Source organism: Roseobacter sp. YIN89, from assembly GCF_057219365.1.
Window position 1 is genome coordinate 335,752 of sequence record NZ_JBXVVD010000001.1, and the last position, 55,935, is coordinate 391,686.

The window sequence follows — 55,935 nt, forward strand, 5'->3', positions numbered from 1 at the left end:
CGCGATCCAGTCCCGGCATTTTTTCGATCAAACGCTCGGCAAACATTGCACCGGGGATCGTGCCCACGGTGCCGCCAAAGAAGTTCATCTTGACGATGGCGTCGCGCACGGCATCGCCCATGCTTTCGCGGCCGTAGCCGACGTTGACTGTCCAGACACCGCCGGAGACCGCGTCGATGTGCTCGACGCCCTTTTGATCCCAGACGCGCAGGCCTTTGCCCTCGATGATGATCTTGGGGTCCGCGCCGGTGAAAAATGGCTGGTGCTGGATCAGATGGTGCCAGACGTTTGCGCGGTCGGCTTCGACGACGCGCGACAGGTCGTTTTCATTGAAATTGCCGTCCATGGATCAGACCTTTCATAAAGTGCGGGAACGTACAGAGAATCGGAGCGCGGCGCGTTCCGAATTTACGCCAGAATGACTGATTTTTAGGCGCATTAAATAGGGCCAGAATTGACCCAAGCATAGGGCCAAAATGTCAGGCAGGAGAAGGCCTGGTAGCAAAAACTTCGGTATTTCCGCGGTTTTTTGATCTATCATGCACAAAGGGGCATTAAAATCGCCCATCAATTCTACATTGACGGATCGCGCAACGGCGATCCTAGTGGCGTCATGCAGATACCAGATGCATTTTGGCGGGTGACCGCCCCGGAAGCCGCACCGGCGGTCACGCTGGAGGGCGACCTGAGCGTTGACGTGGCGGTTGTCGGCGCGGGATTTACCGGATTGCGCGCAGCGCTGCAACTGGCTGAAGCGGGCGTTCAGGTCGCAGTGTTTGAGGCCGGTGATGTCGGTTTCGGTGCATCCGGGCGCAATGGCGGACAGGTCAACCCGATGCTGCCGGTGGCCCAACCCGATGATCTGCACAAGGCAGTGGGCACGCGCTATTTCGAGCGGATGAGCCACACCGCGCTTGGTTCTGCAGATGCTTTGTTCGCCTTCATCCGTGCCTACCAGATCGAGTGTGAAGCACGGCAAAAGGGCTGGATACGGGTTGATCACTGCGCCGCGGCGCGCGATGTCGCACGGCGCAACGCCAAGCTGTGGAACGATCACGGCGCCGGTTTCGAGTTTCTGGAGCGCGAGGATGTGCAGCGTCTGACCGGTGCGCGGGGCTATGCGACTGGCACTTTGTCCGCGCGGGGCGGTGCTGTGCAACCCATGGCGCTGGTGCGCGGTATGGACAGGGTGGCGCGCGCGGCGGGCGCGCAGGTGTTCAGCTTTTCACCAGTCAGTGACATGGCACGCCGCGACGGACGCTGGCACTTGCAGGTGAAGGGTCATCGGGTCGACGCCGAAAAGGTTGTTGTTGCCACCAACGGATACTCTGACGGTCTGGTGTCGGGGCTGAAACGCTCGGTCCTGCCGCTGATGTCGTCGCAGATGGCGACGGGTGTTCTCAACGAAGAGCAGATCGGCCCCATCCTGCCGGAGGGGCACACGATCTCCGACACGCGGCGTCTGATCATGTATGCGCGGCGCGAACCCGGCGGGCAGATGCTGTTTGGCGGGATCGGATTTCGCAGGCCGTTGGGCGGCATGGGCGGATTTGGCTGGATTCTCAAAGACGCGCCCGAGACCTTTCCCAGCCTGAAAGGTGCGACATGGAAGCATTTTTGGGGCGGTCACATCGCATTGACCGAAGACAGGGTGCCGCATCTGCACGAGCCGGCGCCCGGTGTGGTGGCCGGGCTGGGGTACAACGGGCGTGGTGTGGCGATGAGCCAGATTATGGGGCAGGTGCTTGCGCAGCGGACACTGGGAACACCCCTTGAAGATCTGCCCTTTCCGGTGACCGAAATCCCGACCTATGCGTTCCGGCTGCCGCAGGTTCTGGGGGCAGGTCTGGCCATGGCCGTTCTGAGGATGCGGGATCAGGTTGAATGGCGGCGGGCGGATTGATGTTAAACTGGACTCATCGGCCATCCAGAAGTGGTCCTTTCCCGGCGCGCCGCATTGCCACCAGTATGTCGCGCGTCGCAACTTCGCGCCGGAGCAGTCTACAGTCCTTTCAGACAATACCTGCACTTATGCGTTCGGTTGCCACCTAGAGGTGCATTGCAGTGAATTTATTTTCATCAAACCGTCATGAAACACCAAGCTGTCTCAATAATGCGCTTGCAGGGTCTTGGAAACTGACATCTGATGGGGGTGTGTACAACACAAGAAGCCGGAGTTTGTCCGGACGCGTTAGCAAAACAAACCGGTTCCAAATGTGCCGGTCAATGATCAACGGGAGAACATCAATGATCAAAAAGACAACATGTGCCCTTGTTGCGGGTGCGGTGATGGCGCTGGGTGCGCACTCCGCCTCTGCGGATGGCCACGGCGAAATCACAGTCGCTTACTTCCTTGAATGGCCCATGCCTGCACTGGCAGCCAAGGCCTCTGGTGCCTATGACGAAGCGCTCGGCATGAAGGTAAACTGGGTTTCCTTCGAAACCGGTGTTGCGATGTCGGCGGCGATGGCGTCCGGTGACGTGCAGATCGCCCTGTCGCAAGGTCTGCCACCCTTTGTGGTCGCCACATCCGGTGGTCAGGACCTTCAACTGGTAGACGTGGCTGTGAGCTACGCCGAAAACCAGGGTTGCGCGGTTCACCAGGACCTCGAAATCGACAAGGATTCCGCTGGCGAACTGGCGGGCAAGAAAGTTGCTGTACCACTGGGTACCGCGGCGCACTACAGCTTCATCCGTCAGATGGACCACTTCAACGTGCCACTCGACAGCCTGCAAATCGTCGATATGCCTCCGCCAGAAGGCGCGAACGCGCTGGCACAGAAAGCAGTTGACTTTGCATGTGGCTACGGCGGCGGCTGGGCGCGTATGCAGGAAGTCGGTGACGTTCTGCTGACCGGCCCTGAAAAGCAGGAAATCGGCATCCTCGTCTTTGACGTCACTTCTGTGCCTGCTGCATTTGCAGCCGAAAACGGCGACATTCTGTCGAAGTTCCTCAAGGTAACTGCGGATGCAAACGCCGAGTGGAACGCAAACTCGAGCGATGAAATGCTGGCAGTTATCGCGGAACAGTCCGGTATGGATCTGGAAGCTGCGCGCAGCGCGATTGGAACCATGTCGTTCCCATCCATCGAAGACCAGCTCTCCGGAGCATGGCTCGGCGGTACAGCGGCGCCCTTCATGAAGGGTGTGGCGGACGTCTTCGTCGAAGCAGGGTCCATCGACTCGGCGCTCGACAGCTATGAGGGTGCGCTGAACACAGCCCCTCTCGAAGCTGCGGGCAACATGTAAAAGCCTAGGTTGGCGCGGGGCGATCTGCTCCGCGCCAATTCGATTACAAGCGGCGCATATTGCCAAGCCCGCTCATTTTGTCTGACTGACCGCGAGGGAACCAGATGTCAGGACTATCCCTAGAAAATATTTCGATGCGCTTTGATTTGCCGAACGGCTCGCATGTGCAAGCTTTGGAGAACGTGTCGCTCGACCTCAAACCGGGCGAGTTGATGAGCGTTCTGGGCCCATCCGGCTGCGGCAAGACCACCCTGTTGAACATCGTTGCCGGTTTTCTGGCGCAGACCAGCGGAACGCTGACACTGAACGGCCACGAGATCACCGGACCTGACGCCGAACGCGGTATGGTGTTTCAGAAAGGCGCGCTCTTTGAATGGATGTCGGTACGCGACAATGTGGGCTTTGGTCCGTCTATGAAAGGCATGCCGAACAAGGAAAAGGCAGAGATCGTCGATCACCTGCTGGATGTGGTCGGGTTGCAGGATTTCAAGGAAAAGGCAGTCTATGAATTGTCAGGCGGGATGCAGCAGCGCGTGGCCCTTGCCCGTTGCCTTGCCAATGATCCTGATGTGATCCTGATGGACGAACCCTTGGGCGCGCTGGATGCGCTGACCCGTGAGAAAATGCAAAGCCTTGTGCTCAAGCTTTGGAAAGAGACCGGAAAGACGATCATCCTGATCACACACTCGGTCGAAGAGGCACTTTTGCTGGGCGAGCGGTTGATTGTGATGGCTCCGCGGCCCGGACGCATCCACAAGGAATACCGGCTGCCTTTTGCAGAACTGGGTGTGGGCGCTGATCTCAGAGAGGTCAAGAAACACGCAGAATTTGGCCCGAGGCGCGAAGAAATTCTCGGTATGATCTGGGATATGGAAGAAGAAATCATGGGCCGGACGGAGAACGCATCATGACTGGTTTGTTCGTTCTTTTCATTTACGTCGGTGTCTTTGTCGCATCGTATTTCATTGTCACCAAAGTGGTCCAGCAGGCAACGGCCAAGGATTTTACCTCTCTCAAGACGGTTACCTTCGGGGATGAAAGCGCTGTGCGCCCCAACCGGATGGCGGGCATTCTGTCTATTCTGACCATTTTCCTGATCTGGGGAATGTTCACGGGATCAAGCCTGTTGCCGGGCTTTTTGCACGTGCCGGGCCCCTTCGTGGGTGAGATGAAATTCACCTACACCGCCGAAGCGGACGGTCAGCGCGACGATGCCGAGGTGACTGTTCTGGTGTATCCGCGCGATCAGGAAGTTGAGGCGCCCGAAGTGGCGCCGGGTGACGGCTTTGCCAAGAATGATACCACAACCATCGCCCAGTGGCGCACCGGACTTGTGCGCGTCGACGGCAATGACGAGATTAGCAAGAAGGATGGCGCCGAAGTCGTGGCCATCAACGGGCAGCCGATTGCGCGAGGCGAAACCGTAAACATCGAAAACGGTACGGTGACCCTGTCTGACAAGGGGACACCCAACGTCGCGCCCTATCGTGGCTGGCAGATGGAGCCACTGTATCTGCCACCGCCAGAGCAGGTCTGGACCCGTACGATCAACGTCTTGCAGGAAGGTTTCCGCAGCTTCACCCTGTGGGAGCATCTGGGCTATTCGCTGTTCCGCGTTGTTGCGGGCTTTCTCATCGGTGCGCTTGTGGGCATACCGCTGGGCTATGCCATGGGGCTGAGTGACTGGTTCCGCGGGTGGTTTGACCCGATCGTCGAATTCATGCGACCCGTACCGCCGCTGGCGTTGATCCCGCTGGTGATCATCTGGTTCGGGATCGGTGAAACCGGCAAGGTCATACTGCTGTTCCTTGCGGCCCTGTGGATCATGGCGATTGCCGCGCGTTCGGGCGTTTCCGGTGTGAATATTTCCAAGGTTCATGCGGCATATTCGCTGGGCGCCAGCAAGTGGCAGATCATGCGTTATGTCATCATGCCAAACTCGTTACCCGAGATATTTACCGGAGCACGGGTTGCCATGGGGGTCTGCTGGGGCACCGTTGTGGCCGCAGAACTGGTCGCCGCCGAACAGGGTGCCGGTATGATGATCATGGTCGCCTCGCGGTTCCAGAACACTGACATCGTTATCCTTGGTATCATCCTCATTGGTGTGATCGGTTTTGGCATCGACATGCTGATGCGCTGGGCCGAGAGGTTACTCGTGCCGTGGAAGGGCAAAAGCTGATTTGCGCAATTCGGGCGTAGACGAAAGGGGCCTCCCGGGGCCCCTTTCTTTTGCTGGCAGGGTGTGGTTACTGACACCGAAAACCGGACCAGCGCACAGGTGTTACGTACCGGTCAGGCAAGTACAGGTCGGAAGATGAGACAACAGCGCGCTACGGCGCTTGGGTTCGGAGCGGTGCTTTTGTGGTCGTTGCTGGCCGTTCTGACCGTCATGACAGCGCCGATCCCGCCGTTTCAGCTGACGGCGATGTCTTTTGCCATCGGTGGCTTGCTGGGTCTGGTCTGGATCGCGGTAACCGGTGATCTGGGCGCGCTTCGAAAGATCAGCTGGAAGATTTACCTCTTTGGCACTGCCGGTCTGTTCGGATACCACTTTTTCTATTTTTCGGCACTGCGGCTTGCGCCGCCTGCCGAGGCCGGGCTCATCGCGTATCTTTGGCCGCTGCTCATCGTTTTGTTTTCCGGGCTTTTACCGGGCGAGCGCTTGCGTCGCGGGCACGTTGCGGGCGCGGTCACTGGCTTTGCCGGCGCGGGGCTCTTGGTTGCGGGGGGCGCTGGCGCCAGCCTCGGCCTTGACGCACCTTTGGGCTACGCTCTGGCGATTTTGTGTGCGCTGACGTGGTCCGGATACTCGGTGATTTCGCGACGGCTGGGCAGCACCCCGACCTCAAGCATTTCGGTCTTTTGTCTGGCCACGGCCGGCTTGTCGGCGCTGGCGCATCTGGCCTTTGAAACACCCGTCTGGCCTGACGACCCGGTCACGTGGCTGGCGGTCGTGGGGCTGGGCGCAGGCCCTGTGGGGCTGGCCTTTTTCATCTGGGATATCGGGGTCAAGCGCGGCGATATCCAGTTGCTGGGGGTGGCGTCCTATGCCGCGCCGGTACTTTCAACCTTTGTCCTCGTGGCGGTCGGTATCGCGCCGATGACATGGGTTTTGCTGTTCTCCAGCGTGTTGATCACCTTTGGCGCGTGGCTGGCGGCCCGTGCAAGCCGGACGTCTGGGTGAACTAGGGGCTTGCCGCCGTCGGGGCAAACTGCTTGGCTCTCGGTCATCCGCCAAACAATACCGAGGCTGCCGTGACGACCGAAACACACACAACCCATGACGCAACCGAAGACGCGCGCAACCGCGACATCAAGATTTACGTCAACGGCGAGATCGTGCACCGCGACGACGCAAAGGTTTCCGTCTACGACAGCGGCTTCATGCTGGGCGACGGAATGTGGGAGGGCATGCGGCTATATGATGGCGTGTGGTCTTTTTTCGATGCGCATATGGACCGCTTCTTTGACAGCTGCAAAGCGGTGTCTCTGGAGGTCGGGATGGACAGGCAGGGAATCCGCGAGGCGCTGAACAAGACGGCCAAGGCCAATGGCATGACGACCGATGTGCACTGCCGCTTGATGTTGACCCGCGGTATCAAGGACAAGCCCTTTCAGCACCCGCAGCTAAGCCGGTCCGGGCCGACGCTGGTGATCATCATGGAACATTCAAAGCCTGCGCAATCGCTCCAGCAGCGTGGTATCCGTCTGGCCACCGTGCCCCAGGTTCGCGGGCTGCCCATGTCGCAGGACGCCAAATTCAACAGCCACTCAAAACTGAACTGCGTCATCGCCTGTTTGCAGGCAGAGCAGGCCGGTGCCGACGAGGGGTTGATGCTTGATCCGCACGGGTTTGTGAACACCACGAATGCCTGCAACTTTTTCATCGTGCGCCGCGGCGAGGTTTGGACCTCGACCGGAGATTACTGCATGAACGGGGTCACCCGCCAGAAGGTGATCGACATTTGCCGTGCCGAGGGCATCCCGGTTTTTGAAAAGAACTACTCGCTCTACGAAGCCTACGGCGCCGAAGAGGCCTTTCTCACCGGAACCTTTGGCGCCCAGACACCGGTGGCAGAAATTGATGGAAAGCCCATCGGCACGGGCGCGCGTCCGGTCACAGAACACATTCGCACCGTGTACAAACGCTGGATCGCCGAAGATATCGCGCGCAACCGCGATCATTGGGTGTGATTAGAAGCCAACGCCTCCCAATGTATTCCGGTGGCAGCAGGCGAGCAGCTTTCGCGCGGCCGCGACTTGATGTGGTTCAGGGGGGTGTCCGGTGCCGGGATGTCCGGCGCGCCCGATGCACGGCTGGCACACCGACGGCGCGGTTCGCGCATGCGCGATTTGTCACAATGTGGGGAATGGTGGAGCCTAGCGGGATCGAACCGCTGACCTCCTGCATGCCATGCAGGCGCTCTCCCAGCTGAGCTAAGGCCCCGTAGTGCCGCTCAATAGCGGCGTGGCGTGGCGGGATCAAGAGCAAAAAGCATCCCCCGCCGCGCTACGGTTCAGATCAGGATTCGTCGTCCTCTGACGCGACGTCGGCGATCTCTTCCAGCGGCACGCTGTCCTCGTCGTCGTCATCGTCGTCGAGCAGATCATCACCCAGATCCACATCCACGTCTTCTTCGTCTTCCAGAACGGCATCTTCGTCGACATCTGCCTTGGCCTTGGTGGCAGAGGCATCCGCGGCGTCCGCCGCAATCATGCGCGACTTTGACAGGTCAATTTCGACCACTTCGCCGGTATAGGGGCTGATGATCGGATCGGCATTAAGATCGTAAAAGCGCTTGCCGGTCGTTGGGCAGACGCGCTTCGTACCCCATTCTTCCTTGGGCATGGAAATCCCCTTTGCATGTGTGTTCAGGTGTAGATGATTCAGGCCAACTGCCATATGACGGGAGTACTGTAAAGACCTGCTTCACACCACTTGCCCTGAAGGCGCATCCAGGACGACCCCCATGACACAGCATTTCCTGCCCGGAGAGCCCGATATCCCGCTTATATTGCGCCATTCCGCGCGGGCGCGGCGCATTTCGCTCAGGGTGTCCCAACTGGACGGGCGCGTAACGCTGACGCTGCCCAAGCGGGTCGCGCTCGACACGGCGCTTGATTTTGCCCGTGAGAAAGAGCCATGGATTCGCAAGCATCTCGCGTCCCGCGCCACAGATGTGCAGATCGAACTTGGCGTATGCATGCCTGTCGAAGGCCGGATGCTGCAACTGTCTGAGGGAACAGGCCGCAAAGTGACCATCACCGGCACGCAGCTTCATGTCCCCGGACCGTCCGAGCGCGTCGCCAAACGGCTTGAGGGATACCTCAAAGCTCTGGCCCGCGAACGTCTCGCCGCCGCCTCGGATCTCTACGCGTCGCGTCTGGGCAGAACCTACAGCGCACTGACATTGCGCGACACGCGCTCGCGCTGGGGGTCCTGTACGACACAGGGCCGGTTGATGTACTCGTGGCGGCTGGTGCTCGCGCCGCCCGATGTTCTGTCCTACGTGGCCGCGCATGAAGTTGCCCATCTTGCCCATATGGACCATTCACCGGCATTCTGGCGTACAGTGGTCGACATTTTCGGCGAATACGACCGACAGCGCGCATGGCTGCGCGGCGAAGGCAACGCGCTGCACCGCTATCGTTTTGTCGCACCGTCTTGACGGGCGTCGCGCTTGTGATCACAAAAGGCCATGATCCTGAATCAACGCCCCCCCGACGCAACCCCGGTCGCCCACGACAGAGTTTACCGTGCGCTGCGCACACGGATTATGCAGGGCGTGCTCGCCCCGGGCGAATCGCTCACCCTGCGCGGGATCGGTAAAAGCTTTGATGTCTCGATGACGCCCGCGCGCGAGGCCGTACGCAGGCTGGTGGCCGAGGGCGCGCTGACACTGTCGTCCTCGGGCCGGATATCGACACCGGAGCTCAGCAACGAGCGCATCGAAGAACTGGCCGCGCTGCGTGCCCTGATCGAAGTTGAACTGGCCAGCCGTGCCCTGCCCAGAGCGCATATGGCCCTGATTGAAAGGCTGCAGGCCATCAACACATCGGTGGCCGAAGCTGTCGCCCATCGCGACGCGGTCAGCTATATCCGCACCAACCTCGAATTTCACCGCACCCTCTATTTGCGTGCGCAGGCGCCGGCAATGCTGGCGATGGCGGAAACCGTCTGGCTGCAGATGGGCCCGACCATGCGCGCGCTTTATGGCAAGCTGCGCCGTACCGAGCCACCGCAATACCACAGGCTGATCATCGCCGCTTTGCGCGCAGGCGATGAACCCGGATTGCGGCTGGCTGTTCGCTCGGATGTTACACAAGGCCTGAGGATGCTCGCCAGCTGAGACCAGTGCGCGCTGCTCCCTGTGATCTTGCCAGATAAACTCCCGCCGGAGGCTCCCGCGATTTGGTCCTGTTCCGGCCGGCGGATCAAAGCGCCTGTCAGGCCGCCAGCCCCTTGCTGCCCAGATCAAGAAACTTGCGCCGCCGGTCCTGAACCAGCGCCGGGCCATCCTTGCCGTCCAGATCGGCCAGCATGCCCTCAATCGCCTTGCCAACCGCATCAATCGCAGCCGGCGCATCACGGTGCGCGCCGCCCAGAGGCTCGGGAATGATCCGATCAATGACCCCCAGTTGCTTGAGGTCCTGTGCGGTCAGGCGCAAGGCTTCTGCAGCCTCGCGCATCTTTTCGGCATCCTTCCACAGAATTGATGCGCACCCCTCAGGGCTGATGACGGAATAAACCGAATGCTCCAGCATCGCCACGCGATTGGCGGTCGCAAAGGCCACAGCGCCGCCCGAGCCACCCTCGCCGATGACGACGGACACCAGTGGCACGCCAATCTGCAGACACTTCTCCGTTGACCGCGCAATCGCTTCCGACTGCCCGCGCTCCTCGGCCCCTTTACCGGGATAGGCGCCGGGCGTGTCCACAAGGGTAATGACGGGCAGGCCGAACCGATCCGCCATATCCATAAGCCGGATCGCCTTGCGGTACCCTTCCGGGCGCGCCATGCCGAAATTCCGTTCGATCCTGCTTTTGGTGTCGTTGCCCTTCTCGTGACCGATCACCATGACCGGACGGTCGTTGAATCGCGCCAAGCCGCCCATCACGGCGTGATCGTCGGCAAAGTTCCGGTCACCGGCAAGCGGCGTATATTCCTTGAAAAGCCTGTCAATGTAGTGCTGGCAATGGGGGCGCTCGGGATGGCGCGCGACCTGACACTTGCGCCACGGCGACAGTGATTTGTACAGGTCCTCCAGCAATGCACTGGCTTTCGCATCCAGTGCCGAGGCCTCTTGCGTGACATCCATGTCCTCGTTGGCACGCGCCATTGCGCGTAACTCTTCCGCCTTGCCTTCGATCTCGGCCAGAGGTTTTTCGAAGTCCATGTATTGCGTCATCTGCCCACTCCGCTGTGTTGCCCCCTTATATGGCGGGCATTGACGCCCTTTGCAATCGCCTCACGCGGGCTGAAGCACCGGGTAGAGAGAGGCAATCAGCAGTACCGCCATGCTCCAGTTAAAGGCGCGCAGGCGCCCTGGATTGGTCAGCAGGCGCGACATTTGCTGCCCCAGAATGGTCCACAGGGTGATAGCGGGCAGGTTGACCGCACTGAAAACGCCTGCGACCAGAACGAAGGCGACAAGGGTGGCCTCGGTGGCGTAGACCGACAGCGCTGTGAGCGCCATGGCCCACGCCTTGGGGTTGACCCACTGAAAGGCTGCGGCCTGAACAAAAGTCAAAGGTGCGCCGCCTGCTTTGCCTGCAGCGGCGGGCGCTGCGCGCGCAATTTTCAGGGCCAACCAGCTCATATAGAGGACTGACAGAATTTTCAGAGCCATGTAACTGACCGGGAAAGCATCAAAAATCTGGATGAGGCCGAGCCCGACACCGATGATCATCACCCCGAAACCGATGGCGATCCCCAACATATGGGGCACGGATCTGGCAAAGCCGAAATTCGCACCGGACGCCATGAGCATGAGGTTATTGGGCCCCGGCGTGGCAGAGCTGACAAAGGCAAAGACGACAAGCGCCGAGAGTACATCAAGTTCCATGCGCAACAATTATATGAAATCGAGTGGTCATGCGTTGCAAATTTCCTCTTCTTGCGGATAAAATCACAACTTATGAGCAAGCTGGATAAAAAATCAGAGCAGATATTGCGCGAGCTGGAAAACAACGGGCGCATCAGCAACATCGAACTGGCCGAGCGGGTCGCGCTTTCGCCCTCGGCGTGTTTGCGCCGGGTGCAGGAGATGGAGCGTGCTGGCGTCATCAAGGGCTATCGCGCCGTGCTGGACAGATCGGCGGTGGGCGGTGGCTTTGTCGCCTATGTCGGGATCGGACTGGGAGAGCATGGAAAAGCCAGTCAGGAAGCTTTTGAAAAGGCCATCGCGCAGGCACCGGAAGTGCGCGAATGTCATAACGTCACAGGCACGATCGAGTATCTTTTACGGATCGAATGTGCAGATCTGCCGTCCTACAAGCATTTTCACACCGAGGTGCTGGGCGCACTCCCACAGGTCGTGACGATGACGTCCTACGTGGTGATGGGCTCGCCCAAGGATGCGCGCGCTTGAATTTGCAGCGTCGCGCCAGAGAATTTGTGCCTCCGGCGGGAGTTTATCTGGCAAAGTGAGAGAGCTATTGCGTGGCTGCTGCGGCGATGTCGGCGAAAATGACGTCGAGTTGCGCCGCTAGGTCTGCCAAGGGCTGCCCGCCTTCCTCTGCATAAGGCGCAAAGACGAAACTGGGGGTCTTGTAGGACAGGGTTGCGGCGCCCTCTGCGTTTTCGGTCACGTAGAACCGGATTGGCGCTTCGATCATGGCGGCGGTCGATGTGGCGAGGACCTTGACCGCGAAATCATTGTTGAAAACGCCCACCACTCTGTTTTCGGGGATGTTGATGCCGCGTTTGCGGGCAATGCCGGTCGGCCCGGCTTGTGTCACCACGCCCATGCGGTGTGCTTTCACCGCCGCTTTGAGATCGTCCAGCAGGGCAGCGTGGGCTTTGTCGGTCGGCAGTACCTGCCAGCCCGGGCGCGGCGTGACATCCGCGCCTAGCGGTGATGCGAAAACAAGGCAAAGCGCCAGGGCTGCGTGTCTCATGGTATGGCTCCTCAGCGGTTGCTGCGAACCCTGCCACGGACGCGTGCCTGCGCCAAATCACGGCTGCGTCAGCCGGAGATCATCTCTGATTGCCGCACGATGACTTCGGCCTGTTTGATGGAGGCGATGTCCACAAGGCGGCCCTTGTAGACAGTGGCGCCTTCCCCTTTTGCCTTTGCCTCTTCCATGGCTGCGAGGATTTCGCGCGCTTCGGCCACAGCGGCGTCGGATGGGGTGAACACCTCGTTGGCGATGGCGACCTGCTTGGGATGGATCGCCCATTTGCCGACCATGCCCAGCGTGGCGGAGCGGCGGGCTTGTGCGCGAAACCCTTCGTCATCCGAAAAGTCGCCAAAGGGGCCGTCCACGGGCAAGACGCCGTGGGTGCGGCATGCCGCGACAATGGCGGCCTGTGCCCAGTGCCACGGGTCTGACCAGTGTTTTTGGCCCTCGTGGATCATGTAATAGTTTTCCTGTGTGCCACCGATCCCCGTTGTTTGCATGCCCATGGAGGCGGCAAAGTCGGCCGCGCCCAAGCTCATGGCCTCGAGGCGGGGGGAGGCTGCTGCAATGTCTTCGACATGGGCGATGCCGGCTGCGGATTCGATGATCACCTCGAAGTTGATGCGCTTTGTGCGCCCTTTGGCGGCTTCGATCGCCGAGACAAGGGCGTCGACGGCGTAGATATCCGCCGCGCATCCCACCTTGGGAATCATGATCTGGTCAAGGCGGTCGCCGGCCTGTTCCAGCAGGTCGACCACGTCGCGATACCAGTACGGGGTATCGAGCCCGTTGATCCGGACCGACAGGGTTTTGGTCGCCCAGTCGATGGTGTTGATGGCGTCGATGATATTGGCGCGTGCGGTGTCCTTGTCGGAGGGTGCCACGCTGTCCTCGAGGTCGAGATTGATGACATCCGCTGCCGAGGCCGCCATTTTTTCGAAAATCGCCGGGCGCGAGCCGGGTCCGAAGAGTTGGCAGCGGTTGGGGCGGGCGGGGGCAGTGGGCTGGAGGCGAAAGCTCATAGGGCACCTTGGGTAATAAAATTGCGGTTGCGTTGCGTGTCTTGGTATTAAATTGCGCGAGATGCTGCAAGTGCATTTTGCATCTGCAGCATTCGATTCGAGGCGGATGTCTCCGTAGGGTGCGAGAAGCTTCGACATATATTCCAAGTCTTAGAATAATCTTGCAAGATTTGGTGCTTGGGCGGGGCATTCCGGATGTTGTTGCGCAAAAATCTGGTAAGACTGCGATGAAACAGACGGAGTGAGCACGATGATCCAGACACCTTACCTTTTGTTCCTCGGCGATGCGCCCGACCAGCTTGCTGCCAAGGTGGCTCAGGGCATCAAGGACTGGCGTCCGGAGAATGCGGTAGGGCAGTTTCGCCTGCCTGGATGTGGCGCGGACATGGGTCTGACGGATATGTCGCTGGAAGAGGGGCTTGCCGCCGGTGCCAAGACGCTTGTGATCGGGGTTGCAAACCGTGGCGGCGTTATCTCGGAGGAATGGCGGACAGTTTTGGTCAAGGCCTTGCAGTTGGGATATGATCTGGCTGCCGGACTGCACAACCTGTTGCGCAACGAAGATGCGCTGCAGGCGGCCTCGAAGGTGCATGGCGGCACCCTGCATGACGTGCGGGTGCCGACGGTGGCCTACCCGATTGCCAACGGCAAGAAGCGGTCGGGCAAGCGTGTGCTTGCCATCGGCACGGATTGTTCTTGTGGCAAGATGTATACGGCCATGTCGATGGATGCTGAAATGGTGAAGCGCGGTCTCAAATCGGATTTTCGCGCCACCGGGCAGACGGGCATTCTGATCACCGGCAAGGGCGTGCCGCTTGACGCGGTGATTGCGGATTTCATGGCCGGTGCGGTGGAATATCTGACACCCGACAACGACGACGATCACTGGGATCACATCGAGGGGCAGGGCAGTCTCTTTCACGTGTCCTACTCCGGTGTGACTATGGCGCTTATTCATGGCGGACAGCCCGATGCGCTTGTCCTGTGCCATGAGCCGACGCGGACACATATGCGCGGATTGCCCCATTACAAACTGCCAAGCCTTGAGACCCTGCGCGATACCGCCTTGCCCATTGCGCGTGTGGCGAATCCGGCCTGTCAGGTGGTGGGTGTTTCGGTCAACACCAAGGCGCTTGACGAGGCGGCGGCGCAGGCCTGTCTCAAGGAAATCGAGGATCGGATGGGGTTGCCTGCAACCGATCCTTTCCGTTTCGGGGCCGGCAAGCTTGTCGACGGGCTTTTGGCGATGTAGGGCCGCTTTGCGGCGATCCGTGCCTTCGGCGAGAGTTTATTTGGCAAAGTGAAAGAGCGATCATGCAGCTAGAGGTGACCCGCGATGTTTTCCGGTTGGCGCAGGTGTTTACGATCAGCAGGGGATCGCGGACAGAAGCGAAGGTTCTGACGGTCCATCTGCGCGATGGCGCGCATGCGGGCCGGGGGGAATGTGTGCCCTACGCCCGGTATGGCGAGACCTTGGAGAGTGTGGCGGAAGAGATCGCCGGTCTGCCCGCGGTGTTCGACCGCGCGATGCTTTATGATTTCTTGCCCGCCGGTGCCGCACGCAATGCGGTGGATTGTGCGTTGTGGGATCTGGAGGCCAAGCGGGCAGGCGCCCGCGCTTGGACGCTGGCGGGTTTGCCGCGCCCGGGCCCCGAGCTTACGGCCTATACCCTGTCATTGGCGTCGCCCGAGGAGATGGAGGCGCAGGCGCGGGTGCACGCGGCGCGGCCTTTGTTGAAGATCAAGTTGGGAACGCCGGATGACATGCCGCGGCTGGAGGCCGTCCGTCGTGGTGCGCCCAAGGCACGGATCATTGTGGACGCCAACGAGGGGTGGCGCGCCGAGGTCTATGCCGATCTTGCGCCGCATCTGCTGCGCCTTGGCGTTGATCTTGTCGAGCAGCCCTTGCCGGCGGGGGAGGACGATGCGTTGCTCGGCATGGACCGCCCTGTGCCCGTCTGTGCCGATGAAAGCTGCCACGACCGCGCCAGTCTGCCAGCGCTCAGGGGCAAATACGATGTGGTCAACATCAAGCTGGACAAGACAGGCGGGCTGACGGAAGCGTTGGCGCTGCGGGAGGCGGCGCTGGCTGAAGGCTACAAGGTTATGGTGGGTTGCATGGTCGGCTCCAGCCTTGCGATGGCGCCGGCGACGCTGGTTGCACAGGGGGCTGCGGTCACGGATCTTGATGGACCGTTATTGCTGGCTGAAGATCGTGACGTGCCATTGGTATTTGACGAACGCGGTGTGCACCCGCCCGACGCGGCCCTGTGGGGGTAGTTGCGCAGTGCCGGGTGGCGGGGTGCGATGCCGCAGGGGCTTCGCGCCATCTTGCGCAGGCTGGGTCGGGCGCAGTAGATGTCACGCAACATGGCGCTGTCCCCGCGGGGACAGATGCCCGCAACAAAGGAGAACGTGATGCGCACAGTCTATGTAAACGGTGACTACCTGCCGGAAAACGAGGCCACAGTCTCGATCTTTGACCGTGGGTTCCTGATGGCAGACGGCGTTTACGAGGTGACGTCCGTTCTGGGTGGCAAGCTCATCGATTTTGACGGGCATGCGGTGCGGCTGCAGCGTTCGCTGGACGCACTCGACATGGCGAGCCCCATTGGCAAGCAGGATTTGCTGGAAGTGCACCGCGAACTGGTGCGTGCCAACGGGATTGAGGAAGGTATGGTGTACCTTCAGATCACGCGCGGTGCGCCGGACGACCGTGATTTTGTGTTTCCCGACCCCGAAACCACGCCGCCCACGATCGTTCTGTTCACCCAGAACAAGCCCGGTCTTGCCGACAGCCCGGCTGCGAAAAAAGGCATGAAGGTCATCAGCATTGACGACATCCGTTGGGGACGCCGCGATATCAAGACGGTGCAGCTGCTTTATCCGTCCATGGGTAAGATGATGGCAAAAAAGGCCGGAGCGGACGACGCATGGATGATCGAAGACGGTTTCGTCACCGAAGGCACCAGCAACAACGCCTACATCGTGAAGGGTAACAAGATCATCACCCGCGCGTTGAGCAACGACATCCTGCATGGAATCACTCGCGCGGCGGTGCTGCGGTTTGCCAAGGAAGCCCAGATGGAGGTCGAGGAGCGCAATTTCACAATCGATGAGGCAAAACAGGCCGACGAGGCCTTTATTACCTCTGCCTCTACATTCGTGATGCCGGTGGTGCAGATTGACGAGGCTGTTCTGGGTGAAGGTATGCCGGGGCGTGTCGCGCCACGTCTGCGCGAAATCTACCTTGAGGAAAGCCTCAAAACCGCGGTCTGAGCCAAGACGCGTTGCGCCTGCCCCATGTTCTGACGCGGGGCAGGAAAATTGCCTAAGAAAACGTAACCGGTGCGTACGCTGGCCAGTTAGGCTGGAAAATCCGGCGGGCATGCGCAAGTGTTGCGCTCGCAGGGGAGCGGGGTACAGGGCAATGACGCTGGAAGAACTACAAAGTGCTGTCGGGAACGTTCTGGGCCAGTCGGACTGGGTGGAGATCAGCCCGCAGCGGATTGCCGGGTTTGCCGATGTTACCGAGGACTGGCAGGACATCCACCTTGACGCGCAAGCCGGGCGCGCTGCAGGATTTGACGGGCCGGTGGCACACGGATTTCTCAGCCTGTCGCTGCTGTCCAAGATGTCTTATGACGTGCTGCCGGAGATCGACGGGCAGACAGCTTCGATCAATTACGGGTTTGATCGACTGCGGTTCCTCGCCCCGGTGCCGAGCGGTGCGCGGGTGCGCGCCCGTTTTGTTTTGCAGGAGGCCGCGCCGCGCGGCACGCAGGCCACATCGCTCTTGCTGGATGTCACGATGGAGATCGAAGGGCAGGACAAACCCGCGCTGGCCGCGCTTTGGCGGGTCATGATCGTGCACGCAGGTTGACCGCTGATTGGTGCGTAGCTTGCCCCTTTTCACCCCGTTACGGCCCCATTGTTGACAGATTGCGATGATACCCCGGCACCAGATTGGGTTACGGAACAGTGGCGGCCATGGATACGATCATCGCGTATTTCCAGTATATCTGGGGCATATTCTTTAATATGAACGAGCGGTTCGCCGTCATCTACATCGGCTGTACCATTCTGATGGCCTATCTGGTCTGGCTTTACCGTGGCAAGCCTGAAAACTTTATCCGGTTTCTGGTGCCTGCCAAGGTCTACACGCACCGGTCAAACCTTCTCGACATCAAGATTTTCTTCATGATGCGGGCCATGGCGTTTTTTGGCCTGCTGAGTGCGGTATTCTTTCCCACAACAGTATCCTACACGCTGCTTGAATGGCTGTCCGGCACCCGGCCAGAGGGTTTCGAGCAGCCGCCGATCACCTGGCAGCGCAGCCTTGCGGCGACAGTCATCATCGTGATGGCGTCGGACTTTTGCAAATACTGGGCACACCGGATGCATCATGAGTGGAAGGTGCTGTGGCCGTTTCACGCCGTGCATCATTCGGCTGATGTTCTGACACCGCTGACCGTGCAACGTGTGCACCCTGTCGAGCCGATCATACGCAACATATTCATCACTGTTCTGGTCGGAATTATTCAGGGCGTGCTGCTTTTTGCCATGATCGGTCGCATTGATCTGGTGACCATTGGCGGGGCGAATGCGATGTATGTTCTGTTCAATGCTTTGGGCGCAAACCTGCGCCACAGCCACATCTGGCTGAGCTATGGCCGCGTGATGGAGCATATCTTTATCTCGCCCGCGCAGCATCAGATACACCATTCGGTGGCGATCAAGCACCACGACAAGAACTACGGGTCGATGTTCGCAATCTGGGACTGGATGTTCGGCACGCTGTATATCCCGGATGAGATGGAAGAGATCGTTTACGGGGTGTCCGACGGGACCGGCAAGCCGATACCGCAGCCTTACAACACGCTGACCGAATCCGTTTTCAAACCGTTCCGCGAGTCGGCTGATGCGATCAAAAAGCAACGCGCAGCGAAAGAAGCGCCCGAGTCCAAGACGGATACGCCCGTTACTCCAGCGGAATAACGGCGCCGTAGACCGTCATTCCTTGCCGACGTTTTCGGCAAAGCTCTTTTCAAAGGCTTTTTGCTGATCGCCTGTTGCCTCGGTCTGATAATTGGCTTTCCACTCATCCATTGTCATGCCGTAGAACAGTTCGCGCGCTTCCATCTTGTCCATCTCTATCCCGCGCTCGTTGGCGGCCTCTTGGTACCAGCGGCTCAGGCAATTCCGGCAAAAGCCTGTGAGATTCATCATGTCGATGTTCTGGACATCGGTGCGGTCTTCCATCAGGTGCTTTTGCAAACGGCGAAAAGCGGCGGCCTGAAGTTCGATTTCTGTCTGTGTGGGCATGGGCGTTTCCTTGTCAAAGCTTACCCAAGAGATTGTAATCCGCGCGCCGCGTGTCAACCGGTGTTTATTGTGGCGCGGAGGTCGCGGGAGGGCGGTGCGACAGTGCGGGCGGTTGCACGGACGTCGGGATTGATCCATAAGAACGCCAAATCCGTTAGCGATAACTGTGCTCGGGCAACAGGCCCTGTGTGCAGCACGACCGACAAAAGGGGACAGGTCAAATATGAGACGCAATCGTAACGTGAAAATCGTGGCAACGCTGGGGCCGGCATCAAGCGACTACGAGATGATCCGCAAGTTGCACGAGGCCGGCGCAGACGTGTTTCGGCTGAATATGAGCCACGGTAGCCACGCCGAGATCGCCGAACGGCATGCGATCATCCGCCAGATCGAAAAAGACACCGGCGGCAGCATCTGTATTTTGGCCGACCTGCAAGGCCCCAAGCTGCGCGTCGGCGTCTTCGCCAATGACGATGGCGAGATGCTTGAAGAAGGTGCTGCTTTCCGCATGGACCTTGATGACGCGCCCGGCGACGCGACCCGTGTGCAACTGCCCCATCCGGAAATCTTTGAAGCGCTGGAGCCAGGTGCAGCGCTTTTGGTGAACGACGGCAAGATCCGCCTGAAAGTCGTGGACTGCAGCGAAAACCACGCGAATTGCACAGTGATTGCGGGTGGGGTGATTTCCAACCGCAAGGGTGTGAACGTGCCCGATGTCGTGCTGCCGCTGGCAGCGCTGTCTGAGAAAGACCGCAAGGATCTGGAGTTTGTCTGCGAATTGGGTGTCGACTGGCTGGCGCTTTCCTTTGTGCAGCGCGCCGAGGACGTGCTGGAGGCTTCTGATCTGGCCAATGGCCGTGCTGCCATCTTGTCAAAGATCGAAAAGCCAGCCGCGGTGAATAATTTTGATGACATTCTCGAGCACAGTGACGGCATCATGGTCGCGCGTGGCGATCTCGGGGTCGAGCTTCCGGTTCAGAACGTGCCGCCGATTCAAAAGCGTCTGGTGCGCAAGTGCCGTGCCGCGGCCAAGCCCGTGATCGTGGCGACCCAGATGATGGAAAGCATGATCGAGAGCCCGATGCCGACCCGTGCCGAGGTCTCTGACGTGGCTACCGCGATCTACGAGGGAGCGGACGCGGTCATGTTGTCGGCTGAATCTGCGGCGGGCGCTTATCCGGTCGAGGCCGTCACCACCATGGACAATGTGGCCACCGAGGTAGAGCAGGACCCGACCTACCGCCAGATCATCGAATCCTCGCGGGAGGCCAAGGGCTCTTCGATCGCGGACGGGATCGTCTCTGCCGCGCGCGAGATCGCCGAGACCACCGAGATCAAGGCTATTTGCTGTTTCAGCCAGAGCGGTACGACAGCCGCGCTGACGGCGCGTGAGCGTCCGCGCGTTCCGATCATCGTGATGACGTCTCGCGAGCGCACGGCGCGCCGCCTGACCCTGAGTTGGGGATGCAACTGCGTCATCGTCGATGAGCTTGAACGGTTCAAGCAGGCCGTCGTAAATTCAGCCCGCGCGGCGACGCGTCAGGGCTACGCGGACAAGCAGGACAAGATCGTGGTCACGGCGGGCGTGCCGTTCAACGTTCCGGGGTCCACGAACATTCTGCGCGTGGCACCTTGTGATGAGAGATTGATTTTCAATACAGATCCGGAGTGATCTGGCCGCAAAAATCTTTTTGAGATCAGTGCCGTCCCTTGAATGTCAGGGGGCGGCACTACGAATTTTTGGAACCTTTGATCCGACTGCCTTGTTTAATCTGTGACACTCATTAACGAGGTTTAAAAGATCATGTCTGTTACGATTGACAGCAAAGAAACAAGCGCAGTCAGCCTTAGCCTTGCTGCGACAGGCCGGCTGAATGCCGAAGAGCAGTCGTTGGTAGAGCGCGTGCAGACCGATGTGCGCCAGCTGAAACCGGGCGAATACCTGCAGCGCGAGGGCGAACGGGTATCAGATTGCTATTTTGTGCGCGACGGCTGGTTGATCCGGCGGCGCGAAGGCGTTGACGGCGCGCGCTATGCCACAAATGTCTTTCTTCCCGGTGACGTCTTTGCCATGCATCTGGGTTTCCGCCGCAAAGCGCTTTTCGACATCGTGGCCACTACCGAAGCCGAAGTATCCATCGTTGATTTCAATGACCTTCAGGCGATTGCGCAGATGTCAGATAACATCGGCAATGCGCTCGACTGGAATTCGGCCCGCTCCTTTCACATCGCCAGCGAACATCTCATCAACAATATGGCGCTGCCGGCCCAGCAACGTGTGTTGCACCTGCTGCTGGAACTGTGGTGCCGACTGATGGCTGTTGGGCAGGCCTCCGACACGTCCTTCACGCTGCCGTTACGGCAAGAGGTGCTCGGGCAGTTGCTGGGCCTGACCAATGTCACCATAAGCAAGGCGTTTTCGACGCTGCGCCGTGAAAATATCCTGACCTACGACAAGAACCGCGTGGTCACGTTCCGCGATGTGGAAGACAGTATAGAGTATTGCGATTTTGACCCTGCCTTCCTTGAGCTGTTTCAGCCGCACGGCACCCTCAGCCTGTCGGAATATACCTGAGCATCCGGCGTTACCGGTGATCGCTCAGGGCGCGCACGACGGTACAGGGTGTGCCCAGCGCCAGGACATCTGCCGGGATATCGCGGGAAACGATACTGCCTGCCCCGATGACTGAATTGTCGCCGATGGTGACACCGGGCAGGACCACGCAGTGCGCGCCGATCCAAACATTGGAGCCGATGTGGATGGGCGCATTTTGTTGGTACGCCGCGCGGCGCAGCGCCGGGTCCAGCGGATGCCCTGCTGTGGCCAGAGTGACGTTCGGGCCAAACATCGTGTCGTCCCCGATGTATATATGCGTGTCGTCAACAAGCGTCAGATTGAAGTTGGCGTAAACCCGGTTTCCAAGATGGGTGTGGCAACCCCAATTTGCCTGAAACGGAATTTCAACAAAGCAGCCTTCGCCAACCTCGGCAAAGATGTCTCTCAGCAGCGCCTGTCGCTTTTCAAGATCAGAGGGGCGCGTGTGGTTGTAGTCAAAGATGCGATCAGCCAGCATCATTTGTTCCTGCACCAGCGCAGGATCGTTGTATTGGTAAAGGTCGCCGCCATGCATCTTGTCTTTCACTGTCCTGCTGCCTTTCATGTCCTGCGTTGCCACGAGGCGATACTAAAGCTCTTTCATCTTGCCTGACAAACTCCGGGGTCCGGGGCAGCGCCCCGGGTGCACGGAACAGGCGCCGCACGGCCGATCGTTGATGTGGCACGCATGGTCGTTTGCCTGGCTTTTTGCTTGCCATGGGCACAGCTTTCCCCTAGAGAGCGGCTTCATTCGCGCGGCCGGCCAGTATGGCATGCCGAGTCGCGCCAAAGACCGATCTGAAAAGAGGAGACGGAAATGCCTAAGATGAAGACCAAATCGAGCGCTAAAAAGCGCTTTAAGGTGACTGCCACAGGCAAGGTCATCGGCGGCCAGGCGGGGAAACGCCACGGCATGATCAAGCGGACAAAGAAGTTTATCCGCGACGCACGCGGCACAACGGTTCTGTCCGAGCCCGATGCAAAGATCATCAAGGGCTTTATGCCCTACGACCGCTAATCCAAGCCTGAGAGGATACTACTATGAGCCGTGTTAAAGGTGGAACAGTCACCCACGCCCGCCACAAGAAGGTCATCAAGGCCGCCAAAGGCTATTATGGCCGTCGCAAAAACACCTTCAAGGTCGCGCGTCAGGCGGTCGACAAGGCCAACCAATACGCCACACGTGACCGTAAGAACCGCAAGCGCAATTTCCGCGCGCTGTGGATCCAGCGGATCAACGCTGCAGTACGCAGCCATGACGAAGCACTGACATACAGCCGCTTCATCAACGGCCTGAACCTGGCTGGTGTTGAAGTTGACCGCAAGGTTCTCGCAGATCTCGCCGTGAACGAGCCCGAAGCATTCGGTGCCATTGTCAAACAGGCACAAGACGCGCTGGCATAAGCCGGATCGCTTGAGATTTCCGAAAGCCGCCCCCAAGGGGGCGGCTTTTGCGTTTGTATCTTGGTGTTGTGCAAACCGCGCGCAGTGCCTTGCATTATACCCATCAAGCCGTGCATGCAGACACAAAGACGGGGCTGTGCTATTGCGGTTTCATGGCCGAGAATGACGAAAATGCCAGTGGCGGATGCCTATGCGGCGCGGTCCGGTTTTGTGTGAGCGCCGAGCCTTACTACGTTGCGGTGTGCGCGTGCACGTTCTGCCAGCGGATCACAGGGTCTGACTATAACGTCGAGAGCATGTTTCGGGTCGCTCAGTTCAAACTGACAGAGGGCCAAACGCAGACTTACACCCATCTTTCTCAAGGCAGTGGCCACCCTGTGCACATTCACTTTTGCGCGCGCTGCGGCACCTCGCTGTTTCTGCGGCCAGATCGATTTCCGGATTGTGTTGGGGTCTTTTCCGGTGTGTTTGATGATCCAAACTGGTTTCAGCGTGACACGGAAACCGTCGGCTATTTTTTCACGTCCGAAGCGCCGCGCGGCATGGTGATCCCTGCGGATTTTGACACTTATCCTGGTCATGCCAAAGCCTTGGACGGGTCCGAAAACACACCTGCGCGCCACGCGCATAGCTTTATGGTCGGCGCCAAGCGCCAGCAATAGCCGCCGGCCCCGCTTTTGTTGCCTGCTGAATCCGGCTTCTGACCGCCTGCCGCCTTGTCATCGCGCGCAGGTCTGCTAGGACGTCTGCAAGACAAAGGGACGTGCGACTATGGACGAGCTGAAGCAGAAATACCTTTCCCAGATTGCCGATGCGCGTGATGAGGATACGCTCGAAGCCATCCGGCTTGCTGCCGTTGGCAAGAAGGGCGAGGTGGCGCTGAAAATGCGCGAACTGGGCAAGATGACGCCCGAAGAACGTCAGGTCGCGGGGCCTGCACTCAACGCGCTGAAGGACGAGATCAATTCGGCACTGGGCGCGAAAAAGGCAGCCCTTGCCGATGCCGCGCTTGATGCGCGGTTGCGCGACGAATGGCTTGATGTGAGCTTGCCGGGCCGCAGACGCCGCTCCGGCACGATCCATCCGGTCAGTCAGGTAACCGAGGAAGTCACCGCGATCTTTGCCGAGATGGGGTTTTCCGTGGCCGAAGGGCCACGCATCGATACCGACTGGTACAATTTCGACGCGCTGAACATTCCCGGTCACCACCCGGCCCGTGCCGAAATGGATACGTTCTACATGCACCGTGCCGAAGGCGACGACCGTCCGCCGCATGTGCTGCGCACCCACACCAGCCCGGTCCAGATCCGGACCATGGAGGCGCAGGGCGCGCCCTTGCGCATTATCTGCCCCGGCGGAGTATACCGCGCGGATTATGACCAGACCCATACGCCGATGTTCCATCAGGTCGAGGGCCTTGCCATCGACAAGGACATCTCGATGGCAAATCTGAAATGGGTGCTTGAAGAATTCTTTGCCGCGTTCTTCGAGGTAGACGGCATCAAGACACGCTTCCGCGCCTCGCACTTCCCCTTTACCGAGCCGTCCGCTGAAGTTGACATTCAGTGCAGCTGGGTCGACGGGCAGTTGCGGATCGGCGAGGGCGACGACTGGCTGGAAGTTCTGGGATCCGGCATGGTGCACCCGAAAGTGCTGAAAGCGGGTGGGATTGATCCCGATGAATGGCAGGGCTTTGCCTTTGGCATGGGGATCGACCGGATCGCGATGCTGAAATACGGCATTCCAGACTTGCGGGCCTTTTTCGATTCAGATCTGCGCTGGTTGCGTCATTACGGCTTTGCAAGTCTTGACCAACCGACGCTGCATGCGGGTCTGAGCCGCTGACCTCGATGCGCGTTCTGGTCGTCGACAGTGAGACAGCCGACATTAACGCGCGAAACCGTGCGGCCGTCGGGTATTCGACTGGCGAGGGGTACGCGCAGGCTCTGCGGGACTGCGTGCCCGATGTAGAGTGCGATATTATCGAGCCCTACCAAGGCGACACCGTCCCTGATCTGTTGGCCTATGACGGGGCTGCCTTTACCGGGTCGGGGGTCGATTGGAGCACTGACGATGCCAAGGCGGCACCGCTGGCGCGTGTCATGGAGGCCTGCTTTGCCGCCGGACTGCCAACGGTCGGGTCCTGTAACGGGATGCAGCTTGCCGCAACGGTTCTGGGGGGCAGCAACCGCGCCTCTCCGAACGGGCGGGAAGACGGGTTGGCACGGGATATCCGGCTGACGGTCGCGGGCCGGACACATGCTTTTATGGCCGGACGTGAAGACGGCTTTGCTGTACCGTGCGTGCATCGCGACGAGGTCGCGCGTTTGCCTCAGGGTGCTGTGTTGCTGGCAGAGAACGACCACAGCCCGGTACAGGCTTTCGCCGTGGATAGCGGCGGCGTGCGCTTTTGGGGCGTTCAGTACCATCCGGAATATACGCTGCCCTTTATTGCGGGCCGCGCGCGCGCTTGGCAACGCGTCAGCGAGGCAGTGGCAGCAGATATTGAAGTGGCGGACCACGACGCAGCGGCGGTGGCGCGTCTTGGCGTTCGGCAGACGGATCTGCAGTCGGCTGCCCGCCTCTCGGAATTGCGAAACTGGCTGGTCAACCTGCGTGCAGACACCGTCGCGCATACGTGAAGTGACAGGGTGCACGGCGTGCTGCAGTGTGCGGCAATGCGACGCCTGATCCTGTTGTTCTTTCTGTTCTTTCTGGCGGTACCCGCAGCAGCGGTGGGCCCGGCGCAGGCAGCGTGCGGATTTGATGTGCCCTGCCAGATTGACGCGCGCAGTTATCACGTACTTGTCCCTGATGGATGGGATGGAGAGACGCCATTGCCTGTCCTTTTCCACTTTCACGGTTGGCAGCGGCAGGGGTCGCTGATTGTCCGCCATCAGCGCATTGCCTCGGCGACGCGCAAACGCGGTGTGTTGCTGGTGGCGCCGAACGGCGCGCGCCGGACGTGGGACTTTTGGCGCGCGGGCACGTCCGATGTGTCGTTTGCCCGCAGTGTGCTTGAAGAGATAAAATCGGCCTACCCCGTGGACGATACGCGTGTCTATGTTTCGGGGTATTCATGGGGCAGCAACATGGCGTGGCGTTTCGTCTGCGAAGATGGGGCGGATGTGGCAGCCTTGCTGGCCATATCAGGCACGTTGTCCCAGACCGAAAGCTGTACCACCGCACCTGGTCAGGTGCGGCAGGTCTATGGGCTGGCCGACCCTGTCCTCGAGTTCCCCTACGGCCCGGACGGGGAAACCGCGTATGCGGTCAAGCTTTGGCGCGACAAGCTGCGTTGCGGTGCAGGCGTTGATGAAGGGCCGTGGCAGGCGCGCGACTGGCTAACCTTTGAGCGCACCGCGTGGGATTGCGAGACAGGTGAAGTGCGGCTTGACCTGCATCCGGGTGGACACTTCATCCCGCACGGCTGGATCGCACGGCAACTGGATGAGTTGCTTGGATTGCCGTTCAGCTACCCGTAAGGGCGAGCTTTGACTTTTCCCCGGCCAAGCTTTGGTCTATCAGGGCGCAAGTTCAAACCAAAGCCCGGGGCACCCCCATGAAATTCACTCTCTCCTGGTTGAAAGACCACCTTGAGACCACTGCATCGCTGGATGAAATCCTGTATGCGCTGACCGATCTTGGCCTGGAAGTGGAGGGCGTTGAGGACCGGGGCGCAAAGCTGCGTGATTTTACCATCGGCTATGTGAAATCGGCCGAAAAACATCCCGATGCGGACCGGCTGCGGGTCTGTCAGGTCGAAACCGACGAAGGTGTAAAGCAGATCATCTGCGGGGCGCCGAACGCGCGCGAAGGCATCACCGTCGTGGTGGCGAAACCGGGTGTGTACGTTCCCGGCATCGACACCACCATCGGAGTTGGCAAAATCCGCGGTATCGAAAGCTTTGGCATGATGGCATCAGAGCGTGAGATGGAGCTGTCAGACGAACATGACGGGATTATCGAGCTGCCGTCCGGTGAAGTGGGTCAGTCTTTTGTGGACTGGCTGGCGCAGAATGACCCGGCGAAGGTTGATCCGGTCATCGAAATCGCAATTACGCCAAACCGCCCCGATGCGCTTGGGGTGCGCGGCATTGCTCGTGATCTTGCGGCCCGGGGTTTGGGCAAGTTGAAAAAGCGCGATACGGACGCGGTCGAAGGGACTTTCCCGTGCCCAATCAGCGTAACAATCGAAGCGGACACGCTGGATCAGTGCCCTGTGTTCTTTGGCCGGGTCATTCGTGGCGTCAAGAACGGCCCAAGCCCGGCGTGGCTTCAGGATGCGCTGCGTGCGATCGGATTGCGGCCGATCTCGTTTCTCGTCGATGTTACCAACTTCTTTACCTACGATCGCAATCGCCCGCTGCACGTTTTCGACGTGGACAAAATCCATGGCGACACCCTGCGGGTACACCGTGCCAAGGGTGGCGAGACGATGCTGGCTCTGGATGAAAAGGAATACACCTTTGAAGAAGGTATGACCTTGATTTCTGACGCCAATGGTGTGGAAAGCATTGGCGGCGTCATGGGCGGGGCGGCGTCTGGGTGCACAGACGAGACCACGAATGTCTTCATCGAAGCGGCCTATTTCGACCCGATCCGTACCGCCTATACCGGGCGTGCGCTCAAGATCAATTCGGATGCGCGCTATCGATTTGAACGCGGCATTGATCCGGCGTGGACGCCGTATGGCATCGAACATGCGACGCGAATGATCCTTGATCATGCCGGAGGCGAAGCCTCTGAGGTGATTGTGGCGGGACAAATCCCTGATACCAGCAGGGCATACAAGTTGGACGCCGCGCGGGTGCAGTCGTTGGTGGGTATGGATATCCCCGAAAGCGAGCAGCGCCAGACGCTGACGTCCTTGGGTTTCATCCTCGAGGGGAATATGGCCCATGTGCCGAGTTGGCGGCCTGATGTACAGGGTGAAGCGGACTTGGTCGAAGAGGTGGCGCGCGTGGCCTCGCTGACGCAGTTGAAAGGGATTCCGCTGCCGCGCATTACCGAAGGTGTGTCGCGTCCTGTGTTGTTGCCGCTGCAACGGCGAGAGGCGATTGCGCGGCGTACGGCGGCAGCGCTTGGCTACAATGAATGCGTCACCTACAGCTTTATTGATTCCAAGTCAGCCGCGCTGTTTGGTGGCGGAGACGATGCGACCAAGCTTGAAAACCCGATTAGCAGCGACATGAGCCACATGCGCCCTGCGTTGTTGCCGGGCCTGTTGCAGGCGGCGGCGCGCAATCAGGCGCGGGGCTTTGCAGACATGGCCCTTTTCGAGGTGGGCCCTGCCTTTCACGGCGGTGAGCCCGGGGAGCAGCATCTGCTGATATCGGGGCTGTTGATTGGGCGGACCGGCCCTAAGGACGTGCACGGCGAAATGCGCCCTGTCGATGTCTATGACGTGAAGGCCGATGCAGAGGCTGTGCTGGCAGCGATTGGCGCGCCTGCGAAGGTTCAGATCATGCGCGGCGCCGCAGATTGGTGGCACCCAGGGCGCCACGGAAAAATCTGTCTGGGTCCGAAAAAGGTGCTTGGCGTATTTGGCGAGATACACCCCAAGATTCTCAAGGAAATGGACGTCAAAGGCCCTGCAATGGGGTTCACCATCTGGCCTGCAGAAGTGCCCCAGCCGCGTAAAGCAGGAACAACCCGGGCTGCGTTGCGGATCAGTGACCTGCAGGCGGTCGAACGTGATTTTGCCTTTGTGGTGGATGAAGATGTCGAGGCTCTGGCCCTGATCAACGCGGCCATGGGCGCGGATAAGGCGCTGATCGAGGACGTTCGTATTTTTGACGAATTCATCGGCGGTGCAGTAGGTGAGGGCAAGAAATCACTTGCGCTGACCGTGCGCATGCAGCCGGTCGAACAGACGCTGAAGGAAAAAGACATCGAGGCGGTGAGCGCCAAAGTTGTCGAAAAGGTCACAAAGGCCACCGGCGGCGTGTTACGTGGATAAACGCGGCGGTCGCGGGACAACTGCGACCCGAGGCCTATGTTTTCCGCAAAGAACTGCAAGGGGACCGTTATGGCATTGAAAATTTATCTTTCCGGAGAAATCCACACAGACTGGCGCGAACAGATCATCGAAGGCGCCGCCGGTCTTGATGTGACGTTTGACAGCCCCGTGACCGATCACGCGGCAAGCGACGACTGCGGTGTTGCGATCCTTGGGGCCGAAGACAACAAGTACTGGCACGACCACAAGGGCGCGATGGTCAATGCTATTCGCACACGCAAGGGTATCGCCGATGCAGACGTTGTCGTGGTCCGGTTCGGCGAAAAGTACAAGCAGTGGAACGCCGCATTCGATGCAGGCTATGCTTCGGCCTTGGGCAAGTCGGTAATCATTTTGCACGGGCCTGACCATGCCCATGCGCTGAAAGAAGTAGATGCCGCGGCACTGGCAGTCGCCGAAGAGCCGCGGCAGGTTGTCGAAATTTTGCGCTATGTCTTGACCGGCAAGCTGCCCGGATAATCAACCTTCGCGCGGGGGAATGTTTCGGCCCTTTTGAACTGCGGGCCGGGCGAGAAAGCGCTGCTCGTAGGCGGCGACATTCTTGAAGTCAGCATACCCCACCGCGTCTTTTGCGCCATAGAAATCAAGCGCCGTCACCCATGGTGCGATGGCGATATCGGCAATGGAAAAGTCACCTGCGATCCATTCCTTGCCTTCAAGCGCACCATCCAGAACGGACAACAGACGCTTTGCTTCGTTGATGTAGCGTTCCTGCGGGCGTTTGTCTTCGTACTCCGACCCCGCAAACTTGTAGAAGAATCCAAGTTGGCCGAACATCGGCCCCATCCCGCCCATCTGAAACATGACCCACTGGATGATGCGCGCCTTTTCCGCCGCGGTTGATCCGATCAGCTTGTCCGATTTTTCGGCCAGATAAATCAGAATTGCACCGCTCTCAAACAGTTCCAGCGCCTGTCCGTCGGGGCCGTTTGGGTCGATGATGGCGGGAATTTTATTGTTTGGATTCAATGACAGGAATTCGGGGCTTTTGACATCGGCATCCGCAAGGGTGACCCGATGCGGTTCGTAAGGAATGCCCATTTCCTCTAGGGCAATCGATACTTTGACCCCATTGGGGGTTGGAAAACTGTAAAGCTGCAAGACTGACGGGTCTTCGGCAGGCCATTTGCTGTTGATGGGGTGGGATGTCACATACGACACGGGCTTCTCCTTACGCGTTATGCGTCACACATATGCAATTTTCCCCCTAAAAACAGGGCCGTCTTTGCGCATTGGTGTGTTAACAGGCGCACAACCGGCGACAGGACCGGGGAAAATCATCTAGGCGAGGGAACCATGCTGAACGAATTTAAGAACTTCATTGCCAAGGGCAATGTTATGGACATGGCGGTCGGGATCATAATCGGTGCCGCATTTACCGCGATTGTCGCATCGCTTGTGGCCGATCTGGTCAACCCATTCATTGCACTCTTTACCGGCGGAATTGATTTTTCCGGTTGGTTCTATGCGCTGGACGGCAACGAATACGCCTCTGTCGATGCGGCCACCGAAGCGGGTGCGCCGGTCTTTGCCATTGGCAAATTCGTGATGGCCGTCATTAATTTTCTCATCATCGCCTTTGTGGTGTTTCTGCTGGTCCGGATGGTAAACCGCATCAAAGAAGAAGCGACACCCAAGGTTGAAGAGGAAGAAGCGGCTCCAGCCGGCCCAACCGAGTTGGAAGTCCTTCTGGAAATCCGGGATTCACTGAAAAAGACGTAACGCCAGTTACCCAAAAAAACGGCCCGCCAGTTCAGACTGGCGGGCCTTTTTCATGTGATGTGGTGCCGCCGTTCTGACGTCAGTTATTTCCCAGGTTCAAAGCGGGAAGGGAAATTCCGCCACCGCTTGCTGCCTGTTGTGGCGCCGCTGGACCAGACAGCGATGCCTGGATGATGGCGTTGCGCTCTGCGGACTTGCTCGGCACGAATACCGGTGCGGCACCCTGCTGCATCGCATCAAGTGCGGTTTGGTACCAGCCGTTGGCGGCGCCCGGTGTGCGTGTTGTGCCAAAGCCCCAGCGCAAGTGGTGCCCCATGACTTCGGCGTAGGGCATTTGGCCTGTAGACAGAAGCACGGTTGCACCGCCTAGGGCCATTTTCGCGTCGTCCTGCCGATAGCCAAGGCCCATGCAAATCTGACCGTATGCCGTAGCCGTTGTCGTGTCGTTGTTGAACAGGCCGTTTGCAATCTGTTGCGCTGACGTTGCTACCAGCTTTACGTCCTGCGTGCCGATCTGGTTGGTTGCAGGTGCCATTGCATCCGCAATTTGAGTACAGGAGGCAGCAAGCTGGTCTTCGGTTTGGCGTGCTGCGGAAAGTAACGACTGGCTTTGGGTGATCGCGTAGGTGCGGGCCTCGCAGAATTGTTCGCCCAGCGCTTGTTCGGGGTCGGTGACGTTGTTTGGCAGCACGCGCCCTTGGTTCGCTTCGGATATGCCTGTCACGAGATCACAATGGCTCGCCATGGAGGTGGGCGCTTGCCCAAGTGACAGGTCAAGCGGCGCAAAACTTGCTGGCGGTTGCGCCGGTTGGGTCGCCACCGGAACGCTGTTAAAGCCGCCGTTGTTTGCGTTGTTGTTCTGCCCCTCAAAGCCAGCGGATTGCACACCCGCGTTGTTCTGGCGATAGCGGTTCGCGTAATTCGGGTCTTGGAATGCCTTGAGCAGACCGCGCGTCCCTTCGTTTGCCACGACTTCCGGATAGGCCGCGCCACCGCCTGCCTGCAGCCGCTGGTTGGCTGAGACAAGGTTGCCGCGTTGGTAATCCTCAAGATAGCCGGTGGGCTGGTAGCCCATGTACGCCTGATAATTTGAAATCGCAGCCCGCGAGCGGCGTCCCAGTTGGCCATCAACCGCGCCTGCATCAAAGCCAAAGCTGTTGAGCGCGGATTGCACTTCGCGGTTTTGCTGGCGTTGATAGCTGTTCAGGCTGGAACTGCGTGTGACGGTGCGGGTCTGCTTTTGCTGGCGGTTTTTGTTCACCTGATGGTTTACAATTGCACCGACAGCCGCACCAACGGCAAAGGCGCCAAGGTTGGAGTCTGCGTTGGCAGCTGAAGAAGAAATAACCAGCGCCGCTGCCAGTGCTGCTGAGATGGAGTTGCGCTTTTTCATACTATTTCTCCACAAGATAGTGACCCAAGGTTGCAAGGAGTAAACCAGATTCGGCTATGGCCTGCACTGTTTTTCTGGGAATCTGGCGCAGAAGTGAAGAACGCCGGACGCGAATTCAGGCAAAGGATTGCCGCTTTTCCACGTATTCGTGCGATGCTGGCCCATCCCACCAAGGCTTTTGCCTTATCTGCGCGAAATCAATCACGTAAGGGTCAGACAGGATGATTGACGCGCATTTTTGAATGCCGTTTACTCGACCGCAGAGTATCGGGGACGACGGGCGGTGGGCTGCAATCTGCGCGAAACCGCAGTGTGCAGCAGCGAACGTTCTAGACCGGCATGTCTCGCATTGAACCTTGGGGATGAGCAGCCAGGCCTGCCCCGCAACCACTTCGGAGCGCTCCATGGCCGAGCAATTTCTGACCAAATCGCGGATTGATCTGGCGCGCTGCGCGCGGGTGGGTGACGAAGCCGCAATCGACCAGTTCGACGCCTTGTACGCGCTTCTGGCCGAACGCGCCGGTCCCGAGACAGCGAAGATTTTTGCCGAGCCGCTGGTCAGCAAGGGCAATGACCGCGCCGCAGCGACCGTTTCGTGGTACAGCGACCGGGCAGGCCAAGGCGTGCCGCTGTCCAAGCTTGATGCCGGTGCGCAAAAAGAGATGTCGGGTCTGCTCAGAGAGCGGCTGGCGCCGTTGGCGGATTTGCTCACGGACCCCGAAGCGGGCCCCTTGGTTGGCGCTGCGCTGCATGTGCCAAGCCCATCTGATGTCTTGGCGGTCGATGGCTGTCCGGTCATCATCAACTGGGGCATGCTGCCGGACACAGGCGCGCAGGACGCCGCCGCGCGGGCAGAACAATACGCGCGTACGCTGGGGCGGTATCTGCCGCTTGACGGTGCACCACCCTTGCGCAGCGAGGAACGCGCTTCGCTTGCGGATCAAAAGATTGCGGCTGCGGCCACGGCTGCAACGATCGCAGCTGCTACCGCGCCGCTGGCAGCTTCGGCTGCGCCAAGTGCCGCGGACCCGCGTGCCGCTGCATCCCGCAGCGCTGATGGTGAAAACGCGCCTCCTCACCCACCATCCACCGTCGCGTCCGGTGGCAACGGTGGTATACCCCCTGTCGCTTGGGTGCCGCTTGTCTTGCTGCTGTTGTTGTTCGGGGGTGCTCTGGCGTGGCTCTTGGTGCCCGGCAACCGCATCTTTGCCGATGACGGGGCCCAGCCGGTCATTTCGGATGCCTCTGCGGTGCAAGCTGCGCGAGACATCAATGAAGCCCTCGAAGCACGTCTTGCCGAGCTGGACGCCGCCCTTGAAGGCGCAGTTTGTCGTGCGGATGGCACGTTGCTGATGCCTGACGGGCTGACGATCGAAGGCTTGCTGCCACCAGACTTTGCCATGGGTGAAGAGCAGGCCGGTCAGGTTGTCGCCGGCAACAGCACGCCGGTTCTGCCGCCTGCACCGGAACGCGTGGTGGTCCCGGATGCGACCGGGCAGATCACCGATACCGCAAGCCTTTTGCGGCACATAGACGACCGCACCGCGATGGTGCTTGCCGGGTCATTGGAAGGTATGGGCACCGGTACCGGTTTTTTCATCGGCCCCGATCTGCTGGTCACAAATTATCACGTAATCCAGCGCTCGACGCCGGAAAACATCTACGTGACGAACAAGGCGATGGGCGGGCTGAAGCGCGTGGAAATCATCAAAACGCTGGGGCCGATGCGCGATGTCGGAGCGGATTTTGCCCTTTTGCGTGTGTTGGATGTCGAGGCACCGTTCTACACATTGCGCCAAAGCGACGAGTCCATGCGATTGCAATCGGTAATTGCTGCCGGCTACCCGGGTGATTTGTTGCGCACCGATGCGGCTTTTGACGCGCTGCGACGCGGTAACCTCTCGGCAGTGCCTGAGCTGACAGTGACCGATGGCACCGTGAATGCCGAGCAAGCCCTGTCAGTGGCTACGAATGCGGTGGTGCATTCGGCCCCGATCTCGAAAGGAAACTCCGGCGGGCCACTCATGGACATGTGCGGCAGGCTTGTGGGGGTAAATACCTTTGTTGTTCAGGGACCGATGCGGAACCTCAATTTTGCGCTGGCAACAACGGACCTGATCGCGTTTCTGGCCGGCACCCCTGCCGAGCCTGTGCTGTCAGCGGAGAGTTGCACGCCGATGGTGGCACGCCCTGCGCCTGCTGCGCTCGAACGGTAGCGGGCCGCGCGGATGATCTCTTCGTTCCTGACCACGACCTCGACCGAAGGGTTGAAACCGCTGGGCACGGTGCCGCAACGGTCATACGAGTTGATCAGCGGTACGGTCCGCGCGGAATTTTCAGAAACTCACGCTGCGCTCTTTGCCGAACCTGTCCCCACGCAATACGGCGACAGATTTGACTGGCATGCGACAGTCGAAGGCAAGGTCAGCCCCTTGGCGGAAAGCCCAGATGCCGACAGCGTCAGGGAAACGCTTGGCGGTTTGGTCGCTGATATCCGCGCGGCGTCGGAGCGTCTGATCGCGTCGAAAGATGCTGATGACCAGCGATTGGGCGAAGCTTTGGCCAACGCATTGGAAATCCCTGATGAAAGCGCGATTTTCGTGGTCGAACCTGTCAATGGTGGCCCTGCGCAGCCTGTCATCGTTAACTGGGCGTGGACACGTGATGCGCAAGTGGGTGTGCGTGGCGTATTGTCGGGGACAGACACGCGCAAGTCCACGCCGCGCGCTGCTCCGGCCGCCGCGATTGCTACCACGCCGGTAGCCGCCGCCAACCCGATGGGCTGGTGGTGGCTGATCTGGTTGGGCTGGCTGTTGCTCGCTCTGATCATTGCAGCCATCATTGCCCTTTTGATCGAACCCTGTGGGCTGCGCGCCCCCTTCTGGCCCAATACCTGCGAAAGAGCCGAACCCGTTTCTGACGCACTGGCCGAAGACCGTTCGCGCCTCGAGGACCAGATCGCGCTTGTTCAGAAAGAGATCCATATAAAGGATCGGCTGTGCCAGCCCGACTTTGCGCAACTTCCGATTTATGATCCGGATCGCGCACCGCCTGCGCCGAACCTGCCCAGCCTGCCGCAAGACCCTGCAGTGGACGATCGGGCCGAAGCTGCAGGCGCAAGACGCGGCGATCTGACTTTCACGCTTATCTGGGAAGGCGCGGACGATCTGGACCTGTATACCACTTGCCCAACCGGTGAATCCCTGTTTTTCCTCGACAAAGCGCGCTGCAACGGGATCATGGACCTTGATATGAATGGTTTTCAGGTGGTGCAGGATCCGGTGGAGAACGCCTTTTTCACCAATCCGATAGAGGGGACGTATCGTGTGCGGGTTAACCTGTACCGTTTGCGTGGCAACGGGCCGCGCGATTTTACGCTTCAAATCCGCGACGGGGATGAGATCATCACCCATAAGGGGCGGGTCTCCATGGCGGAACGCAACTGGCAGTACAGCTATCAGTACAGGAAGAAATGATGTTCGATGAGTCCAAGAGCCACTTGAAGAAACTTGCCGATTTCGGGTCCGAGGTGGCTTTGGTGCCTTATAGCGGGGTGCAAATCCTCGACTTTGGTTTTGACCTGACCGCAGCCGATGTACGCGCGGCCAAGTACATCGAACGGGTGACCCGTGAAGAAGCGGGAGAGGTTGAGCGAACACTTATCCCGCTGAGTGGTACGGATGCGCTGGATGCGCCCATTCTGGAGGCCGCAGACGAGCGTGATGACCCCTATTCCGTGCGTCCGCTCGCCGCTTTGGAACCGTTTTTGGAAAAGTGGGTTCCGGTGCCCGTGTTGCGCATGAAGAACCAGCGCGGACCCAGCGGGGAAGAGCGGTTTGATGCCGGGCCTTCTTCGTGGTCGCGGATGCGGGTGGTCGAGCTTGAAACGCCGGACCCCGACACAGGCCATACACATCGCGTCCAGCTTGCACTTGATACCAATCTGATTGCGCAGAACCAGCCCGAGCAATATCTCGCCCCGGAAGTGGCAGATGCGGAAAAGCCGCGCGATTTCCGGTTGGTCAGTGATCCGCAACATATGGACTGGTTCCTGCGCCGCCTTGAGACCGGAGAGGACGGTTCGGTCATTGATTTGCAGCTTTGGGTGTCGGACTGGCTGAAAGAGTTGTTCATGTCTTTCAAACGGGCCGAGCGACCGGGGCGTCAGGTACTGGAAGAGAACCTGCCGCACCGTTTTGAGCACTGGGCACGCTATCTTGCCTATCTTGCGCTGATCCAAAAGGCGGTCGCACCGCCAAAGATCAGGTTTGTGAACACCGTCGCAGAGAGGGATGCTGTGACCCCGGTGTCGGTTGATCTGGTTTTGGACATCGGCAACAGCCGAACTTGTGGCATCCTGATCGAACAATTCCCCGGAGAGGCGCGGGTCGATCTGGCCCGGTCCTTCCCATTGGAAATACGCGATCTTTCGCGCCCCGAGCTGATGTATTCCGGTCTTTTCGAGAGCCGCGTGGAATTTTCCGAGTTGAGGTTTGGCGATGAGCGGTTTGCCAGCCGATCTGGCCGTCGCAACAGCTTTCTCTGGCCGAGCTTTGTGCGCTTGGGCCCAGAGGCGGTGCGGCTTGTTCAGGGAGAAGAGGGCACCGAGACGCTTTCAGGGATCAGTTCGCCCAAGCGCTATCTGTGGGACGATGCCGCCGTGTCGCAGGACTGGCGCTTTCACAACCATGAGGACCCCAACAACCTTCCCAAGGCGGTGCGGGCCGCCATGCGCCACCTGAACGAAGCTGGCGACGTTCTCGAGCAGTTGAAGTATGACGTTAAACACGGGCTGCGCCGCCCCGGCACGGCCAGCACAACGCCCGCGATCCGGCCGCAGTTTTCGCGCTCATCCCTTTACGGGTTCATGCTGGCCGAGATCATTGCGCATGCGCTCATTCAGGTGAACGATCCCGCCTCGCGCGCCCGCCGACCGCAAAGTGACCTGCCGCGACGTCTGAACCGGATTATCCTGAGCCTGCCGACAGCAACGTCCATGCAAGAACAGGCGATCATGCGGTCGCGCACTGCCGGAGCGCTACAGCTTGTCTGGGCCATGCTGGGGTTGAGTGAAGGTGACAGCACGATTTCGCGCAGGCCCGAATTGACGATTGAGTGGGATGAGGCAAGCTGCACGCAACTTGTCTATCTGTACAGTGAATTGACGCAGAAATTCGAAGGACGGATCGAAACCTTTCTGACACTTAAAGGGTCGCGCAGACACATCGCGGGGCAACCTGCGCCCGAACCGACCCTTCGGTTGGCGTCGATAGATATTGGTGGTGGTACCACCGACCTGATGATCACCACTTACCGTGGCGAGGCCAACCGGGTGTTGCACCCGGAACAGACTTTCCGTGAAGGGTTCCGGGTCGCCGGCGATGATTTGGTGCATCGGGTGATCAGCGCCATTGTCATCCCCCGACTGCAGGACAGTATCGAGCAAGCAGGCGGCCGGTATGTCGGCGAGAAGATGCGCGAACTTTTTGGTGGTGACCGCGGTGGACAGGACCAGCAGGTGGTGCAGCGGCGGCGACAGTTCTCTGTGCGCGTACTGATCCCCTTGGCCGAAGCCATCCTTGCCGCCTCCGAAAGCTCCGAAGAGTTTGACCGCATTGATCTGAACCCTGCGGACATTCTTGGTATAGAAATGCCGGCTGACGATGCGACCGAACAGGAACGCGAAGAATTCGCGCCGAGGGAATCGCTGCAGTATCTTGAAAAGGCGGCAGCCGAGTGTGGCGCGCCCGAATGGCGGCTGGGAGAGATGCTTCTGAGCACGTCTCGCGAGGATGTCGATGCGATCTCGCGTGAAGTCTTTCAGAAGGTGCTGAGCAACATGGGCGAGGTCATCGACCATCTGGGATGTGACATCGTGCTGCTCACCGGGCGGCCTTCGCGTTTGCCCGCCGTCCGCTCCATTCTCGAAGAGATGATGGTCGTGCCGCCACACCGTTTGGTTTCAATGCACCGCTACAAGACCGGTCGGTGGTACCCGTTCCGCGACCCGGTCACCCAGCGGATTGGAGACCCGAAGTCTACAGTCGCGGTCGGTGGCATGCTTATCGCGCTGTCAGAAAGCCGTATTCCCAATTTCAAGGTCACTACGCAGGCATTTCAGATGCGTTCAACAGCGCGCTACATCGGCGAGATGGACCGCAACGGGCAAATTCTGGACGAGCGGATTCTGTTTCGCGAGATCGATCTGGACAAAAAGGCGCAACCCGGCGACCAGATTGCGACACTTCGGATGTTTTCGCCGGTGCATATCGGTGCCCGTCAGCTTGATCTGGAACGTTGGACGACCACGCCGCTGTTCCGTCTTGATTTTGGAAACCCGAACGCGCAACAGCGACCCTCGCCCATTGAGGTCACTCTGGAACGTGACGAGGCGGATGACGACGACGACGCGACCTCTGTTGCGCGTCTGCGTCAGGAAAGTCTGCGGGAAGCGTTTCGCATTGCCGAACTGGTTGATGGGGACGGGGATGCCATGAAACCCTCAGACGTGACACTGAAGCTGCAGACGCTTGGGTTTGACGATGAATACTGGATCGATACGGGGGTCTACCGCATATGATGCAGCCTTTTGGTGAACGGGACGGGTCGGGGAGGTCATGTCATGACGGATGAAAACGCGCTGGCGGAGCGCTGTACCGAAGTCGCGCGACTGACCCGTGACGCGCTGAACTGGGTGAACGACGCCGAGAACGCGGAAACTGTCGGGCCCCGCCACAAGAGCCTGACCAAGTTGCTGCGCCGGTCTGCGCGGCGGGCGGACCGGCTGGCACAATCTGCGCGTACAAATATGTCTGTGAGCGTCTTTGGGCCCAGTCAGGCGGGAAAATCGTTTCTTGTTTCCGTACTCGCCCGGCCCCGAAACGGACGCTTGACTGCGGATTTCAACGGCCCAGGCGGACAGTTGGACTACATCAGCGAGGTCAACCCGGCGGGTGATGGCGAATCCACAGGTTTGGTCACGCGCTTTACCATGACCAAGGCGCCGACGCCCGATGGCTTCCCTATTCAGTTGAACCTGCTGAGCGAGGCAGACATCGCCCGCATGATCATCAACAGTTTCTTCGAAGATGGCGACCAGTCAGAAGCCCCGCCAGAACCTGACGACCTCCGCGCGCATTTTGCTGAATTCAGCGACAAAGCCGGCCCCGCAGATGTGCGCGGCATGAGTTTTGAAGAAGTCTATGAAATAGCAGATTACGTGGAAAACACCTTTGGCAAGGTCGCCTACGCCAGCCATTTACGCGGGTTATGGGATGAGGCTGCGACCTTGGCACCGCGTATGAATTTGGCAGATCGTGCCGCTTTTTTCTCTATTCTGTGGGGCGGCTACGAACCCCTGACCGAGCTTTATCTGAAACTTTCCAGCGCGCTGGAGACCCTTGAGCATGCCGAAGTGGTCTATGCGCCGTTGGAAGCACTCACCCCTCGCGAGACCTCGATCATTGATGTCAAAACGCTTGACGGGCTTTTCCGGTCGGACGCAGAAGACCTGCTGGCCCTTCGCACGCCCGATGGTAAGGTCAGCCAGTTGAGCCGTGCGGTTATCTGTGCGCTCGCTGCCGAACTGGTCTTTCCAATGGCCGAACAACCCTCGGAATTCTTTGCCGAAACTGATCTGCTTGATTTCCCGGGCGCGCGCAACCGGTTCGAGTTGCCGCTCACCAAAACCCTTGAAAGCCCGGAAACAGGCGTGGTGAATATGCTCTTGCGGGGCAAGGTCGCCTATCTATTTGATCGCTACGTGGCCAATCAGGAAATAACGTCGATGCTGCTGTGCGTGCCTGACAGCAACATGGACACGGTGAGCTTGCCGGGGCTGGTCGAGAACTGGATCGACATGACCCATGGCGCGACCCCCGAGGAACGCGTGCAGAGCGATTGCATCTTGTTCTTCGTCCTGACCAAATTCGACAAGCATCTGGGCGAGAGCGCCTCCGGCGGCAGCCCGAATGAACGGTTCGAACGGCGGATGGACGCCTCGCTGCTTAAAGCGTTTGGCAAGCTGCGCGACAGTTGGGTGCATAAATGGACGCCGGGCCAGCCATTTGACAACTGCTATTGGCTGCGGAACCCCAACTACTATGTGGAAGGGCTGATCGCATACAATGAGGATGACAGCGAAGCCGGCATTCGCCCTGAAAAACAGGCGCGTGTCGCAGAACTGCGTCAGGGATGCGTTGAGACACCGGCGGTGCAGGCGCATTTCAAAGATCCCCAAGCGGCTTGGGATGCTGCCCTTACGCTGAATGACGGGGGTGTCAGCTATCTGACTGAAGCGTTGACCCGCGTGTGTAAACCTCAAAGCAAGCTTGTTCAAATTACCGCACAACTCGACAAGATGACCGCGGACGTGCTGGGGGAGTTGCGCGACATGTACGTCTCGGACGATGTCGAGGCAAGGATCGAAGAAAAGAGGGAAGCCGCCGCTAAAATCATCGACTGTCTCGAGAACACGCTACAGGGCCACCGCTTTGGCGCGTTCCTGAATGCACTATGTGTCGATCAGGATGTGATCGAAGATCAGATCAGCCGGGTGCCCAGTTCCATTCGGATCAGTCAGGCGGTGGGTGGATCTCCGCAAAACGCGGCGCCTGCGCGTCCAGGCGGGACACCGCGGCCAAGCCGCCCCGGTCGTCCGGGGCGGCCGACGGCAGCGACCATCGATGCCGGAGATGCGGCCAGCCAGCGCGACGCGATCCGGACTATGAGTTCAGAGGATTTTCAGGCGCATATGGCGATCGACATCTGGATCGAACACCTTGGTGGATTGCGTTCAGATGACGAACGCCTCTCGGCTCTTAGTCTGAGCGCAGAGGCGGCGGCAGACCTTGTCAGGGAACTTGTGCACGGATTTTGGCGTACCGAAGTTGCCAGCGATATGAAGTCTCTTTTGCGGTCCATTGATTATGGGCTGACCGTTGACAAGCAAGCGCCACCTGCGGCGATTGTCTGTGCAGAGACGATCAACGATTTTGTCTATTCGCTCGGCGCGAACCGGATACCGGAAGCGGAACGTCCGCGCATTGACCTTGGCGACGGACTTGAACGCTGCGCATTTGCGCCACGTGCGGCATCAGATACGGCGTTGGATCTGCCGGCGCAGCAGCGACCTGCGGCCGAAGATCATTGGACGGATTGGGTCTATATGCTCGAGGCATTGTTTGTCGGAAACGCCAAAGACACTGAAACAGGCGCGGTCAATATCGAGCAGAACATCGCGCTTGGTCGTGTCGTTCAAGGTCTTTCTCGTGGCGAGGCCGCCTGACAGATGGGCGAGGGTTGGTCATGATAACGATATCGCCGGATCCTGCCCATCCGCGTGGCGGGCACGCGCTGGTGTCGCTGGACGCCGACGCGGTTGCCGGAGAGACAACTGAGGTTGCGGTCTTTGACAAGTATTCGGAACGGTATCTGGGTGATGCAGGCTGGCAGGCAGCAAGGGCTCTCTTTGGGCCTTATCAGGTGCGGCGCGACGAAAACCAGGCATACGTTGTCATCGGTCCCGAGATCGTCAACCAGATTGAGGAATATGCCAACTTGCGGTTGGAGGTTGGTGCGGCATCCGGAGACATCAGTTGGCCCGATACTGTTGTGCCTGCGCCCGGTGCGGCCCGGATCGGCGGTATCATGCCCGCGCGTGCGGATGAGACACAGCCTGAACCAGCGTTGAGCGCCCGCATCGCGCCAGAGGCCGCCGCGTCCCCTGCGCTGGAGTTGCAGACAGAGAGCGAAGCAGAACCGGAACCTTACCAAGACCCCCCAGCAGAGGAAAAGGCCGGTTCAGGCGGCGCCCGGCTCGCAGCACTTTTGGTGATGCTGGTGCTGGCGGCGGCCGCAGCCTACTGGTTCATCTTCTCCGATACGCCGCAGAAGACCGCCGCAGAGCCGGTCGCGACGGTTTCGGACGACCCTTGCTCCGCTGTTGCTCTCCGGGCGATTGACGGGTTTGCGGAGCAGCTTGACGCGTTGCGTGGCTGCGGCGCCCGGGCCTCTGCAGATGCGGCTCTTGGAATGGTCGAGCGTGCGGCCGCTTCAGGCAACGCGCAGGCGCTGACGATTTTCGGAACAATATACGACGGCGCGGTGACCGATGCGGATATTGAGCAAACTATTGGTCTGACATTTGGGGATGTGCCGGCAACAGCGGCAGAGTACTATGCAAGAGCCGTGTCTGCGGGTGCCACAACAGCGGCAGAGCCATTGGCGGCATTATGCGCGCGCATGTCCGATATGACGGATACTCTGAGCCGTGCCGCAGTGACAGACTATTGCGATCAGTAGGGAGGCGGGCATGGTGTTTCGGTGGGTGTTGAGCGTGTTGGTTGCAGCTGTGACGTGGAGCACTGCGGTTTTGGCCGCGCCACTTCTGGTTGACGGGACGAACACGATCTATCAGCGCGTACTAACACGCCCTGCTGCCGTTCTGCACGAGGGTGTTGGCGGCCCGGAATTACGACAAGTGCCAGCATTTCAACCGTTTTACGTTTTTGCGCGAGACGGTGACTGGGTCGAGGTCGGGCCATCGGCCAACCGGCCCGCGACCGGCTGGATGCAGGCCGAAAGCGTGGTTGCGTGGAAACAGAACATTGTGGGTGCCTTTACCAACACCGCCGGACGTGAGCGGCAGCTCATGTTCAATTCAGAGGATGATCTGCGCTGGCTGATGAACCATGAAGCTTTGCCTCAGGTACAAGAGCGTCTGCTGGCAGAAGCGTCTGCGGGTATTTCAAACGGTGATCGCGGTGTCGTTGCCGTAGAACCCGAAGAGTTCGTCAACATTCGCGAAGAGCTTTACGTGATGCCGATCCTCGATTTTGTCGAAGACCTGCATCCGCTGAATTATGAGGATGTATTGTTGATGGAGGTGGCTTCTGTACCGCTCAAAGCAGCACCTCCAGGCGATGCGCAGGCTGATGCAAAAGCGGCTGCCTTCGACGTCGGGATCGTCTTTGTCCTCGATACGACACAGTCCATGGAAACCTACATCGCGCGTACTCAGAAAGTACTGCAAAACACGGTGGAGCGCATTGCGGGCACAGAAATTGGCAAGCTTGTCAATTTCGGAGCGATTGGATTTCGGGACAATCCCGAAGCTGTGCCTGCGCTTGAATACAGAACGCGGATTTTGGCGGAATTGGAAAGACGCGACTCCCAGCAAGAAGTCGTTGCAGCGCTGGGGGCGGCTCAGGTGGCCGAAGCCAACTCGCCCGGGTTTAACGAAGATGCACTGGCGGGCGTCGAAGATGCGATAGACCTCATCGACTGGCAGCAGGAAGGCAGTGGTAACCCGATTGATGCGCGGTATGTCATTCTGGTGACGGACGCAGGCCCGAAAGATCCGCGTGACCCCAATGCCCGGTCGCAAATCGGTGTTGAGGAATTGCAGGCGGAAGCCGAGGGCAAGAACATCGTGACGATGACATTGCACTTAAAAACGCCAACCGGTGGCGAAGCCAACCACGCCTATGCCGAAAGCCGGTTTCGCACCTTGTCCACGTTTGCCGGTCGACAGTATTATTTTCCAATCGAAGGCGGATCAGAGGAAGCCTTTGAAGGCGTTGCTACCCGATTGGTCACCGCGATCACGGACCACGTGCGCGTTGCCCGCGGTGAGGGTGCCGTGTTGAGCGATGACGAGGCGGGCGAAGACCTGCTTGCGTTGGGACGTGCCATGCGGCTGGCGTATCTGGGGGCACAAAACGATACGCAGGCACCTGACGTAATCCGCGGCTGGATCAGCGACAAGGCAGTGGAAGCCCCGCAGGCGTTGGCGGTCGAGCCGAGGCTGCTGATCACCAAAAATGAAATGGCCACTATGGCAGAGTTGCTCGACAATCTGGTCCGGTTGGGCGAACAGGCGCAGGGTACTGAAGACGCCATGAGCTTTTTCACGCAGGTTCGCGGTGTGATTTCCGACATGGCCACCAACCCGGACCGGCGCATTAACGCGGATGCCGACACGCTGGGCGGTGCGTTGGAATACCTCGAAGCTCTACCCTATCGCAGCCAGCTTTTGCAGATGACCGAAGATCGCTGGGCGCAAAGCGCCATGATCCGGCGCGCGATCATCGACGGGATGCGGCAGAAGCTGACACAGTACCGCAAGTGGTTATTCGATCCGGGTGTCTGGACGGCGCTGCACGAAGATGCCAGCGATGGTGAACTCGTCTTTGCCATGCCGTTCGACGTGTTGCCCTGAGCGGCGATGGTGTGACGTACCGGCTTTCCATACGCGATCTGTCGGTGTCATTGGGCGACACCGAGCGGCGGTTTACACTGCGTACCGGGTCTTGGGATGTAGAAGCCGGAGCGGTCATCGGTTTTACCGGTCCGTCTGGTACTGGAAAAACGCTGTTGCTGGAGCTGCTGGGCCTGTTGCGCGCACCAGCTTCGGGCCAGTACTGTGCCACAGCGATGTCTCCGGACGGGCAGGATATGCCATTTGAAACCTATTGGGGCAACGCGCGCTCTGCTGTGCACCGGGCTTCGGCAAGGGCGCGTTTCTTTGGGTTTGTGCCGCAATCGGGTGGGCTCTTGCCGTACCTGACCGTCAGTGAGAACATCGCGTTGAGCCAGCAGATCGCGCAGCGCGCCGACCGCGACTGGCTTGGCCATCTGATTGAACAGTTGGGATTGGGCGGGGTTGCCGGATTACGTCCGGCCGCACTTTCCATCGGACAACGCCAGCGCGTCGCCATTGCGCGGGCTTTGGCGCACCGCCCTTTCTGTGTCATCGCGGATGAACCAACTGCGTCGCTGGATCCTGAAAATGCCAAAACTGCCATGGGGTTGCTGATCCGCGCCGCGAAAGACGGTGGCAGCGCAACACTCCTGTCGAGCCATGACTATGCAACGCTGGACAAATTCGACATGACACGCATGCGCCTTGAGATCACATCCCCTCACGGTGACAAGGAAGTTGTCAGCTCTTTGACGTCAAAAGTGGCGGAGACGGTGTCATGATCCTGACCATGCGGCTGGCCCTGCGCGATTTGTTTTTTGCCAAGACTTACCTGATCTGCAACGTCGCTGTACTAGCCGGGGTGCTGGTGCCGCTGATGGTACTGTTCGGTGTAAAAAACGGTGTGTATGACGCGCTGGTCGGGCAGTTGATGAGCAACCCGCGCAGTTTGCAGATAGACACCGCTGGCAATGCGAGCTTCAGCGTGACTGACGCCGAAACGGTTCGCCAGTTTGAGGGCGCAGGCTTTGTGACGCTCAAAACGCGAAGCCAGTTTGACTTTGTGAACGTGCGTCTGGCCGGAGGGCGACAAAAGCGCGACGCCATTCTGGTCCCAAGCGGTGCGGGCGATCCGAATTTGCCTGACAATGTCAGTCTTGTGAACGGTAGTGCGGCCGTAAGTGCGCAACTTGCAGAACAGTTGGGAATTACGCCAGGGGACACCATTGACGTCATCACACAGGCCGAAGACCGGCCCCGTCAGATGCGTATTCCGCTGACGGTCGCGATGGTTTTGCCTGAAAGCGGCGTCAGAGGGCGTGCCGTTTTGGCAGATATTGCGGTGTTGGATGTGGTAGAGGCGTTCTACGATGCTTATGCATTGCCGGAGTACGGTATAACGCAAGGCAAGCCGCTATCGTCGCGGACACCGGATTTTGAAGGGTTGCGCGTCTACGCCGCCAGTCTGGAAGAGTTGGCGCCGCTGCAAAACCGGATCGAGACCGCTTTTGGTATTGGCACCGAGGCGCGCACCGCCGAAGTGGAAACTGTCTTGCGGCTCGGGCGGAACCTGAACCTCGCGCTCCTTTTGACGGCCACGGTTGCAAGCTTGGGTCTCGCGGCGGCGCTGATTTTCGGCTTTTGGGGAGACGTGCAGCGCAAGCGGCAACTGTTGGCAGTTCTCTCGTTGATGGGGTTGGGTGGGCGCTGGTTGTGGTTGTACCCCGTGGTGCAGGCGCTGGTCTGTGCTGTGATTGCATTGGGCGTCTCCTTCGGTTTGCTGATTGTTGCGGGTTGGGCCGCCGAAGCGATGTTTGACACAGGGCTTGCGGCAGGTGCTTTGGTGCGCATTTCCGGCGGTCAGGTCGCCGCGATCATTCTGTGCGTCATCGGGTTCGTAGTGGCAGCGTCGATGTTTGCCGCGCGCGCGGCGTTGCGTACTGACCCTGCAACGGTTTTGCGGGAGGGCGCATGAAGCAGGCCCTGCGGATCGCTTTAACGCTTGTCTTTCTTGGTTTCCCCGTTGGGCTGGCCGGGCAAGAGGCATCGGTGCAGGCATCTGATCCGGCGCGGCCTGACGCGCCTGCGCCGTGGCCGTCCGAGATCATTGATCCGGCGGGCGGGGCTGATCTTATCTTGCCGTTACCATGCGGTGGAGGCATAGCGTTTCAGCGCGTTGTCGTTCCGGTCGACGCCGCCGATCCGATTGACGACAGGCCGTTTCGCATGGGGCAGTCACAGGAAGATACCGGATTCTCCGACTACCTGCGGCCGGCGTTTCTGCGTGGCGCGTTTTCTGCTGCCGACAGCTCGCACTATTATATTGCGCGGTATGAGCTGACGGTGGGCCAACTGCGCGCTTTGCGGGATGAGTGCGACGCGCCGTTTACCCGCGCCGACCGCTTTGCCGCTGGTGGGTTGAGTTGGTTTGATGCTGTCAACCTGACGCAACGCATGACCGAATGGATATTGCAGTCATCCCCAGACGCAATGCCCGCGGAAGGGGATCGCCAAGGATACATTCGCCTGCCGAGCGAAGAGGAATGGGAGTACGCCGTTCGTGGCGGTGCGCGCGTTGATCCAACGTTGTTTCCAGCGCGCCGCTTTTTTGAAACCGGCACTTTGGCGGACTATGCACATTTCCAGAGCGCCGGGCAAAGCCGCGGCAAGCTGCGGCCCATCGGGCTGCGCGCACCAAATCCCATCGGGCTTTATGATGTTTACGGCAATGCCGAGGAGCTGATGCTTGAGCCGTTTCGACTGAATGCAGTCGGGCGGGACCACGGGCAAACCGGTGGTGTTGTGACCCGTGGTGGCGCCATCGATACCGCTGATGCCGCGATATACACCGCGCAGCGACGCGAGTACCCGGCCTTTAACCCGCGCAGCGGGACCGCTCAGGCTGGCGCTTTTTTTGGGATGAGGCCGGTGATCGGTGCGCATATTGTGGCCGATGCCTCCTACGATGACATTCGCGATAGCTGGCAGGCGCAGGTGGCCGTCGATGCCGCCTCGCAAAGTGGCGAACCCTTGACCGCTCTTGCCGCGCTTTTGGAAGAAGAGATCGACCCGCGGCGCAAGCAGGCCCTCAGTGACCTGCAACTGGGTTTCCGCTTGGCGCAGGAAGAAGCGGATAGTTCCACCCGACAAGCTGCAAAATCTACGTTGATCAGCGGCGCGGCTTTTGTGGAAACCCTGACCGAAGACTCACAGGCGATCAGGCAGCTTGACCTGCGCATCCGTGCGCTGCGGGATCAGGCGGCTGTTGCAACCGGCGACCAGCGCAGACAGTTGATGTCTGCCTTTCGTGGCAGTCTGGATCGGCTGGGGCGTCTGCGTGCAGGGCAGGCCACGTATCTTTTGTCCTACCGGTCAGCGTTAGAAGTGTTGTCCGGCGATGTGTCGCCCGAGCTATTGGATGCGGCGTACCAGACGCTTTCTCAAGACCTTATCGAAGCGGAGCAAACATCTTTTTTGCGGATGCTGAGGCTGTTCTGGCGTGATCTGGAAACGTATCGGGAAACGCCAGACATGAGCCAAAGCGAATTGCTTTTGCTCGCCATTCGTTAGCCACACTTGCATCAGTTTGACGGCGGGCCTTTACGTGTTGGCATCCGGTCGATCGCTGGTGCTGCTTCTTCCGCGATGTCAAAGCGCTTGTCTCCGGGGTCAATTGTCGATGAAATATAGGCCTTGCGCGGGCCGCCGCCGGGTTTGTTCGCGGCCTCGACAAGTGTGTACAGTGTCACCGGCCTTCCCAGAAAATCGGCGTACTGGCCAACCGGCGCCCGTCCCTGATTTGGGATAGATTCCCAGTGGCGCAAGATATCCAGCGGTTTGACCGCTTCTTTCTTCGCCAACAGCACTTCGCCAAAGAATTCTCCATCTCTGGAAGGATTGGTGACTTCAGAGAACTGCGCACCGGGCAAGATGGCCCGAACCACCTGATTTGCCGATGCCTGAAACCGCCCGTGATCTGTACCAATCAGCAATCCGCCGCCCGCCTCGCGCATCGCTTCAAATTGATTGAGCAAGAGATTTGCAGAGGAATTGTTGGCGCCCGGCCAACGTGTGCGGCTGCGGACATCAGAGTTGCGTATGCCCAGTGTCCCGTCCAGCATCAGTGTGCCGGGCGTGCCTGCGTAAAACCTTTGCAGCGCGTCGAGGTCACTGCTGTCGAATACGCGGTTGTTGTTGGCCGCAGTAATGACGATCATTTGAAAGGGCGGTTGTGCGTTCATGTGGCGGGCCAGTGCACCACGACGCGGTGAAAACTGGTAATCCACCTCGTATCGCCCGCCGCCTTCCAACCCATCGATGAACCGTGCCATCGTCCGTCTGTTGGCAGGTTTGTTGCGGGTCTCGTCGAGGCTCACATCCCACCAAAGCACGCGCATAGTCTGCGCCTTGAGCGTGCTTGCCGAGCCAAGGATCAACATGAGCCCGATTGCAAAAACCGTCGCCATTCGTACGACCAGAACAGTTGCCTTGTACGCAGAAAGCGCCGAACGATCCCTTCGGGACATTTCAATAAAGTGGTGACCCATCGTGCCAATTCCGCTTAGACTGTGCGGGTCAGAATGACGGGGGTCGCGCGATTTGTCCAACGCGACCGGTGGCCCGAGGCCGGCGCATGGGAACGGAGGGTTTGTCACGTGTTGCGCGTCTTGTTGGGAATAGGAGCGATGCTGCTGATCGTTGCAAGCGGTGCTGCTGCTTATGCCGCGCTGCAAAGCTGTGCTGTGCGTCTGTCCGCCCTTTCGCAGTTAAATGGATGTCCAACGGACGCCGAACTGGCCCGCACCGCCGAGCTGGAAGCTCTGGCTGCGACGCGGGCAGACTTGAGTGCGCGGATATCCGGTCATGAGAGGCTGTTGGCGGCACGTCAGTGTGATGCGGTACCACCATCGACGACCGCACCAATTACACCTGCTGCTTTGCAGGCAGAGAACCTTGAGGCGCTCTATGGCTGCTGGTCGCTTGGCAGCAGCTACCAGACGCGCGACGTCGACACTGGAAAAATAACCTCTTACCCGACGTGGCGCATGTGTTTTGACACACAAGGCAACGGTGTCCAGATCATGCAAGGCGATGATGGCTCCGCCTGCGAAGGCCCGGTGCGCGCGCGCATTGATGAGGGCATGCGTCTTGTGCTTGGCGAGGGTGGCAACCTTGCCTGCAGTGATGGTGGTTACATCCACCGGCGCGACATCGCCTGTGGTCTGGCGGACGCGGGCGGTGTGATCTGCGGCACGTTGCAGCCAGAGACCGAGGGTCAGGCTGACGTGCCGTTCACGCGCTGGCAGTAACCGGCTGTCGCCTACTGCTTGACGGCGACGCTGGGCGAGGTGACGTCAATGCTCAGCGCCTTCCCCACGGCGTAATATGTCAACTTTCCCGCATGAACGTTCAGCCCGTTCATCAGATGCGGATCATCAATACAAGCCTGCCGCCAGCCCTTGTCAGCCAATGCCAGCATGTAGGGCATCGTCGCATTGCCCAAAGCGATGGTAGATGTCCGCGCCACGGCACCGGGCATGTTCGCTACGCAATAGTGCATAATGCCGTCCACCTCGTAGATCGGATCTTCATGAGTGGTGGCCCGTGATGTTTCAAAGCAACCGCCTTGATCAATCGCCACATCGACCAGCGCCGCGCCCGGCTTGAGCGTCTGTAATTGCGCGCGTGAAATCAGTTTTGGCGCGGCTGCGCCGGGGATCAGGACCGCGCCCACGATCAAATCAGCAGACTGCGCCAACTCGGCGGTGTTGCCCGCCGATGCGTAAGACGTCTTGAACGTCCCGCCAAATGCGTCATCGAGATAGCGGAGCCGCGGAAGAGAACGATCCAAGACAGTGACATCCGCCCCCATACCGGCCGCGACGCGGGCCGCATGCGTGCCGACAACGCCGCCGCCGATGACCACAACCTGTGCGGGGCCGACACCCGGCACGCCGCCCATCAATACGCCGCGCCCACCGTTTGCTTTTTGCAGCGTCCAGGCGCCAACCTGTGGTGCCAGCTTTCCGGCAACCTCTGACATCGGAGCCAGAAGCGGCAATCCGCCCTGTGCGTCGGTAACCGTTTCATACGCGATACACGTCGCACCCGACGCCAGCAGGTCATGTGTCTGTTCAGGATCTGGCGCGAGGTGGAGGTAGGTGAACAGCACCTGGCCCTCTCTGAGCATTTTGCGTTCGACCGCCTGCGGCTCTTTTACCTTTACGATCATGTCAGCTTTGGCAAAGATTTCTTCTGCCGTGTCCAAAACTGTCGCCCCAACTTCCGTGTAGGCCGTATCGTCAAACCCGGCGCCCGCGCCCGCACCGCGTTCGATCAACGCCGTGTGTCCGTGCGCGATGGCTTCGCGGGCCGCGTTTGGCGTCAGGCCCACACGAAACTCCTGCGGTTTGATTTCTTTTGGGCATCCGATGATCATGGCGTCTGTCCTCTCCCTAATTCATTCTCAGATTAGGGGCGCTGATATGCAAAAAGGCACGAAAAACATCTCGCAGTCTGACGCAAACATCGAATAGTCTGCGATGAAATTGCGTAATTTCAGAAAGATCGTGCGTAAATGAGTTTGGACGAAACAGATAAGCGCATACTGCGGGCTTTGCAGCGCAGCGGCAGAATGTCGAACGCAGACCTGAGCGAGGCTGTAAACCTCTCAGCATCGGCCTGTCATCGTCGTGTTCAGCGGTTAGAAGCCGAAGGCTACATTAAGGACTATGTTGCTTTGTTGAATGCGCGCAAAATGGGTGTGCCAACCACGGTCTTCGTGGAAATCACATTGCAAGGTCAGGCGGATGAGGTGCTGGACGCATTTGAGAAGGCGGTAGCGCGTATACCAGATGTGCTGGAGTGCCACCTCATGGCGGGTTCGGCAGATTACCTACTGAAGGTTGTCGCCGAAAACACTGAAGATTTTGCGCGTATCCACCGCCAGTATCTGGCGCGCCTCCCGGGCGTTAATCAGATGCAATCCAGTTTTGCCTTGCGGACGGTTTTCAGAACGACCGCATTACCTGTGTCTTGAAACACCCACAGGTCTGATCGCCTTGTGACAACCCTTGTGTATTCAGGCCAGCACGGCAGGCCAGTTGGCGTCAGCGGCTGCGATCCGGCCGGGGATGTCCCGCTCCCAACGGCGTTGAATTCGGCGGGAGTAGTTGAGGTAGAGCTTGCCATCAACGATCTTCCAGGCATCCGGCACTGTGGAGGCAGTGTACCCATTGCTAACCGCCCAGGCGCAATAACCGCCGTATTGTGGCGCATAAGCCTGCGGGTCGGAGGCAAACTGATCGCGTCTTTTTGCGGACGTAAAGCGCCAGGTCGCGCCCTTCCAAACGACTGTGAAGGCATCCGAGCCCTCTGAGGGGGCGCCTTCTTCGAAATACGAAAGTGGGTCTGTCCCATCGATAGCGATGCCACGTTCAGCATACACTGGTGGTGTCGCGGCACTGCTTGCTGCCGGAAATCCACTGACCAGCGGAGCGGTGATTGTGCCGATGATAAAGCTTCGTCGATGAATGTTCATGTTACGGATCCTCGTTTCGCGCCGATGCAACAAACATGGAGCAGTGCCATCAGCAGGAAAAGAGACTTCACCCCATTGTTATTGGTTGCATGGTGGTTTGCCGTAGATCGAAGCGCGCCGTTAGATGTTTATCAATCGTTTGAGGCGATGTTTTGATTGACGCTAGGTCGCCATTTGGCTGCTGGTGTTCGGGCTTTCGCCGGATCGAAATGCGGTGTACCTCGCCGGGCACCGGATGTGTGTGTCGTTTTATAACTGGGTTAACCGTATCATGAAGCACTTGCTAACGCTAATTCTGACAGTATGTGGTCTGGGCGCGCCTGTGGCACAGGCAGCGACATTCGATGAGCAAACACTGACGCTTTTTCATTACTACGCTAACGACAGCTACCAACCCGGACCGGGTGACGAGCCCAAAATTTTTGAATGGGGCAGGGGCGACTATACAGCGGGGAAAGGCATCATTCTGAACGAACCAAACCCTTTTTATACTATTGATCTGGTCGGCAACCGGATCACGATCGACCTATATGATGAAGGTTTTGGCGAAACCGGAGACGATGCTGCGTTTTTTGTGCAGGGTAATGGACGCAACGGTCTTGTAGTGCAGGATACTTACAACACGCTGCCGAGTTTCTTATCGCTTGAATTGTTGCTCAATGACTTTGAGTCAGCACCGTTCGTCATGGTTAGCGAAGATGAACTGCTCTTCGATTTTAGTGCGGCCGGGCCGACGCCAGGTGCTGCCGCAACATGGAATGTTTTTGCAGTACCGCTCCCGGCAGGACTGCCAATGCTGGCGGCCGCCATGCTGGGATTTGGGCTGTTACGTCGTCGCCGCAACTGACCATAGAAAAAATAAACCCCCGCGCGATGCACGGGGGTTATTTATGTCGGTGCCAATGTAAGAAATGCTCAGAGCATGCCTTCGCGTTGGGCTTTTTTCCGCGCCAGTTTACGGGCACGGCGGATCGCTTCAGCTTTTTCGCGCGCTTTTTTCTCGGACGGCTTCTCGAAATGTTGCTTGAGCTTCATTTCACGGAAGACACCTTCACGCTGCAGCTTTTTCTTCAGGGCACGAAGCGCCTGATCGACATTGTTGTCGCGAACACTAACCTGCATGTGGTATTCACCACCTTTCTAAGTTGAGTTGCAAGGAATTGCAGGAAGTGGGCATATAGCAAGGACGACCTATCTTGTCCAGTCGGTTGACCAATCTTCGGAGTAAGACGTGATGACAGTGCCATACGACAGTGCGAAATCGGAAATTCTTGAAGCAGCAAAGGTGCATGTGCCGTTCGACGGTTGGTCGGAAGCTACTTTCAAGGAGGCGATTCGAGAAAGTGGTGTGGCACCGTCGATCGCACGTTCGATCTTTCCACGCGGTGCCGTGGATCTCGCGGTGGCGTTTCACAAACAGGGTGATGCCGAGATGATTGAACGCCTTTCCACGGCGGATATGACAGGCATGAAATTTCGAGACAAGGTTGCTCATGCTGTGCGGTTGCGGCTTGAGATCGTGGAAAACGACAAAGAAGCTGTAAGGCGTGGAACGACACTTTTCGCGCTGCCAGTGTATGCCCCGGACGGGGCTCGTTTGATCTGGGGGACATGCGATGCGATCTGGACCGCGCTGGGTGATACCTCTGATGACATCAACTGGTACACCAAGCGGGCGACGCTATCGGGTGTTTATGGATCGACGGTGCTGTATTGGCTCGGTGATGACAGTCCGGACCATATGGCGACATGGGATTTTCTGGATCGGCGTATCGGCGAAGTGATGCAGATCGAAAAGGTGAAAGCACAAGTGCGCCAGAGTCCGACGCTGAGCAAGTTGATGGCGGGGCCGAACTGGTTGCTTGGCCGGATCAAGGCACCCGGCGCAGCATCCCGTTCAAACCTTCCGGGCAGTTGGAACGGTTCGCCTTGACCGTCGTATTGCGGACGCTGCGCGGGTAGTACAGATTGAAACAAACGCGCAGCAGGGGGCAGATACCATGGCAGACATGATGCGGGCCGTAGAAATTACCGAAGCCGGCGGGCCAGATGTTTTACAAGTCACCGAGCGGCCTGTGCCACAGCCAGCCCATGGGCAGATCGTGATCAAAGTAGCATGGGCGGGGGTTAACCGCCCCGACGCCTTGCAGCGTGCAGGGCTTTATGCGCCGCCGCCTGCGGCAAGCGATTTGCCCGGGCTTGAGGCGGCAGGAGAAGTTGTCGCAGTTGGCACGGGCGCTGAAGGTGTCGCTCTGGGAGATCGTGTGTGTGCCTTGTTGCCGGGCGGCGGATATGCCGAATATGTGGCAACACCTGCGGCGCATTGCCTGCCTATTCCTGACAATATGGGCATGCGCGAAGCCGCCTGTCTGCCCGAGACGTATTTTACGGTTTGGTCGAATGTTTTTACGCGGGGCGGATTACTTGCCGGAGAACGGTTTCTGGTTCATGGCGGATCATCGGGCATTGGTACCACTGCGATACAGCTGGCTACGGCTTTTGGGGCGCGCGTGTTTGCCACTGCGGGTTCTGACGATAAATGTGCCGCATGCGTATCACTGGGTGCGGAGCGCGCGATAAATTACCGGACGGAGGATTTCGTCGCTGTTCTTCGTGAGGAAGGTGGCGCCGATGTCATCCTCGATATGGTGGGCGGTTCTTACATCGCCCGTAATTTCAAGGCTTTGGCTGACGATGGCCGCTTGGTGCAGATCGCATTTCTGGAAGGGCCGAAAGCGGACGTGAATTTCGTGCAATTGATGACACGCAGATTGACTATGACCGGCAGCACCTTGCGTCCGCAGAGTGATCTTGCCAAGGCGCGGATTGCTCAAGATCTGCGCGAAGTGGTGTGGCCCCTGCTGTCGGCAGGGCGGGTGGCGCCGGTGATGGATCAAAGTTTTGAACTTGCCGACGCCGCCAGCGCGCATGCGCGTATGGAAGCTTCGGACCACATTGGAAAAATCGTGCTGAAGGTATCCGGCGGCGAATAGGGGCGCTGCCCCCGGCGCTGACGCGCCTCCCCCGGAGTTTATCTGGCAAAGTGAAGGAGCCCGCAGATGGTGAAAACAGCAATTATTGACGCTCCCGGAGGGCCGGAGAATTTGCGCATTGTCAGCCGCGATGTCGGTGCGCCCGGTCCCGGGAAGATACGCATCGCGCATAAGGCGTGCGGGTTGAACTTCATTGATGTCTACCAGCGCTCCGGGCTTTATCCGTTGCAGATGCCCCATGCGTTGGGGATGGAGGCTTCAGGCATCGTCGAAGCTGTTGGTGCCGGGGTCAGCCATCTTCGTGTTGGCGATCGGGCGGCATATGCCGCGACGCCGCCTGGTGCCTATTGCGAAGCACGGGTGATGCCGGCGGCTCAGGTCTGTCCCTTGCCGGACGACGTCAGCTTTGAGCAAGGCGCGGCCATGATGCTCAAGGGGCTGACAGTGCAGTACCTGTTCCACAGGACAACGCCGATAGCGCGGGGTGAGACGGTGCTGTTCCACGCGGCCGCCGGGGGTGTTGGGCTGATTGCCTGCCAGTGGGCGCGATCCGAGGGGATCACACTGATCGGCACGGCGGGTACGGATGAAAAGTGCGCGCTGGCGCTCGAGCATGGCGCGGCACATTGCATCAATTACCGCAAGGATGACTTTGTCGCGCGGGTAAAGGATATTACCAACGGCGAGGGGGTTCACGTGGTCATGGATGCGGTGGGCGCGGATACTTTCGAAGGCTCGTTGGCTTGCCTGCGCCCCTTGGGCATGATGATGTCGTTTGGCAATGCATCAGGTCCCGTGCCCCCGTTCGAACTGGCGCGGCTGGGTCAGATGGGGTCGTTGAAAATTACACGACCGGTGCTGTTCACGCATACCGCCGACCACGCGACCTGTCAGGCGATGGCGCGTCAGCTTTTTGGCAAGGTGAGCGCCGGAGATTTGACCGTCAGGATTGATCAACGTTTTGCGCTGGATGAGGTGGCTGACGCACACCGTGCGCTTGAGGCCCGCGAAACCACCGGATCGACCATTTTGACGCTAGCCGGCTCCTGAGCGCCGTGCCGGTCATCGTACGGGAGTAAAAAGGGCGTTTTTCTGCCGGCAATCGCGGATCACGTCAGACCCGCACTGGCGCGGCTCAAGCGATTTTGTCAAGCAGATGCGCGCCTCTTGAATATGATCGGCGCGGCAGGTGATCGTAATGCCGTCGGGCTTTAGTTGCGGGTTTGCCTGCAAAAACACCTCTTCGACCACTTGTGGCGAAATGCGCACGGTTTCGGTCAGCCGCCGCAGGATATCGGGACGGGTGATCTGGGCATACGCCTTGCGCGACAGATCATAAT

General features: G+C 59.2%; 55 protein-coding genes and 1 tRNA gene (2 of these 56 cut by a window edge). 40 read left to right on the plus strand and 16 right to left on the minus strand.

Annotation, left to right across the window (positions count from 1 at the left end):
- Positions 1–346, minus strand: the start of a protein-coding gene (locus tag AC2D8V_RS01675) for an aminotransferase family protein (RefSeq protein WP_484731779.1). Its footprint begins 1,049 nt before the window's first position; only the first 346 of its 1,395 coding nucleotides appear in the window; the start codon lies at positions 344–346; its stop codon lies off the left edge, out of view.
- 267 nt (positions 347–613) lie between these two features.
- On the opposite strand from AC2D8V_RS01675, the gene AC2D8V_RS01680 reads away from it, so the two are divergent.
- From AC2D8V_RS01680 to AC2D8V_RS01705, 6 genes are all read left to right on the plus strand, one after another.
- Positions 614–1,903, plus strand: coding sequence for an NAD(P)/FAD-dependent oxidoreductase (locus tag AC2D8V_RS01680; RefSeq protein WP_484731780.1), 1,290 nt, complete (start codon positions 614–616; stop codon positions 1,901–1,903).
- 344 nt (positions 1,904–2,247) lie between these two features.
- On the plus strand, positions 2,248–3,249 hold the full coding sequence (locus tag AC2D8V_RS01685; RefSeq protein ID WP_484731781.1) for a taurine ABC transporter substrate-binding protein: 1,002 nt from the start codon (positions 2,248–2,250) through the stop codon (positions 3,247–3,249).
- 104 nt (positions 3,250–3,353) lie between these two features.
- A complete protein-coding gene (locus tag AC2D8V_RS01690; protein ID WP_484731782.1) occupies positions 3,354–4,160 on the plus strand; it encodes a taurine ABC transporter ATP-binding protein in 807 nt (268 codons plus the stop codon).
- Between the two features lie 5 nt (positions 4,161–4,165).
- Positions 4,166–5,431, plus strand: coding sequence for an ABC transporter permease (locus AC2D8V_RS01695; RefSeq protein ID WP_484732641.1), 1,266 nt, complete (start codon positions 4,166–4,168; stop codon positions 5,429–5,431).
- A gap of 135 nt (positions 5,432–5,566) precedes the next feature.
- Entirely contained in the window at positions 5,567–6,436 is an 870-nt protein-coding gene (gene yddG / locus AC2D8V_RS01700; protein ID WP_484731783.1) for an aromatic amino acid exporter YddG, read from the plus strand.
- A 71-nt stretch (positions 6,437–6,507) separates the two neighbouring features.
- The gene (locus AC2D8V_RS01705) at positions 6,508–7,446 is read left to right on the plus strand and encodes an aminotransferase class IV (RefSeq protein ID WP_484732642.1); all 939 of its coding nucleotides are present in this window, start codon (positions 6,508–6,510) and stop codon (positions 7,444–7,446) included.
- A gap of 177 nt (positions 7,447–7,623) precedes the next feature.
- Here AC2D8V_RS01705 and AC2D8V_RS01710 read toward each other — a convergent pair.
- Together AC2D8V_RS01710 and AC2D8V_RS01715 are read right to left on the minus strand one after the other, a co-directional pair.
- A tRNA-Ala gene (locus tag AC2D8V_RS01710) sits at positions 7,624–7,699 on the minus strand.
- 75 nt (positions 7,700–7,774) lie between these two features.
- Positions 7,775–8,101: a TIGR02300 family protein gene (locus AC2D8V_RS01715; protein ID WP_484731784.1), complete on the minus strand. Its 327-nt coding sequence runs from the start codon at positions 8,099–8,101 to the stop codon at positions 7,775–7,777.
- Between the two features lie 121 nt (positions 8,102–8,222).
- Here AC2D8V_RS01715 and AC2D8V_RS01720 point away from each other — a divergent pair, with 121 nt between their 5' ends.
- The gene (locus AC2D8V_RS01720; protein WP_484731785.1) at positions 8,223–8,921 is read left to right on the plus strand and encodes a M48 family metallopeptidase; all 699 of its coding nucleotides are present in this window, start codon (positions 8,223–8,225) and stop codon (positions 8,919–8,921) included.
- A gap of 30 nt (positions 8,922–8,951) precedes the next feature.
- Positions 8,952–9,602 (plus strand): GntR family transcriptional regulator, encoded by a 651-nt coding sequence (locus AC2D8V_RS01725; RefSeq protein ID WP_484731786.1) that lies wholly within the window; start codon positions 8,952–8,954, stop codon positions 9,600–9,602.
- Positions 9,603–9,699: 97 nt separating this feature from the next.
- Here AC2D8V_RS01725 and AC2D8V_RS01730 read toward each other — a convergent pair whose 3' ends face one another.
- Entirely contained in the window at positions 9,700–10,662 is a 963-nt protein-coding gene (locus AC2D8V_RS01730) for an acetyl-CoA carboxylase carboxyltransferase subunit alpha (protein ID WP_484731787.1), read from the minus strand.
- Between the two features lie 60 nt (positions 10,663–10,722).
- A complete protein-coding gene (locus AC2D8V_RS01735) occupies positions 10,723–11,319 on the minus strand; it encodes a LysE family translocator (protein ID WP_484731788.1) in 597 nt (198 codons plus the stop codon).
- A gap of 72 nt (positions 11,320–11,391) precedes the next feature.
- Between AC2D8V_RS01735 and AC2D8V_RS01740 the strand changes: the two genes are divergently transcribed.
- Positions 11,392–11,844, plus strand: a complete 453-nt coding sequence (locus AC2D8V_RS01740; protein WP_484731789.1) for an Lrp/AsnC family transcriptional regulator — start codon at positions 11,392–11,394, stop codon at positions 11,842–11,844.
- 64 nt (positions 11,845–11,908) lie between these two features.
- On the opposite strand, the gene AC2D8V_RS01745 is transcribed toward AC2D8V_RS01740, so the two are convergent.
- Both AC2D8V_RS01745 and AC2D8V_RS01750 read right to left on the minus strand, forming a co-directional pair.
- Complete coding sequence (locus AC2D8V_RS01745; RefSeq protein WP_484731790.1) at positions 11,909–12,373, minus strand: DUF302 domain-containing protein; 465 nt, start codon at positions 12,371–12,373, stop codon at positions 11,909–11,911.
- A 68-nt stretch (positions 12,374–12,441) separates the two neighbouring features.
- Complete coding sequence (locus AC2D8V_RS01750; RefSeq protein ID WP_484731791.1) at positions 12,442–13,398, minus strand: L-malyl-CoA/beta-methylmalyl-CoA lyase; 957 nt, start codon at positions 13,396–13,398, stop codon at positions 12,442–12,444.
- Positions 13,399–13,648: 250 nt separating this feature from the next.
- Between AC2D8V_RS01750 and dgcN the strand changes: the two genes are divergently transcribed.
- The 5 genes from dgcN to AC2D8V_RS01775 all read left to right on the plus strand — a co-directional run bounded on the left by dgcN (position 13,649) and on the right by AC2D8V_RS01775 (position 18,396).
- A complete protein-coding gene (gene dgcN, locus AC2D8V_RS01755; protein ID WP_484731792.1) occupies positions 13,649–14,650 on the plus strand; it encodes an N-acetyltransferase DgcN in 1,002 nt (333 codons plus the stop codon).
- A gap of 62 nt (positions 14,651–14,712) precedes the next feature.
- The gene (dgcA, locus tag AC2D8V_RS01760; protein WP_484731793.1) at positions 14,713–15,678 is read left to right on the plus strand and encodes an N-acetyl-D-Glu racemase DgcA; all 966 of its coding nucleotides are present in this window, start codon (positions 14,713–14,715) and stop codon (positions 15,676–15,678) included.
- A gap of 138 nt (positions 15,679–15,816) precedes the next feature.
- Positions 15,817–16,677 carry a D-amino-acid transaminase gene (locus AC2D8V_RS01765; protein WP_484731794.1) on the plus strand — a complete coding sequence of 287 codons (861 nt, stop codon included), beginning with the start codon at positions 15,817–15,819 and terminating at the stop codon, positions 16,675–16,677.
- A gap of 151 nt (positions 16,678–16,828) precedes the next feature.
- Positions 16,829–17,281 (plus strand): MaoC family dehydratase, encoded by a 453-nt coding sequence (locus AC2D8V_RS01770; RefSeq protein WP_484731795.1) that lies wholly within the window; start codon positions 16,829–16,831, stop codon positions 17,279–17,281.
- Between the two features lie 107 nt (positions 17,282–17,388).
- Positions 17,389–18,396, plus strand: a complete 1,008-nt coding sequence (locus AC2D8V_RS01775) for a sterol desaturase family protein (RefSeq protein WP_484731796.1) — start codon at positions 17,389–17,391, stop codon at positions 18,394–18,396.
- A 15-nt stretch (positions 18,397–18,411) separates the two neighbouring features.
- On the opposite strand, the gene AC2D8V_RS01780 is transcribed toward AC2D8V_RS01775, so the two are convergent.
- Positions 18,412–18,723 (minus strand): DUF1244 domain-containing protein, encoded by a 312-nt coding sequence (locus tag AC2D8V_RS01780; RefSeq protein ID WP_484731797.1) that lies wholly within the window; start codon positions 18,721–18,723, stop codon positions 18,412–18,414.
- A 223-nt stretch (positions 18,724–18,946) separates the two neighbouring features.
- Between AC2D8V_RS01780 and pyk the strand changes: the two genes are divergently transcribed.
- Together pyk and AC2D8V_RS01790 are read left to right on the plus strand one after the other, a co-directional pair.
- Positions 18,947–20,395: a pyruvate kinase gene (gene pyk / locus AC2D8V_RS01785; protein WP_484731798.1), complete on the plus strand. Its 1,449-nt coding sequence runs from the start codon at positions 18,947–18,949 to the stop codon at positions 20,393–20,395.
- 132 nt (positions 20,396–20,527) lie between these two features.
- Entirely contained in the window at positions 20,528–21,298 is a 771-nt protein-coding gene (locus AC2D8V_RS01790; RefSeq protein WP_484731799.1) for a Crp/Fnr family transcriptional regulator, read from the plus strand.
- A gap of 10 nt (positions 21,299–21,308) precedes the next feature.
- Here the strand turns inward: AC2D8V_RS01790 and AC2D8V_RS01795 are convergent, their stop codons facing one another.
- On the minus strand, positions 21,309–21,899 hold the full coding sequence (locus tag AC2D8V_RS01795) for a sugar O-acetyltransferase (RefSeq protein WP_484731800.1): 591 nt from the start codon (positions 21,897–21,899) through the stop codon (positions 21,309–21,311).
- A gap of 237 nt (positions 21,900–22,136) precedes the next feature.
- Between AC2D8V_RS01795 and rpmI the strand changes: the two genes are divergently transcribed.
- The 8 genes from rpmI (at position 22,137) to AC2D8V_RS01835 (ending at position 29,204) form a co-directional block, all read left to right on the plus strand.
- Positions 22,137–22,337, plus strand: coding sequence for a 50S ribosomal protein L35 (gene rpmI, locus AC2D8V_RS01800; protein WP_011567296.1), 201 nt, complete (start codon positions 22,137–22,139; stop codon positions 22,335–22,337).
- Between the two features lie 23 nt (positions 22,338–22,360).
- Positions 22,361–22,723, plus strand: coding sequence for a 50S ribosomal protein L20 (rplT, locus tag AC2D8V_RS01805; RefSeq protein WP_484731801.1), 363 nt, complete (start codon positions 22,361–22,363; stop codon positions 22,721–22,723).
- Positions 22,724–22,770: 47 nt separating this feature from the next.
- The gene (locus AC2D8V_RS01810) at positions 22,771–23,385 is read left to right on the plus strand and encodes a GFA family protein (protein WP_484731802.1); all 615 of its coding nucleotides are present in this window, start codon (positions 22,771–22,773) and stop codon (positions 23,383–23,385) included.
- Positions 23,386–23,494: 109 nt separating this feature from the next.
- Complete coding sequence (gene pheS / locus AC2D8V_RS01815) at positions 23,495–24,568, plus strand: phenylalanine--tRNA ligase subunit alpha (RefSeq protein WP_484731803.1); 1,074 nt, start codon at positions 23,495–23,497, stop codon at positions 24,566–24,568.
- A gap of 5 nt (positions 24,569–24,573) precedes the next feature.
- The gene (locus AC2D8V_RS01820; RefSeq protein WP_484731804.1) at positions 24,574–25,365 is read left to right on the plus strand and encodes a type 1 glutamine amidotransferase; all 792 of its coding nucleotides are present in this window, start codon (positions 24,574–24,576) and stop codon (positions 25,363–25,365) included.
- A 36-nt stretch (positions 25,366–25,401) separates the two neighbouring features.
- Complete coding sequence (locus tag AC2D8V_RS01825) at positions 25,402–26,208, plus strand: CE1 family esterase (protein WP_484731805.1); 807 nt, start codon at positions 25,402–25,404, stop codon at positions 26,206–26,208.
- Positions 26,209–26,285: 77 nt separating this feature from the next.
- Complete coding sequence (pheT, locus tag AC2D8V_RS01830) at positions 26,286–28,685, plus strand: phenylalanine--tRNA ligase subunit beta (protein ID WP_484731806.1); 2,400 nt, start codon at positions 26,286–26,288, stop codon at positions 28,683–28,685.
- 69 nt (positions 28,686–28,754) lie between these two features.
- A complete protein-coding gene (locus AC2D8V_RS01835; protein WP_484731807.1) occupies positions 28,755–29,204 on the plus strand; it encodes a YtoQ family protein in 450 nt (149 codons plus the stop codon).
- Here the strand turns inward: AC2D8V_RS01835 and AC2D8V_RS01840 are convergent, their stop codons facing one another.
- On the minus strand, positions 29,205–29,906 hold the full coding sequence (locus AC2D8V_RS01840) for a glutathione S-transferase family protein (protein ID WP_484731808.1): 702 nt from the start codon (positions 29,904–29,906) through the stop codon (positions 29,205–29,207).
- Between the two features lie 135 nt (positions 29,907–30,041).
- Between AC2D8V_RS01840 and mscL the strand changes: the two genes are divergently transcribed.
- Positions 30,042–30,467, plus strand: a complete 426-nt coding sequence (gene mscL / locus AC2D8V_RS01845) for a large conductance mechanosensitive channel protein MscL (protein ID WP_484731809.1) — start codon at positions 30,042–30,044, stop codon at positions 30,465–30,467.
- A gap of 79 nt (positions 30,468–30,546) precedes the next feature.
- Here mscL and AC2D8V_RS01850 read toward each other — a convergent pair whose 3' ends face one another.
- Positions 30,547–31,860, minus strand: coding sequence for a peptidoglycan-binding domain-containing protein (locus tag AC2D8V_RS01850; RefSeq protein ID WP_484731810.1), 1,314 nt, complete (start codon positions 31,858–31,860; stop codon positions 30,547–30,549).
- A gap of 404 nt (positions 31,861–32,264) precedes the next feature.
- Here AC2D8V_RS01850 and AC2D8V_RS01855 point away from each other — a divergent pair, with 404 nt between their 5' ends.
- The 9 genes from AC2D8V_RS01855 to AC2D8V_RS01895 are packed head-to-tail and all read left to right on the plus strand — an operon-like array spanning position 32,265 to position 47,632.
- Positions 32,265–34,076 carry a trypsin-like peptidase domain-containing protein gene (locus AC2D8V_RS01855; protein WP_484731811.1) on the plus strand — a complete coding sequence of 604 codons (1,812 nt, stop codon included), beginning with the start codon at positions 32,265–32,267 and terminating at the stop codon, positions 34,074–34,076.
- A gap of 12 nt (positions 34,077–34,088) precedes the next feature.
- Complete coding sequence (locus AC2D8V_RS01860; RefSeq protein WP_484731812.1) at positions 34,089–35,336, plus strand: hypothetical protein; 1,248 nt, start codon at positions 34,089–34,091, stop codon at positions 35,334–35,336.
- Positions 35,336–38,440: a virulence factor SrfB gene (locus AC2D8V_RS01865; RefSeq protein ID WP_484731813.1), complete on the plus strand. Its 3,105-nt coding sequence runs from the start codon at positions 35,336–35,338 to the stop codon at positions 38,438–38,440. The genes AC2D8V_RS01860 and AC2D8V_RS01865 overlap by 1 nt, the downstream gene beginning before the upstream one ends.
- A gap of 42 nt (positions 38,441–38,482) precedes the next feature.
- Positions 38,483–41,146, plus strand: coding sequence for a putative virulence factor (locus tag AC2D8V_RS01870; protein WP_484731814.1), 2,664 nt, complete (start codon positions 38,483–38,485; stop codon positions 41,144–41,146).
- A 20-nt stretch (positions 41,147–41,166) separates the two neighbouring features.
- On the plus strand, positions 41,167–42,162 hold the full coding sequence (locus AC2D8V_RS01875; RefSeq protein WP_484731815.1) for a hypothetical protein: 996 nt from the start codon (positions 41,167–41,169) through the stop codon (positions 42,160–42,162).
- Positions 42,163–42,172: 10 nt separating this feature from the next.
- A complete protein-coding gene (locus tag AC2D8V_RS01880; protein ID WP_484731816.1) occupies positions 42,173–44,080 on the plus strand; it encodes a vWA domain-containing protein in 1,908 nt (635 codons plus the stop codon).
- A gap of 11 nt (positions 44,081–44,091) precedes the next feature.
- Entirely contained in the window at positions 44,092–44,844 is a 753-nt protein-coding gene (locus AC2D8V_RS01885; protein ID WP_484731817.1) for an ABC transporter ATP-binding protein, read from the plus strand.
- Complete coding sequence (locus AC2D8V_RS01890) at positions 44,841–46,037, plus strand: ABC transporter permease family protein (RefSeq protein WP_484731818.1); 1,197 nt, start codon at positions 44,841–44,843, stop codon at positions 46,035–46,037. Before AC2D8V_RS01885 ends, AC2D8V_RS01890 begins: the two co-directional genes overlap by 4 nt.
- On the plus strand, positions 46,034–47,632 hold the full coding sequence (locus AC2D8V_RS01895) for a formylglycine-generating enzyme family protein (protein ID WP_484731819.1): 1,599 nt from the start codon (positions 46,034–46,036) through the stop codon (positions 47,630–47,632). Before AC2D8V_RS01890 ends, AC2D8V_RS01895 begins: the two co-directional genes overlap by 4 nt.
- Positions 47,633–47,643: 11 nt before the next feature.
- On the opposite strand, the gene AC2D8V_RS01900 is transcribed toward AC2D8V_RS01895, so the two are convergent.
- Positions 47,644–48,588, minus strand: coding sequence for a hypothetical protein (locus tag AC2D8V_RS01900; protein ID WP_484731820.1), 945 nt, complete (start codon positions 48,586–48,588; stop codon positions 47,644–47,646).
- 54 nt (positions 48,589–48,642) lie between these two features.
- On the opposite strand from AC2D8V_RS01900, the gene AC2D8V_RS01905 reads away from it, so the two are divergent.
- Positions 48,643–49,371, plus strand: a complete 729-nt coding sequence (locus AC2D8V_RS01905; protein WP_484731821.1) for a hypothetical protein — start codon at positions 48,643–48,645, stop codon at positions 49,369–49,371.
- An 11-nt stretch (positions 49,372–49,382) separates the two neighbouring features.
- Here AC2D8V_RS01905 and ald read toward each other — a convergent pair whose 3' ends face one another.
- The gene (gene ald, locus AC2D8V_RS01910) at positions 49,383–50,501 is read right to left on the minus strand and encodes an alanine dehydrogenase (protein WP_484731822.1); all 1,119 of its coding nucleotides are present in this window, start codon (positions 50,499–50,501) and stop codon (positions 49,383–49,385) included.
- 138 nt (positions 50,502–50,639) lie between these two features.
- On the opposite strand from ald, the gene AC2D8V_RS01915 reads away from it, so the two are divergent.
- Positions 50,640–51,101 (plus strand): Lrp/AsnC family transcriptional regulator, encoded by a 462-nt coding sequence (locus tag AC2D8V_RS01915; protein ID WP_484731823.1) that lies wholly within the window; start codon positions 50,640–50,642, stop codon positions 51,099–51,101.
- 42 nt (positions 51,102–51,143) lie between these two features.
- Here AC2D8V_RS01915 and AC2D8V_RS01920 read toward each other — a convergent pair whose 3' ends face one another.
- Positions 51,144–51,602, minus strand: a complete 459-nt coding sequence (locus AC2D8V_RS01920; protein ID WP_484731824.1) for a YHS domain-containing (seleno)protein — start codon at positions 51,600–51,602, stop codon at positions 51,144–51,146.
- A gap of 322 nt (positions 51,603–51,924) precedes the next feature.
- Between AC2D8V_RS01920 and AC2D8V_RS01925 the strand changes: the two genes are divergently transcribed.
- Positions 51,925–52,449, plus strand: coding sequence for a VPLPA-CTERM sorting domain-containing protein (locus AC2D8V_RS01925; protein WP_484731825.1), 525 nt, complete (start codon positions 51,925–51,927; stop codon positions 52,447–52,449).
- Between the two features lie 68 nt (positions 52,450–52,517).
- On the opposite strand, the gene rpsU is transcribed toward AC2D8V_RS01925, so the two are convergent.
- Complete coding sequence (rpsU, locus tag AC2D8V_RS01930; RefSeq protein WP_008207378.1) at positions 52,518–52,724, minus strand: 30S ribosomal protein S21; 207 nt, start codon at positions 52,722–52,724, stop codon at positions 52,518–52,520.
- A gap of 112 nt (positions 52,725–52,836) precedes the next feature.
- Here rpsU and AC2D8V_RS01935 point away from each other — a divergent pair, with 112 nt between their 5' ends.
- The 3 genes from AC2D8V_RS01935 (at position 52,837) to AC2D8V_RS01945 (ending at position 55,645) form a co-directional block, all read left to right on the plus strand.
- On the plus strand, positions 52,837–53,535 hold the full coding sequence (locus AC2D8V_RS01935) for a COQ9 family protein (protein WP_484731826.1): 699 nt from the start codon (positions 52,837–52,839) through the stop codon (positions 53,533–53,535).
- Between the two features lie 67 nt (positions 53,536–53,602).
- Positions 53,603–54,595, plus strand: a complete 993-nt coding sequence (locus tag AC2D8V_RS01940) for an NAD(P)H-quinone oxidoreductase (RefSeq protein WP_484731827.1) — start codon at positions 53,603–53,605, stop codon at positions 54,593–54,595.
- A 66-nt stretch (positions 54,596–54,661) separates the two neighbouring features.
- On the plus strand, positions 54,662–55,645 hold the full coding sequence (locus AC2D8V_RS01945; RefSeq protein ID WP_484731828.1) for a quinone oxidoreductase family protein: 984 nt from the start codon (positions 54,662–54,664) through the stop codon (positions 55,643–55,645).
- 12 nt (positions 55,646–55,657) lie between these two features.
- Here the strand turns inward: AC2D8V_RS01945 and AC2D8V_RS01950 are convergent, their stop codons facing one another.
- Positions 55,658–55,935 carry the final stretch of a ribonuclease T2 family protein gene (locus AC2D8V_RS01950; RefSeq protein WP_484731829.1) on the minus strand. 352 nt of this gene lie beyond the right edge of the window, so only the last 278 of its 630 coding nucleotides appear in the window; its start codon lies off the right edge, out of view; its stop codon occupies positions 55,658–55,660.

What these genes read in the sequence shown, in the direction of transcription:
- AC2D8V_RS01720 (WP_484731785.1), top strand. Translation starts at nt 8,223, where the DNA reads ATGACACAGCATTTCCTGCCCGGAGAGCCCGATATCCCGCTTATATTG.
- AC2D8V_RS01685 (WP_484731781.1), top strand. Translation starts at nt 2,248, where the DNA reads ATGATCAAAAAGACAACATGTGCCCTTGTTGCGGGTGCGGTGATGGCG.
- AC2D8V_RS01780 (WP_484731797.1), bottom strand. Translation starts at nt 18,723, where the DNA reads ATGCCCACACAGACAGAAATCGAACTTCAGGCCGCCGCTTTTCGCCGT.
- AC2D8V_RS01895 (WP_484731819.1), top strand. Translation starts at nt 46,034, where the DNA reads ATGAAGCAGGCCCTGCGGATCGCTTTAACGCTTGTCTTTCTTGGTTTC.
- AC2D8V_RS01915 (WP_484731823.1), top strand. Translation starts at nt 50,640, where the DNA reads ATGAGTTTGGACGAAACAGATAAGCGCATACTGCGGGCTTTGCAGCGC.
- AC2D8V_RS01900 (WP_484731820.1), bottom strand. Translation starts at nt 48,588, where the DNA reads ATGTCCCGAAGGGATCGTTCGGCGCTTTCTGCGTACAAGGCAACTGTT.
- AC2D8V_RS01865 (WP_484731813.1), top strand. Translation starts at nt 35,336, where the DNA reads ATGTTCGATGAGTCCAAGAGCCACTTGAAGAAACTTGCCGATTTCGGG.
- AC2D8V_RS01905 (WP_484731821.1), top strand. Translation starts at nt 48,643, where the DNA reads ATGACGGGGGTCGCGCGATTTGTCCAACGCGACCGGTGGCCCGAGGCC.
- AC2D8V_RS01855 (WP_484731811.1), top strand. Translation starts at nt 32,265, where the DNA reads ATGGCCGAGCAATTTCTGACCAAATCGCGGATTGATCTGGCGCGCTGC.
- AC2D8V_RS01825 (WP_484731805.1), top strand. Translation starts at nt 25,402, where the DNA reads ATGCGACGCCTGATCCTGTTGTTCTTTCTGTTCTTTCTGGCGGTACCC.
- yddG (WP_484731783.1), top strand. Translation starts at nt 5,567, where the DNA reads ATGAGACAACAGCGCGCTACGGCGCTTGGGTTCGGAGCGGTGCTTTTG.
- rpmI (WP_011567296.1), top strand. Translation starts at nt 22,137, where the DNA reads ATGCCTAAGATGAAGACCAAATCGAGCGCTAAAAAGCGCTTTAAGGTG.
- AC2D8V_RS01790 (WP_484731799.1), top strand. Translation starts at nt 20,528, where the DNA reads ATGTCTGTTACGATTGACAGCAAAGAAACAAGCGCAGTCAGCCTTAGC.
- AC2D8V_RS01890 (WP_484731818.1), top strand. Translation starts at nt 44,841, where the DNA reads ATGATCCTGACCATGCGGCTGGCCCTGCGCGATTTGTTTTTTGCCAAG.
- rpsU (WP_008207378.1), bottom strand. Translation starts at nt 52,724, where the DNA reads ATGCAGGTTAGTGTTCGCGACAACAATGTCGATCAGGCGCTTCGTGCC.
- AC2D8V_RS01945 (WP_484731828.1), top strand. Translation starts at nt 54,662, where the DNA reads ATGGTGAAAACAGCAATTATTGACGCTCCCGGAGGGCCGGAGAATTTG.
- AC2D8V_RS01715 (WP_484731784.1), bottom strand. Translation starts at nt 8,101, where the DNA reads ATGCCCAAGGAAGAATGGGGTACGAAGCGCGTCTGCCCAACGACCGGC.
- pheT (WP_484731806.1), top strand. Translation starts at nt 26,286, where the DNA reads ATGAAATTCACTCTCTCCTGGTTGAAAGACCACCTTGAGACCACTGCA.
- AC2D8V_RS01820 (WP_484731804.1), top strand. Translation starts at nt 24,574, where the DNA reads ATGCGCGTTCTGGTCGTCGACAGTGAGACAGCCGACATTAACGCGCGA.
- AC2D8V_RS01875 (WP_484731815.1), top strand. Translation starts at nt 41,167, where the DNA reads ATGATAACGATATCGCCGGATCCTGCCCATCCGCGTGGCGGGCACGCG.
- dgcA (WP_484731793.1), top strand. Translation starts at nt 14,713, where the DNA reads ATGCAGCTAGAGGTGACCCGCGATGTTTTCCGGTTGGCGCAGGTGTTT.
- AC2D8V_RS01750 (WP_484731791.1), bottom strand. Translation starts at nt 13,398, where the DNA reads ATGAGCTTTCGCCTCCAGCCCACTGCCCCCGCCCGCCCCAACCGCTGC.
- AC2D8V_RS01880 (WP_484731816.1), top strand. Translation starts at nt 42,173, where the DNA reads ATGGTGTTTCGGTGGGTGTTGAGCGTGTTGGTTGCAGCTGTGACGTGG.
- AC2D8V_RS01870 (WP_484731814.1), top strand. Translation starts at nt 38,483, where the DNA reads ATGACGGATGAAAACGCGCTGGCGGAGCGCTGTACCGAAGTCGCGCGA.
- AC2D8V_RS01935 (WP_484731826.1), top strand. Translation starts at nt 52,837, where the DNA reads ATGACAGTGCCATACGACAGTGCGAAATCGGAAATTCTTGAAGCAGCA.
- AC2D8V_RS01740 (WP_484731789.1), top strand. Translation starts at nt 11,392, where the DNA reads ATGAGCAAGCTGGATAAAAAATCAGAGCAGATATTGCGCGAGCTGGAA.
- AC2D8V_RS01850 (WP_484731810.1), bottom strand. Translation starts at nt 31,860, where the DNA reads ATGAAAAAGCGCAACTCCATCTCAGCAGCACTGGCAGCGGCGCTGGTT.
- AC2D8V_RS01730 (WP_484731787.1), bottom strand. Translation starts at nt 10,662, where the DNA reads ATGACGCAATACATGGACTTCGAAAAACCTCTGGCCGAGATCGAAGGC.
- AC2D8V_RS01775 (WP_484731796.1), top strand. Translation starts at nt 17,389, where the DNA reads ATGGATACGATCATCGCGTATTTCCAGTATATCTGGGGCATATTCTTT.
- AC2D8V_RS01680 (WP_484731780.1), top strand. Translation starts at nt 614, where the DNA reads ATGCAGATACCAGATGCATTTTGGCGGGTGACCGCCCCGGAAGCCGCA.
- rplT (WP_484731801.1), top strand. Translation starts at nt 22,361, where the DNA reads ATGAGCCGTGTTAAAGGTGGAACAGTCACCCACGCCCGCCACAAGAAG.
- dgcN (WP_484731792.1), top strand. Translation starts at nt 13,649, where the DNA reads ATGATCCAGACACCTTACCTTTTGTTCCTCGGCGATGCGCCCGACCAG.
- AC2D8V_RS01690 (WP_484731782.1), top strand. Translation starts at nt 3,354, where the DNA reads ATGTCAGGACTATCCCTAGAAAATATTTCGATGCGCTTTGATTTGCCG.
- AC2D8V_RS01765 (WP_484731794.1), top strand. Translation starts at nt 15,817, where the DNA reads ATGCGCACAGTCTATGTAAACGGTGACTACCTGCCGGAAAACGAGGCC.
- AC2D8V_RS01920 (WP_484731824.1), bottom strand. Translation starts at nt 51,602, where the DNA reads ATGAACATTCATCGACGAAGCTTTATCATCGGCACAATCACCGCTCCG.
- ald (WP_484731822.1), bottom strand. Translation starts at nt 50,501, where the DNA reads ATGATCATCGGATGCCCAAAAGAAATCAAACCGCAGGAGTTTCGTGTG.
- AC2D8V_RS01940 (WP_484731827.1), top strand. Translation starts at nt 53,603, where the DNA reads ATGGCAGACATGATGCGGGCCGTAGAAATTACCGAAGCCGGCGGGCCA.
- AC2D8V_RS01770 (WP_484731795.1), top strand. Translation starts at nt 16,829, where the DNA reads ATGACGCTGGAAGAACTACAAAGTGCTGTCGGGAACGTTCTGGGCCAG.
- mscL (WP_484731809.1), top strand. Translation starts at nt 30,042, where the DNA reads ATGCTGAACGAATTTAAGAACTTCATTGCCAAGGGCAATGTTATGGAC.
- AC2D8V_RS01835 (WP_484731807.1), top strand. Translation starts at nt 28,755, where the DNA reads ATGGCATTGAAAATTTATCTTTCCGGAGAAATCCACACAGACTGGCGC.
- AC2D8V_RS01735 (WP_484731788.1), bottom strand. Translation starts at nt 11,319, where the DNA reads ATGGAACTTGATGTACTCTCGGCGCTTGTCGTCTTTGCCTTTGTCAGC.
- pyk (WP_484731798.1), top strand. Translation starts at nt 18,947, where the DNA reads ATGAGACGCAATCGTAACGTGAAAATCGTGGCAACGCTGGGGCCGGCA.
- AC2D8V_RS01860 (WP_484731812.1), top strand. Translation starts at nt 34,089, where the DNA reads ATGATCTCTTCGTTCCTGACCACGACCTCGACCGAAGGGTTGAAACCG.
- AC2D8V_RS01745 (WP_484731790.1), bottom strand. Translation starts at nt 12,373, where the DNA reads ATGAGACACGCAGCCCTGGCGCTTTGCCTTGTTTTCGCATCACCGCTA.
- pheS (WP_484731803.1), top strand. Translation starts at nt 23,495, where the DNA reads ATGGACGAGCTGAAGCAGAAATACCTTTCCCAGATTGCCGATGCGCGT.
- AC2D8V_RS01725 (WP_484731786.1), top strand. Translation starts at nt 8,952, where the DNA reads ATGATCCTGAATCAACGCCCCCCCGACGCAACCCCGGTCGCCCACGAC.